43 protein-coding genes (1 of these 43 running past the window's edge) are annotated in these 57,671 nt (G+C 51.5%); 23 read left to right on the top strand and 20 right to left on the bottom strand.

What is annotated here, in order from left to right:
• From AAGJ81_11020 to AAGJ81_11005, 4 genes are all read right to left on the bottom strand, one after another.
• On the bottom strand, positions 1 to 67 hold the 5' end (the start) of the coding sequence (locus AAGJ81_11020; protein MEM0966669.1) for an SDR family NAD(P)-dependent oxidoreductase. Its footprint begins 653 nt before the window's first position; only the first 67 of its 720 coding nucleotides appear in the window; its start codon is at positions 65 to 67; the stop codon falls past the left edge of the window.
• A gap of 26 nt (positions 68 to 93) precedes the next feature.
• Positions 94 to 3,843, bottom strand: coding sequence for a hypothetical protein (locus AAGJ81_11015; protein MEM0966668.1), 3,750 nt, complete (start codon positions 3,841 to 3,843; stop codon positions 94 to 96).
• Complete coding sequence (locus tag AAGJ81_11010; GenBank protein MEM0966667.1) at positions 3,840 to 4,292, bottom strand: bifunctional nuclease family protein; 453 nt, start codon at positions 4,290 to 4,292, stop codon at positions 3,840 to 3,842. Before AAGJ81_11010 ends, AAGJ81_11015 begins: the two co-directional genes overlap by 4 nt.
• A gap of 118 nt (positions 4,293 to 4,410) precedes the next feature.
• A complete protein-coding gene (locus tag AAGJ81_11005; GenBank protein MEM0966666.1) occupies positions 4,411 to 5,319 on the bottom strand; it encodes a sulfotransferase in 909 nt (302 codons plus the stop codon).
• Positions 5,320 to 5,448: 129 nt separating this feature from the next.
• Between AAGJ81_11005 and AAGJ81_11000 the strand changes: the two genes are divergently transcribed.
• Both AAGJ81_11000 and AAGJ81_10995 read left to right on the top strand, forming a co-directional pair.
• A complete protein-coding gene (locus AAGJ81_11000) occupies positions 5,449 to 6,888 on the top strand; it encodes a circularly permuted type 2 ATP-grasp protein (GenBank protein ID MEM0966665.1) in 1,440 nt (479 codons plus the stop codon).
• A gap of 1 nt (position 6,889) precedes the next feature.
• Positions 6,890 to 7,861, top strand: a complete 972-nt coding sequence (locus AAGJ81_10995) for an alpha-E domain-containing protein (protein MEM0966664.1) — start codon at positions 6,890 to 6,892, stop codon at positions 7,859 to 7,861.
• Here AAGJ81_10995 and AAGJ81_10990 read toward each other — a convergent pair.
• From AAGJ81_10990 to AAGJ81_10975, 4 genes are read right to left on the bottom strand one after another with little or no spacing between them, the layout of a single operon-like run.
• On the bottom strand, positions 7,834 to 8,538 hold the full coding sequence (locus AAGJ81_10990; GenBank protein ID MEM0966663.1) for a methionine biosynthesis protein MetW: 705 nt from the start codon (positions 8,536 to 8,538) through the stop codon (positions 7,834 to 7,836). The genes AAGJ81_10995 and AAGJ81_10990 overlap by 28 nt on opposite strands.
• Positions 8,535 to 9,698: a homoserine O-acetyltransferase gene (locus tag AAGJ81_10985; GenBank protein MEM0966662.1), complete on the bottom strand. Its 1,164-nt coding sequence runs from the start codon at positions 9,696 to 9,698 to the stop codon at positions 8,535 to 8,537. Before AAGJ81_10985 ends, AAGJ81_10990 begins: the two co-directional genes overlap by 4 nt.
• A gap of 45 nt (positions 9,699 to 9,743) precedes the next feature.
• A complete protein-coding gene (locus AAGJ81_10980; protein ID MEM0966661.1) occupies positions 9,744 to 10,787 on the bottom strand; it encodes a tRNA-dihydrouridine synthase family protein in 1,044 nt (347 codons plus the stop codon).
• Between the two features lie 7 nt (positions 10,788 to 10,794).
• Positions 10,795 to 11,715, bottom strand: coding sequence for a transposase (locus AAGJ81_10975; protein MEM0966660.1), 921 nt, complete (start codon positions 11,713 to 11,715; stop codon positions 10,795 to 10,797).
• 174 nt (positions 11,716 to 11,889) lie between these two features.
• Between AAGJ81_10975 and AAGJ81_10970 the strand changes: the two genes are divergently transcribed.
• On the top strand, positions 11,890 to 13,218 hold the full coding sequence (locus AAGJ81_10970) for a bifunctional UDP-3-O-[3-hydroxymyristoyl] N-acetylglucosamine deacetylase/3-hydroxyacyl-ACP dehydratase (GenBank protein MEM0966659.1): 1,329 nt from the start codon (positions 11,890 to 11,892) through the stop codon (positions 13,216 to 13,218).
• A gap of 4 nt (positions 13,219 to 13,222) precedes the next feature.
• Complete coding sequence (gene lpxA / locus AAGJ81_10965; protein ID MEM0966658.1) at positions 13,223 to 13,996, top strand: acyl-ACP--UDP-N-acetylglucosamine O-acyltransferase; 774 nt, start codon at positions 13,223 to 13,225, stop codon at positions 13,994 to 13,996.
• 18 nt (positions 13,997 to 14,014) lie between these two features.
• On the opposite strand, the gene AAGJ81_10960 is transcribed toward lpxA, so the two are convergent.
• Together AAGJ81_10960 and AAGJ81_10955 are read right to left on the bottom strand one after the other, a co-directional pair.
• On the bottom strand, positions 14,015 to 16,480 hold the full coding sequence (locus AAGJ81_10960; protein MEM0966657.1) for a circularly permuted type 2 ATP-grasp protein: 2,466 nt from the start codon (positions 16,478 to 16,480) through the stop codon (positions 14,015 to 14,017).
• 43 nt (positions 16,481 to 16,523) lie between these two features.
• On the bottom strand, positions 16,524 to 17,138 hold the full coding sequence (locus tag AAGJ81_10955; protein ID MEM0966656.1) for an HNH endonuclease: 615 nt from the start codon (positions 17,136 to 17,138) through the stop codon (positions 16,524 to 16,526).
• 158 nt (positions 17,139 to 17,296) lie between these two features.
• On the opposite strand from AAGJ81_10955, the gene AAGJ81_10950 reads away from it, so the two are divergent.
• Positions 17,297 to 17,971, top strand: a complete 675-nt coding sequence (locus AAGJ81_10950; protein MEM0966655.1) for a hypothetical protein — start codon at positions 17,297 to 17,299, stop codon at positions 17,969 to 17,971.
• Positions 17,968 to 18,990, top strand: a complete 1,023-nt coding sequence (locus tag AAGJ81_10945; GenBank protein MEM0966654.1) for a ligase-associated DNA damage response exonuclease — start codon at positions 17,968 to 17,970, stop codon at positions 18,988 to 18,990. Before AAGJ81_10950 ends, AAGJ81_10945 begins: the two co-directional genes overlap by 4 nt.
• On the opposite strand, the gene AAGJ81_10940 is transcribed toward AAGJ81_10945, so the two are convergent.
• From AAGJ81_10940 to AAGJ81_10930, 3 genes are all read right to left on the bottom strand, one after another.
• Positions 18,987 to 19,496 carry a hypothetical protein gene (locus AAGJ81_10940; protein MEM0966653.1) on the bottom strand — a complete coding sequence of 170 codons (510 nt, stop codon included), beginning with the start codon at positions 19,494 to 19,496 and terminating at the stop codon, positions 18,987 to 18,989. The two genes, AAGJ81_10945 and AAGJ81_10940, sit on opposite strands and share 4 nt — an antisense overlap.
• Before the next feature lie 108 nt (positions 19,497 to 19,604).
• Positions 19,605 to 21,233, bottom strand: a complete 1,629-nt coding sequence (locus tag AAGJ81_10935; protein ID MEM0966652.1) for an extracellular solute-binding protein — start codon at positions 21,231 to 21,233, stop codon at positions 19,605 to 19,607.
• Between the two features lie 7 nt (positions 21,234 to 21,240).
• On the bottom strand, positions 21,241 to 22,311 hold the full coding sequence (locus AAGJ81_10930) for an ABC transporter ATP-binding protein (protein ID MEM0966651.1): 1,071 nt from the start codon (positions 22,309 to 22,311) through the stop codon (positions 21,241 to 21,243).
• Positions 22,312 to 22,546: 235 nt separating this feature from the next.
• On the opposite strand from AAGJ81_10930, the gene AAGJ81_10925 reads away from it, so the two are divergent.
• The 4 genes from AAGJ81_10925 (at position 22,547) to AAGJ81_10910 (ending at position 27,534) form a co-directional block, all read left to right on the top strand.
• Positions 22,547 to 25,243: a pectate lyase-like adhesive domain-containing protein gene (locus AAGJ81_10925; protein MEM0966650.1), complete on the top strand. Its 2,697-nt coding sequence runs from the start codon at positions 22,547 to 22,549 to the stop codon at positions 25,241 to 25,243.
• Between the two features lie 381 nt (positions 25,244 to 25,624).
• Entirely contained in the window at positions 25,625 to 25,861 is a 237-nt protein-coding gene (locus tag AAGJ81_10920) for an antitoxin (protein ID MEM0966649.1), read from the top strand.
• Entirely contained in the window at positions 25,858 to 26,286 is a 429-nt protein-coding gene (locus AAGJ81_10915; protein MEM0966648.1) for a TA system VapC family ribonuclease toxin, read from the top strand. The genes AAGJ81_10920 and AAGJ81_10915 overlap by 4 nt, the downstream gene beginning before the upstream one ends.
• Positions 26,287 to 26,301: 15 nt before the next feature.
• Positions 26,302 to 27,534: an MFS transporter gene (locus tag AAGJ81_10910; GenBank protein MEM0966647.1), complete on the top strand. Its 1,233-nt coding sequence runs from the start codon at positions 26,302 to 26,304 to the stop codon at positions 27,532 to 27,534.
• Between the two features lie 329 nt (positions 27,535 to 27,863).
• Here AAGJ81_10910 and AAGJ81_10905 read toward each other — a convergent pair whose 3' ends face one another.
• On the bottom strand, positions 27,864 to 28,460 hold the full coding sequence (locus AAGJ81_10905; protein MEM0966646.1) for a TetR/AcrR family transcriptional regulator: 597 nt from the start codon (positions 28,458 to 28,460) through the stop codon (positions 27,864 to 27,866).
• 90 nt (positions 28,461 to 28,550) lie between these two features.
• Between AAGJ81_10905 and AAGJ81_10900 the strand changes: the two genes are divergently transcribed.
• The 7 genes from AAGJ81_10900 (at position 28,551) to AAGJ81_10870 (ending at position 39,602) form a co-directional block, all read left to right on the top strand.
• Positions 28,551 to 29,030, top strand: a complete 480-nt coding sequence (locus tag AAGJ81_10900) for an ester cyclase (GenBank protein MEM0966645.1) — start codon at positions 28,551 to 28,553, stop codon at positions 29,028 to 29,030.
• 182 nt (positions 29,031 to 29,212) lie between these two features.
• Positions 29,213 to 31,474 (top strand): FUSC family protein, encoded by a 2,262-nt coding sequence (locus AAGJ81_10895; protein MEM0966644.1) that lies wholly within the window; start codon positions 29,213 to 29,215, stop codon positions 31,472 to 31,474.
• Between the two features lie 80 nt (positions 31,475 to 31,554).
• On the top strand, positions 31,555 to 32,574 hold the full coding sequence (locus AAGJ81_10890) for an ABC transporter ATP-binding protein (GenBank protein ID MEM0966643.1): 1,020 nt from the start codon (positions 31,555 to 31,557) through the stop codon (positions 32,572 to 32,574).
• Positions 32,571 to 33,335 (top strand): ABC transporter permease, encoded by a 765-nt coding sequence (locus AAGJ81_10885; protein ID MEM0966642.1) that lies wholly within the window; start codon positions 32,571 to 32,573, stop codon positions 33,333 to 33,335. The genes AAGJ81_10890 and AAGJ81_10885 overlap by 4 nt, the downstream gene beginning before the upstream one ends.
• Complete coding sequence (locus tag AAGJ81_10880) at positions 33,332 to 34,816, top strand: GldG family protein (protein ID MEM0966641.1); 1,485 nt, start codon at positions 33,332 to 33,334, stop codon at positions 34,814 to 34,816. The genes AAGJ81_10885 and AAGJ81_10880 overlap by 4 nt, the downstream gene beginning before the upstream one ends.
• Before the next feature lie 3 nt (positions 34,817 to 34,819).
• A complete protein-coding gene (locus AAGJ81_10875) occupies positions 34,820 to 36,886 on the top strand; it encodes a DUF4340 domain-containing protein (GenBank protein MEM0966640.1) in 2,067 nt (688 codons plus the stop codon).
• A gap of 28 nt (positions 36,887 to 36,914) precedes the next feature.
• A complete protein-coding gene (locus AAGJ81_10870) occupies positions 36,915 to 39,602 on the top strand; it encodes an AsmA-like C-terminal region-containing protein (GenBank protein ID MEM0966639.1) in 2,688 nt (895 codons plus the stop codon).
• 9 nt (positions 39,603 to 39,611) lie between these two features.
• Here the strand turns inward: AAGJ81_10870 and AAGJ81_10865 are convergent, their stop codons facing one another.
• Entirely contained in the window at positions 39,612 to 40,232 is a 621-nt protein-coding gene (locus AAGJ81_10865; protein ID MEM0966638.1) for a hypothetical protein, read from the bottom strand.
• 197 nt (positions 40,233 to 40,429) lie between these two features.
• Between AAGJ81_10865 and rseP the strand changes: the two genes are divergently transcribed.
• The 3 genes from rseP to AAGJ81_10850 all read left to right on the top strand — a co-directional run bounded on the left by rseP (position 40,430) and on the right by AAGJ81_10850 (position 45,220).
• The gene (gene rseP, locus AAGJ81_10860; protein ID MEM0966637.1) at positions 40,430 to 41,857 is read left to right on the top strand and encodes an RIP metalloprotease RseP; all 1,428 of its coding nucleotides are present in this window, start codon (positions 40,430 to 40,432) and stop codon (positions 41,855 to 41,857) included.
• Positions 41,854 to 43,941, top strand: coding sequence for a (E)-4-hydroxy-3-methylbut-2-enyl-diphosphate synthase (gene ispG, locus AAGJ81_10855; protein MEM0966636.1), 2,088 nt, complete (start codon positions 41,854 to 41,856; stop codon positions 43,939 to 43,941). The genes rseP and ispG overlap by 4 nt, the downstream gene beginning before the upstream one ends.
• Positions 43,942 to 44,056: 115 nt before the next feature.
• Positions 44,057 to 45,220: a SpoIIE family protein phosphatase gene (locus AAGJ81_10850; GenBank protein MEM0966635.1), complete on the top strand. Its 1,164-nt coding sequence runs from the start codon at positions 44,057 to 44,059 to the stop codon at positions 45,218 to 45,220.
• On the opposite strand, the gene AAGJ81_10845 is transcribed toward AAGJ81_10850, so the two are convergent.
• The 5 genes from AAGJ81_10845 to AAGJ81_10825 form a co-directional block, all read right to left on the bottom strand.
• Complete coding sequence (locus AAGJ81_10845; protein MEM0966634.1) at positions 45,217 to 45,960, bottom strand: alpha/beta hydrolase; 744 nt, start codon at positions 45,958 to 45,960, stop codon at positions 45,217 to 45,219. The genes AAGJ81_10850 and AAGJ81_10845 overlap by 4 nt on opposite strands.
• Before the next feature lie 16 nt (positions 45,961 to 45,976).
• Positions 45,977 to 48,403 carry a DNA gyrase subunit A gene (gene gyrA / locus AAGJ81_10840; GenBank protein ID MEM0966633.1) on the bottom strand — a complete coding sequence of 809 codons (2,427 nt, stop codon included), beginning with the start codon at positions 48,401 to 48,403 and terminating at the stop codon, positions 45,977 to 45,979.
• Between the two features lie 58 nt (positions 48,404 to 48,461).
• Positions 48,462 to 50,960: a DNA topoisomerase (ATP-hydrolyzing) subunit B gene (gyrB, locus tag AAGJ81_10835; GenBank protein ID MEM0966632.1), complete on the bottom strand. Its 2,499-nt coding sequence runs from the start codon at positions 50,958 to 50,960 to the stop codon at positions 48,462 to 48,464.
• Positions 50,961 to 51,082: 122 nt separating this feature from the next.
• Positions 51,083 to 51,955: a hypothetical protein gene (locus AAGJ81_10830; GenBank protein ID MEM0966631.1), complete on the bottom strand. Its 873-nt coding sequence runs from the start codon at positions 51,953 to 51,955 to the stop codon at positions 51,083 to 51,085.
• A gap of 17 nt (positions 51,956 to 51,972) precedes the next feature.
• Complete coding sequence (locus AAGJ81_10825) at positions 51,973 to 52,644, bottom strand: SOS response-associated peptidase (GenBank protein MEM0966630.1); 672 nt, start codon at positions 52,642 to 52,644, stop codon at positions 51,973 to 51,975.
• 154 nt (positions 52,645 to 52,798) lie between these two features.
• On the opposite strand from AAGJ81_10825, the gene AAGJ81_10820 reads away from it, so the two are divergent.
• Genes AAGJ81_10820 through AAGJ81_10810 form a run of 3 tightly spaced genes read left to right on the top strand, consistent with a single transcriptional unit; the run spans position 52,799 to position 57,490 of the window.
• Positions 52,799 to 55,711 (top strand): tetratricopeptide repeat protein, encoded by a 2,913-nt coding sequence (locus tag AAGJ81_10820; protein MEM0966629.1) that lies wholly within the window; start codon positions 52,799 to 52,801, stop codon positions 55,709 to 55,711.
• A complete protein-coding gene (locus tag AAGJ81_10815) occupies positions 55,708 to 56,760 on the top strand; it encodes a hypothetical protein (protein MEM0966628.1) in 1,053 nt (350 codons plus the stop codon). The genes AAGJ81_10820 and AAGJ81_10815 overlap by 4 nt, the downstream gene beginning before the upstream one ends.
• Before the next feature lie 25 nt (positions 56,761 to 56,785).
• Positions 56,786 to 57,490 carry a MotA/TolQ/ExbB proton channel family protein gene (locus AAGJ81_10810; GenBank protein MEM0966627.1) on the top strand — a complete coding sequence of 235 codons (705 nt, stop codon included), beginning with the start codon at positions 56,786 to 56,788 and terminating at the stop codon, positions 57,488 to 57,490.
• Positions 57,491 to 57,671 lie beyond the last annotated feature (181 nt).

Here is a 57,671-nt window from a genome sequence, read left to right as displayed (position 1 = left end):
GGTGAGCCTCAACAAATCCTCTCCCAAGGCCGGAACTGGCTCCAGTTACCAAAACTCTTTTTTCCATTATCGCGTCGAGTCCGCAAAGACTCCTTACAAATTGAGGAACTCCCGCAGTCGGTTTGCCCCTTGCTCGAAAATTTCTTCTGTCGTCGAACGTCCATTTTCCCTCTCGGATTCTTGCTCACCGTCTATCCCTTCAATGTCTTTGGGCTGCAAAGTAGCCGCCCGCTTCACAGCGGTAATCAGGCTCCCCCAAAGCTCGCTCGTATCTACCTCAGAGAAACTTCCCTTTAAAACCACCGGCCTAGCCCACTCCACATATCCGTCGACATTTTTATTATCTCCAAGAAAACCGAGGATTTGAAGGGGCCTTGCCAGCGGTGGCTTGCTACCCATGACCAGTGACAGATTCATCGGATTCGTTGCCACATCTTCCAATCTACCCGGAGCCACCCTTCCCGAACCATCAATACTCAGGTAAGGGCCTCTCAAACGAACACTATCGACCGTCGTTTCCTGTGCCGCAGTCCGCCCAATCAAAATCACCAACTGGCTAAATGGAATTTCGGTAAACAGGTTAGCCACCTCACCCAACGCCGCCAATCCCGGACGGTTCAGTGTATCCGCAAAAACAATACCCGCGAGAGAGCCAGCCTGCACGATTCGAGAAACTCTCGTCTCAGGTTTCAAGGACCGGATCAGTCCATTTCTACCGCTGATCTCGATCGTTCCTGTAAGAAAACTAGGTAAATCTTCTAGGTTCGATGCATTACCCGAAAAGTTCACTGCCGTGTCGAAAGTTCCCTCCACCGATGGAGTTTGACCAGGTTGCAAATTTGTGAGGAGTGAAGTGGCTTCGAGACCTTCAATTTTTCCAACTACTACCCCAGAAACCTCTTCATCCTTCCGCTCGACTGAGGCTTCAAAACTAAACTCTGACTCGTCCTGCCAGTCACCGGCCATCCGAACGGAGCCGGAGTCACGGGCCAGAGAGATCAGGCCATCCAGTGCATTCACTGACGGAAGATTCGGAACAATCAGCTCTGCAATTCCCAACTTTGCCTCCACGGGAAAGGGTAAGTTCTCCAGCGGCCACTGATCACCCGGTTCACTTTTCGGGGAGGTAGACACCTCCGTTTCTGTAGGTTTTGACCACACTCGGGCGAAATCCTGCAGGCTCTCTATGTCGACTCGTTGTCCGGTCAAAATCGCCTCTATTCTTTCAGCCGGATCACCCAGAACCTCCAAATTCAGATCGCTCGTTCTGCCTTTTGCATCAGTGACTTTCAGTGCAGATCTAGCTTCTACCGGCGGCGCCGATAGGAGAGACCCGCTGGCCTCTACATCAAAGCTATCAAAGGCGTCGAGCGGGGTGAGAGCCTCGATGTCGGCAGTGAAAGACAAATCCTCCGATAGGTTGACTTCTGCACTGAGGTGCCCGGTAGACAGATTCGGAAACGAGTTTCGCAACGGCGAACGGGTCCACGTTGCAAAATCTGCCTCCGCAGAAAAAACCGCTCCCTCTTCAGTAGGTGCTCCACTGATCGAAAGCAGCGGAAATCCATCCCTCTCAGAAAGCCAGCGCAGCGACAAGGGTTCCAAATCAGAGGAAGGTCGGTAGGCCAGATCAAGAAAAACAGCTTCAAATCCCTGAACCGCGGAATCGGGTTCAATTGAAGCGGTCGCTGTCGCACTTCGTAACGCTGCAGCGGCATCAATCTCCACTTTTCCTTCGACTTGCGCGTTTGCGCTTCGCCCAGAAGCCAAGTCTTGCACTCGTCCGGCCAGCACGATCTCTCCACTCTCGCCCGCCACAAGACTCTTCACTGAAGCATCCGCTTTCAACTGACTCTTACCGTCCGTCCACTCGATTTCGGCACCCAGTAGATCGAGGTCAACGGGAATTGCGGGTGGTTCAAACATCGCTTGGAAAACCGACGGATCAAATGGTCTTTCAGGCATTGAGCTTGGCTGTTGAACAGATTGTTTCTGGAGAATCTGCAATGAGCGCTGATCCAACTGTGCTAGAACTTTCGGCAATCGAAACCTCCAGCGTTCGGTCTCATTTTGAGAACCCTCGAGTTCAGTCACCTCAATCCGAGACCTACCGCCGTTCGCCAGCCACTCGAGATCCGCATTGGCATAGAAGTTCATTGGTGTTTCGGTGGCGATTGAGAAATCCTCGAGCTGAACCTGAACTTCATCGATCAAAATTCCTTCTCCTTCAATCTCGGTCATTCCGAGCGCTCCCTCGCCCGAGATCCTGTCGTCGATAATCAGGTCCCATTTACCAGTGACCAACCCTCCGATAAGATCCCGCCCTGTCGGCCAGATCGGCCAAGCCGCACGTAAATCGCCGTCGACAACCAAACCAACCCGAACGCCGTCATTGAGCTCCCTTGAGCCCTCGACGTCCAAATCAAAGTTGAGGCTGGAGCCACCTGATTGGACACTGACCAAACCCTCCGCTTTCAGGGACTCATTGCTGAGGGAAAAGCTTGGCTGGCCCAAGACCTTCAGTCGGTCGCCATCCCAATCAGCATCTGCCAACTCAATTTCCCAGTCTCTAGTCGCTCTCAGGAGATAGGAGTCCCCCTCGACAGACCCTACCATAGTTCCGGTAAGATCACCGACCTCTAGGTCCACCAAGAACCCCTGCAAAAACTCCGAGGGCAGCGAGAAGACAATCTCAGCAAAATCACCGTCTTCTACTGAGAGCACTTCTCCTACTGCAAAAATCTGGGGTCGGAGAAGCCGCAAAGCCAGCCATTCCTTTTCAGAATCTTTTGGCGAAACCTCTATCTCGAACTCATCGACCAACAATCCTTTTTCCACTCTTTCTATACTCAAGCGCCCGGAACTCGTAACCGCTTGATTGAGATTTGGGATAAGGTCTTCACCCGATTCTAGAGAGAAGGATAGATGTCCGGTCGACATTCCCTCCCCCGGACGGATCGTAGTCTGGCCACTCAAGAAACACGATACTTCTGGAAGCTCTCCTTCGTAGAAAGCCCGGACAACGTCTAGATCAACAATTTCCGCCTCAAAGGCCAGCTCGAGGAGACCTGTGGACTCGATCCACTTTCCGGTAAGGCCGAGGGTGCCGTCCTTCAACAGGTCTTCAGATAGAAGTTCGACCGTGTAGTCCTCTCCCGATGAAGAAGATTCGGCGGTCGCAAGCAGTTCGATTTCCCCTTCCACCTCGGGAAGTCTTGATTCTGCTACGACACGAAGGTTGAGAGATCCGACGTCTGCTTCGGCAGTTAGAAAGGTGGTTAGAGTTGCTGTAACCTCCGGGATCGCTGAAGCCGCATCGGCATCCGGCGAAAGGGTCACTGAAAACTCACTCGTCTGACCAGCCAAGAGATTGCCACCCATCGCATTCACTTCAGCCGACCCGCCCTCCGCAGTCACTATGGTACCCGAAATCGAAGCGGATCCTAGCTCGAGAGGGACACGGTTCCCCAGAATCCCTCGAAAGCCCTGGGGAAGAGTAATTTCGGTATCCTTTCTCTCTACCGTTTCAGCTTCTCCCGCAAACTGTAAGGTAAAATCACGTACCACGATCTCGTTTACGCGTAACCTCTTTCGGAAAAGTTCACTCCACGAAAAGGACGCCTCTACACTCGGCACTCGGGCAAGAATTTCCGGACTCGAAAACTCTAATCCCTCAATTTTCAGACCAGACAGGCCCAAACGAAAGGTATCAACGCTAACCCTCCTTTCGTCAGTCGAAACTACGCTTACGAAAATTGCTTTTTGAACGGATGGAATGAACAAGACCCCGATACCGCAGAGCAATAATACGATTGCCCCGATCAGCCAGCGCACCCATTTCATTCGTCAGTTCCATCCTGATTCACGATGCGTTCCAGAATCTCAGACATATCGTCGACTTTGCTCAACACCTCACGATCTACAAAAATCGGCTTCTTCTGTTGCAGGGCCATCACCAAGGAGTCGCTCGGGCGCGCATCGATCTCCACTAGCTTCGTGTCGATCTCGTTTTCCATGCGAAGGATCATCCTCGCGTAGAAAGTTCCTTCGTCGACGTCATTGATGACCACTCGATCCAACTCAATTCCGAACCCCTGAAAAATGTTAGCTATCAAATCGTGGGTCATCGGCCGTTCCTTTTTCACGTTGTTGATCGTCATTGAGATCGTGTTGCCGATCCCCTGGTCCACATAGATGACAAATACCTTCTCCTCGTTCCCCAGAAAGACCGCACAGCCATTCGCTGTCGGCATGACCCCTTTCACCTCAACCAGCTGAACGTCGTTTTTCATACAATGGAGAGTAGGCACCAGAGGAAAAAGACTCAAGTAAAACGCTGGCAACGAGCCTAGGGCTGACTATCTGCTTCTCCCTATGATTGGAGACGGACGGAAAAGACCGGCACGACTTTCAAGGGTAAACCACCGCGGAAAGCTCTACTCCATTCTCCTGATCTGATTCTTCATCTGAGACACGAGAGAACCATTTCGAAGCGTAGCTCCCGTATCGATTGGAGAGCTCTTTCAGTTCCCCATAATATTTGCTCTCAAGGTATTTCCGGTAGGACTCGGGAATTTCCACCTCTCTTGATCTGTTGACAACCTGACTCACTCGTCCGTGTTCCGCGGTGTTTTTCGCCCCAATGTGATCCAATATCCCTGAAAGCAGAGCCTCTGGCTGATCCTGGATGGCATCGTAGAACCCCAGAATCAGCTGGCTAGAATCAAAAACTTCCAAATACAAGTCGATCGTGCGCAAGTAATCTGACCGAAGTGATTGACGCGAAGAATCGATAAAAGCCTTAAATCCCGCGAGATTATCTAGCTCTATAGAGCCACCAAGCTTCTCTGTGAATCGATAATGCGACCATGCTCGCTCGATAGGATTACGTATCAAAAAAATCAGTTTCGCCCGAGGAGCGACCTTCTGTATCCGCTCAACATCTTCTCGATTTAAAATGGAATAGCCCGGCGTTATATCGCCAGTGATTCCAGGCTGCATTTCATAGAGCTTTATATACCACTTGTCAGAAAAGTTGTGGAAATAGTATAGCATCCACCATTTCGCCAACCTCACATTTCTCGACTTGAGAGATCCAAATACGGCTTTTGCCCCCGTTCTGATGTAGTCGCGCATCCAGAGTCGACTGAGTAACTTGGTCTCTGCGAGAGTATTTAAGGAAGGATACGAAGAAGACCGATCAAAATAGTGCATCTCCTTTACTGGAGGTAGCGAGAACTCAGGATGTTCCCTTAGTCTTCTGAACAGCCAAGAAGTTCCAGCTTTCATGGCACCGATGCATATAAATTCCGGCTTCATCAATTCTCAAGGTTTAGACTCTGAGTAATACAAGTCTCCCAGACAACAACGCTTAGGCAAAGTTCGAATTGAAGAACCGCCCTGAATTTAGTTGGATTTCAACCAAGGTCCTGACAACCTCCCGGTCGAATGGATTTCTCAGGGTATCAAGTAGAAGATTTCTTTGACGAAATGTTTGAAGAAGACGGTTCTGTGCGCCCGCACTACCTGGCCCTCATTGACAGGCTCCAAAGCCTTGATCCAGAAGAGATGTCTCAAAAGCAAAAAGCCGTCGACCGGGCGTTTCTCAGGCAGGGCATTACCTTCACGGTTTACGACGATGACCAGGGAACGGAAAGAATTTTTCCGTTCGACCTATTTCCACGGATCATTCCGGCGGCCGAGTGGGAGTTTCTAGAAAAGGGTCTCACTCAGCGGATGGAGACTCTGAATCTTTTTCTGAAGGACATTTACTCTGAACAGAAAATTATTACCGACGGGATCATCCCCCGTGAACACGTCGAGTCCGCAGCGCATTTCCGGCCGGAGTTCATGAATGTTCCTGTCCCCAAGGACATTTACATTCACATCTGTGGCACAGACCTCATCAGGGATCGTCAAGGGAAGTATCTGGTTCTTGAGGACAATGCGCGCTCCCCATCCGGGGTATCGTACCTTCTCGAGAATCGGGATGCGATGAAGAAGGTGTTCCCCCACTTTTTCCCAAAATCAGGAACCCGGGCAGTTGAGCGATATACCGAAGATCTTCTTGCGACACTTAAGTATATAGCTCCCGATGGAGTCGACGATCCCGTCGCGGTCCTTCTAACGCCGGGCGTTTACAACAGTGCCTACTTCGAGCACAGCTTGCTCGCCCGAAGGATGGGAATCGAGATCGTGGAAGGGAGTGATCTCGTGGTCGAAGACGGCTTTGTCTACATGAGAACCACCGAAGGGTTGCAGCGAGTCGACGTTATCTACCGGAGAATCGACGACGATTTCCTCGACCCTGATGTTTTCCGTAAAGACTCGCTCTTGGGGGTGGCTGGACTCGTCGATGCCTACCGCAGGGGCAATGTTAGTCTTGCGAACACAATCGGAACCGGCGTTGCAGACGACAAATTGATCTACAAATACGTTCCGGACATGGTTCGGTTCTACTTGGACGAAGATCCAATTCTCGAGAGTGTCGATACCTATTTGGCATCCGACGAAAAGGAACGCGGTTACATTCTCGAAAACCTTGAAAACCTCGTCGTCAAGTCGGCAAACGAAGCGGGCGGCTACGGAATGTTGATTGGCCCGCAGGCAACCGAAAAAGAAATCAGCGAATTTAGGGACCTCATCAAAACGAAGCCACGGAACTTTATCGCACAGCCCCCCATCTCCCTTTCTCGACATCCAACAATCACCTCAGAAGGGATCGAGGGGCGGCACGTTGACCTGCGGCCCTACATACTTTGCGGGAAGAAGATTAATATTCTGCCCGGAGGTCTGACCCGTGTAGCTCTCCGAAAAGGATCACTCGTTGTGAACTCTTCGCAGGGAGGTGGCAGTAAGGACACTTGGGTGCTCTACGGAGATCGATAACATGTTATCTAGAGTAGCAGAGTCCCTCTACTGGATTGGCCGTTATATCGAGCGGGCAGACAATATAGCCCGTCTCCTCGACGTTAATTTAAACATCCTCACGGATTTCCGGGATCTGAATGACTCCCGACTCATCGAACACTGGGAGCCCATTATTCGAAGCACCGGAGACTGGAAACTCTTCAAGTCCCTCGGCTATCAACCGGATTCTCGCTCGGCTACCGACTTTCTGACCTTCGACTCCGAGAATCCCAACTCGATTATCAATTGCCTGATCGCTGCCCGGCAGAATGCCAGGATCATTCGAGACCAAATCCCCAGCGAGGTCTTCGAGGCAATCAACGACGCCTACCTCAATCTAAGAAACTCGGGATCTAAGGAGGTTTGGAAACTTGGACCTTATCAATTTTACCAGAAGATTCAGAGTTTTTCACAACTCTTTCAGGGGTTGGTCGAATCGATTGTAGTTCGCGGACTCGGGTACTATTTTATGGAATCCGGAAAGTTCCTCGAACGAGCCGACAAAACGAGCCGCATTCTGGATATCAAGTATCACATTCTACTTCCCAGCGTGGATGACGTTGGAGGCATCGTTGATACGGCCCAATGGACAGCTGTTCTTCGCTCATGCAGTGCCTTTGAGGCCTATCACCGCAACTACGTAAAAAACGTTGATCCCGCTTTGGTGACAGAGTTTCTGCTTTTCTCGGCGAAGTTTCCACGAGCGGTCCGCTTCTCCCTGGGGAAAGTCGGACAAAACTTGGAGATGATTTCCAACAACCGGAACGTTGATCGCTTCTCCAACGAGGCCGAGAGAGAGTGTGGGCGCCTTTTCAGTGATCTCACCTACGTCACTTTAGAAGAGATTTTTGAGCAGGGCCTTCATGAGTATCTCGACTACTTGCAGGTTCGCCTCAATGCAGTAGGCGACTCGATTCACAGCACCTATTTCGGGGCTGTTACTGAAGACTGACCCGACCCTCTTGAGGGGCTGGTTTTAGAGGTAGAACTTTCCCCGCCGGTGATCTCGAAAATTCCATACCCAGCGAGCCAGTTGGGCATGAACCCCGTGCGGGTCTTCCAATCACCCCGCAGGTAAACCGCCCTCTCGACATGAAGCTTTTCGCGGTTGGCAAAGTCGATCAGCTCACCAATCGACAAGTGATTGGAAAGCGGGGAGTCCTCCCAAAAGAATGGGTACACATCATTCTTGAGACTTCGTCCTTTCAGAAAGTAGGAGATACGGTTTTTCCAGAAACCATGATTTATTGCACCAACTATTACGGATCGACCGATCGTCAGGCCCTTCCGAATCACGGCTCCGGGCTCACCCACTAGTTCCAAAGTCCTCGTCAGCACAACATAATCAAACGAGTCTTCTTCAAATCGATCCATGGTCTCCTTTACGTCCCCCTGAAATGCGTTCACGCCCCGCTTGATACAGGAGGCAATCTTATCGGGGTTCGAATCTACACCGATCCCGTAAACATTTTTACGGTCGATCAATTCTCGAAGGAGAATCCCTCGACCACATCCTAGATCGAGAACCCGACTACCTGATTCAATCCAGTCAACCAGTATTTCGAAATCGATCTGCCTCCGTTTGTTCGTTCTCTGCAGAAACGGGCTTTTTGGATATCGCTCGCTCATAGGTTAGACAGAAAGTTTCGGACAAAACCATTTAGCTCGAGCGAATCGATCAAGAATGAATCATGGCCGAACTCCATATTCACTTCCGCGTAAGATGCGTCCTTTCCCGCACGGAGAAGCGCAATCGCGATCTTCCTGTTTTGCTCGGGAGGGAACAGCCAATCCGATGTGAAACCGACAACTAAAACCTTTGCAGAAATGCCTGCGAAGGTTTCCTCCAATTCTCCACTCTCTCCATACAAATCAAACCGGTCGAGTGCTTTGGTGAAATAGAGATAGGTGATCGGATCGAACCGGTTTACGAACGACTGCCCCTGATACCGGAGATAACTCTCCACCTCGAACTCGATGGCATCAAATTTAGAATCCAGGTCCGCAGCTGTTTTTGCCCTTCCAAACTTTGCCTCCAATCCCTCGTCCGAAACGTAGGTGATATGTGCCATCATCCTTGCAACGGAAAGGCCCACATCGGGACCCTCTCCAGCTTCGTATAGCCCATCGTTCCACTTTGGATCTTGGAGAATCGCTGTCCGTCCGACCGCATTGAAAGCAATTGCTTGTGCATTCTGTCGGGGTGTGCTTGCCATAGGGAGAATCGCAGAAACTTGATCAGGAAAATCGATCGCCCACTGCAACGCCTGCATTCCACCCATGCTACCGCCAATCACACAGGCGAGTCGCGAAATACCCAGATATTCAATCAAGCGGTTTTGAGCAGCGACCATGTCTCGAATCGTTGGAAGCGGAAAATCCAGTCGATAGGGCTTCCCGGTTACCGGATTGGTGCTCAGCGGACCCGTCGAGCCCTGACATCCGCCCAAGCAATTGCTACAAATCACATAAAAACGGTTGGTATCAATCGGCTTGCCTGGACCAATCATTTGGTTCCACCAACCCACTTTGCGATCGTTCAGGGAATAAATCCCTGCGCAGTGATGGTCTCCACTCAAAGCATGACAGATCAGAATCCCGTTCGACCGCGCCTGATTCAGTTTCCCATAAACCTCATAGCGTAACTGAAAAGAAGGAATCGTGGCTCCGGATTCAAAATGAAACTCTCGGTCAGAGACAAAGTCATGGTGCCTGACAATGCCAACTTCGCCGACAGGATCGGCTACCGGTTTCCCTTCTTTCGAGTCGTTCATTAAACGTGAAAACATGCGTCGACTCACCAAAAGGTTCAACGCTGTTTTCCCTCGATACCCCTATTCACAATTCGGCCTCGCAATGACTCCTGGAAACGGCTCATTCGCGAAAAAGTTGTCACGCTTAGACGGGTTCAAAAGATGTTCCTCGCAGACAGAGAAGAGCTCTTTCTCAGAACCAACCCTGCGCACTTCATGAAGAAACTGCCCTTCTGGATCTACACCTTCAGCTATAAAAATGAGATACCTCTTAAGATGCGCTATCCGGTACTTTTCTTCCACAGCTGGGAAGTATTCCTTTTTGGTTCGATTCAAATCGTCTATGTAGCCGGCGACATCACCCAAAGTCGGTTGGAAGACTTCCTTTCCCGCTGAGTGCTCCCTCACCTGCCTGAAAATCCACGGGTTTCGCACCGCACCACGGCCAATCATGGAACCATAACTGCCGGTATACTCTGCTACTTCTCGGGCTCGCTCGGCCGAGGACAGGTTACCGTTCGCGAGTACAGGGCAACTGAGTCTTTCCACTGCTTCCCGAATCTTAAGGTAATCCACATCTCCCCGATACATCTGCTTCACGGTTCTCCCATGAACCGTTAAGAAATTAACTTTGTGTCTCTCGATGGACCGTAGACACCGTGAGAAAGGCTGCGTATCCGAAAACCCGATCCTGCACTTCACGGAAAAGCTTCCCTCAATCCTGTCGCGCATCTCTCCGATGATATGGTCCACATAATCCGGGGCTCGGAGCAATCCTCCCCCCGCATTTCTCTTATAGATTTTTGGCGCTGGACAACCGAGGTTGAGATCGACACCCGCAATCGGATAGCGCTCCAGTTGATTCGCTGCATCGCCTAAAGCCTTAGAGTCATTTCCCAAAACTTGAGCGAAGACTGGCCTTCCGGTCTCGTTTTCCTCTATTGAGCGAATGATTTCGGGGTCGAGAGAGGACGCGGAATGCACGGAGAAATATTCGGTGAAAAAGTAATCGGGCGGTCCGATCCTTGCTATCACCTTCATAAAGGCACGATCGGTCACATTCTGCATCGGCGCCAAAGCCGTTGGCAGAGTGCCACTCTCGATCTGCGGGGGCAATGGGCTCAAAATCCTGTTAAGACATTCGGTCACCCAGACCTATTCGCCTTGTTTTCCGCACCCTCACACCGACGAACAAATTGTCGAATCCAACTAACGCAGTTGGACCCCTGGCGGAAATTTCAAATTTCATTTCTGATCGGAATAGGCTGCAAACCTTCTGCAAGTATTCAAGTGACCCCAACACTCGTCCACTGGTGAAAGCGGGTTGACGGGTAAGTAAGAGCTTTCCACTCGGAAGATTTAGAGAAGAGGGATTTGTAGACTTCAACGAAGAACCGGCAGTCGTAGGTCTATCTTTTGAAAAAAGAACGTCGCGATATCTCCGCAAGCTTACCGCTCGCTTTGGGAGCAAGGCCCTAAGCCCTTCTCTTTCAAAAACACCTCCTCTAATCGCCCTTCCGTAGCACGAGTTTGGGTAGTCTCGGGGATCCGCAACAATGCCAGCACGAACTGGATTCAAATCAATATAAGCTGCAACCGTCAGCAAGGACCGAGAGTCGCCCTGAACAAGCAAACTCTTGTATCTGTCACTCCAAACAGGACCAAACCTCTGATGAGTTCGGTTAAACCAAAGCGAGAATCTTTGCTTCAGCGTTTTCATGAATTCCGAAAGGCTACCCATTCTATCGACCAGTTTCCTTCGGACTACTTCTGCCTCGGCCCCACCCTGAACAAGAATTCTCTCTAGATTATCTGCAGACAGAGGTTGAAGTGGATTTGGTTGCGGATGCAGCGCCCGATAACGCCTCACTAGAACGGCATCCGAAACACTGTCGTTGGCAGGGACCCTCACCAGCAGGTGGAAGTGATTTTCCATGAAGCAGTAAGTGAGAACCTTTACACCTGAGAATTCAGCAGCAGCCTTCAACATTTTCTGAAACACCTCTCGGTGCCGGGGCCCCAGCACCCTTTCACCATTCACTGTTCGAGACATACAGTGATAAACCGCATCTCCCCTACCAATAAGTCTTCGACCCCGCACATAATAAACAAAGCCCTGTTTCTTTACTTGGTCAAATAATTTATACCTGTCCCTAATTTCGATTAGAACAGATTCTTGATTGAAAAGCTGACCCCTGATTGCATTTATCAGCACTTAACAGATTTGATGAAACAGCGGACGATTCTTCGGGAATCCTCGGTTAGCGGTAAGTCGCTTCACACCGGGGAAGATGTTACCCTCACCCTCAAACCCGCGCCGGAAGACTCCGGTGTTCTATTTCGGCGGACGGATCTCTACGGAAAACCCGAGATTAAGGCAGATGTTGCCCTCGTATCCGATCTGGTTCGAAGCACTACACTCTCGTCGGGCCATGCGAAGGTTCATACTGTAGAACACATCCTGAGTGCACTCACCGGCTGCGGCATTGACAACGCTGTGATTGAAATGGGTGCCAGCGAACCTCCAATTCTAGACGGTTCCGCAAAACACTTTGTAAATCTGATCCAAAAGGCGGAACCCATCGAACAGACAAAAGACCGCAAAGTATTCTCTCTCGAAGAGCCAATCTCGATCACTGAAGGAAACCGTTCCATCATCGCACTCCCTTCAGAAAACCTGAAAATTACCTGCACTTCGTCCGATGATCGCGGGATTCACACGCAACACCTTACGCTGGAGATCGATCCCGAGGTTTACGTCGCTCAAATCGCTCCCGCCCGGACGTTTACGATTTATGAGGATATCGAAGAATTGTTGAAACTTGGTAAGATTCAAGGTGGTAGCCTCGACAGTGCAATTGTGATCAAGGGTGACAAAATTCTTTCCAAAGAACCTTTGCGGTTTAAGGACGAGTTCGTTCGTCACAAGATCCTCGATATCCTTGGCGACATTTCGCTTCTCGGATGCTCCATCAACGCTCACATCGTGGCAGTACGTCCTGGCCATGCACTCAATGCAGGTCTTACACGGGAACTTGCTGCACGCCTTCAATCCAAAAAATCGTCCGGCGCTAAAACACTTCCGAAGTCCAGCATTCCTCCTAACGAAAAGGCTTTGGATATCCGGAGAATACTCGACACGATCCCTCATCGTTATCCATTCGTGATGATTGACCGGGTCCTCGACATCGTCTCGGACGACGAACTAGTCGCAATCAAAAATGTGAGTATCAACGAACCTTATTTTCAGGGGCACTTCCCAGGTAGGCCCGTAATGCCAGGAGTTCTGCAAATCGAAGCCATGGCGCAAGCTGCCGGGATCCTCATGCTACGCCACACCACCTCGGAGAACCGGATCGCCTTCTTCATGAGTTGCGACAAGGTGAAATTCAGAAATGCAGTGGAGCCGGGCGACCAAATCTCGATCCACGTTCGTTTGATCAAGAAGAGGGGTAACAAACTAGCTGTCGCGTCGGGTGAGTGCAAGGTCGGTGAAAAAACCGTTTCTTCCGCGGAACTTATGTTCACGATTGTCGAAGCAGGAGAGTCTCACTAAGCCCATGGCAAAGATTCATCCTAAGGCGATCGTCGAAGACGGCGCCGTGCTCGCTGAAGATGTAGAAATTGGCCCTTACGCATTCATCGGTCCCGATGTTCGCCTAGGGCCCGGTTGCGTCGTTCACCATCATGCTACCGTTGAAGGCTTTACCGAAATGGGAGAAAACAACGAAGTTTTTCCGTATGCCCTGATAGGTGGCAAAACTCACGACCTAAAGTTCTCGGGTGGCACCCCGGGACTAAAAATCGGCAACGGAAATGTTTTTCGAGAGTATTCCACTGTTCATCTCGCGACCGACGACGGAGCCTTTACCACCCTCGGTAATCGAAACACGATTCTGGCCTATAGTCATGTCGCCCATGATTGTCAGTTAGGAGACCACATCGTTATGAGCAGCAACGCTGCACTCGCTGGTCACGTCGTTTGTGGTGACCACGTCAACATTGCATGGGGCTCGGGGGTACATCAATTCTGTCGCCTCGGAAAGTTTTGTATGGTCGGAGGAATGGCTAAACTAGTTCAGGACGTTCCTCCGTTTCTGATCGCAGATGGTATACCTGCCGAAGCCCGGACAACCAATCGGATTGGAATGGAGAGAGCTGGCTTTACGCCCGAACAAGTAGCACTGGTGCACCAGGCGTTTAAAACGCTTTTTCGCAAGGGCTTAAACCGCAGTCAGGCACTTGAGAAGCTCGAACAACGATCGGACGCGTCGGACCCAATCCTCGCAGAAATCATCCGTTTCGTAAAAGAGAGCAAACGAGGCATCTGCTAGAGCAGGGACTGTAGCTCTTTAGGGGTTGCCGGACATTCTTCCGAGCTGATGGCTAAAATAAAGGTCCTCAATATGACTGTGAAGTGAGAGCAAGCTTTTCCGCATCCAGCGGAATTCGACCCTAAGACTCTTTAATGTTCTCACGTGGGTAGCCTCCGGGGCGGAAGCAAAATCCAGTAGATCCGCCCTCGCAGGAAAGACTTCTTCAATCGGAAAATCGTCCACTCTCTTGATGACCCGATTCACCTTTCTCCTAAGCGAGCGATTCGTATGACTCGGCGTTTCATCCTCTAGCTTTTTCATCGATTCACGAATCTGAACCAGATTAAAAAGAATCGAACCCGGGAGATAGCGATTCCTCCAGATTAATCGAATGACCCGATCCAGGTACGCCCTGGAACGATATTCGCGGCGGTAGGCGTCAAGACAGCCCAGAAGCCGTAGTAGCGCCGTGAGATCAGTATCGTCCTCCAGATGCTGCTGCTGGCGAGTTACTCGACTCGGAATAATTGCTTCCAGCAGGGTGATGGTGCAGATCGCACGCTCCAGAGAAACCCCTAAAAGCCAGAACTCGTAAACTGAGTCATGGCTTAAAGTCCTCTCAAGAGTGCCGACAAAACGAGCGTGCTCTTGAGAAACAATCAGACACGCATCCAGATTCCTCCTATGAGCAGCCTTAGAACGCCGCCCCATCTCCTCCTCAAACTTATCCAGCATATGGTAGAAAGACTCAGACATTTCAGGCGTAATCCATTCTTGAATACGATCTACATTTCTTCGCGCAGAGAAAAGAGAGGAAGTAACAGAGGAAGGTTCACTCTTCTTTGCGACGAAGTTACGGAACAGCCTCTTGAAATTCTCCGGTGAACTCTCCAAGTCCGCAATCGGAGAGAAATCGGCCGCCGAAGCCACCCCTCTCCAAAGGGGCCAGTAATAATCCATGTCCTCTGGTGCCAATTCCGTCAGACGAATACTTTCCAATAAACTCGCCTGATGGGCCGAATTTCGTGCGCGTTCAAGATAACGCGCCAACCAATAAAGCCCCTCAGCTACCCTGCTGGGAGCAGATAAATTCGTCGGAGCGATCTGTGTTTCGAGCTTGGAATCGTCACTCGGAAAACGCTCTACCCGAGGATCGATAACCCAGGTATCCTTCATGCCGCCAATTAAGTGAAGCGCCTGATCTACGCCCGCTTCCCATGAAAGCCCTCCTGGCAGGATTACCGGATGAGGCCGTAACATGCCAAAAACCCTGAGAAAATAGGGTGTTTGCACGATTCCAGAGTCCGTCCACCTTGGCAATGCAACGGAAGAGAGTTTTCGCCGAGCAACGGTCCATTCAAAAGGCCCGGCGTACCCGATATTACCGTTCACATGAAACGTTCCAGTCTGATTGCTGGCATAGGCAGTTTCCATAACTCGGGGTGTAGCTACCCGGTCAAAGCGAAACTCTTCGGGTCTTGATTTCACCCATTCTGCCTGATCCTGGTCGACGCAGTGAAACGTTTCTACAGTAGGCAAAAGAGGGACTTCACCTAAGTAGAAACGAACAATAGCGTCGCTAAAGGGGAGCAGGGACAAATCGTCGGCCACTTCTGCCCCCAGAACATTTTCTATTCTGACATTTCCCTCTCTTATGCAATGCACCAATCCGGGCACTCCGCGATCAGAGTTTTCAACGAAAGTGATCGGATCGACAGCGTTTGTCTCCACCTTGCGTAAAATCACATCCACCCGTTCTAACCCGTCGATCGTTTTCACAAAGGCTCGTCCATCGCGAACCAGCAGATCTACTGGTCGAGCTGCAATGATACCCATGTGTCTCGCAAGAAACGAGTCGTCGAAATGGGGGCGAACCGTATCGCCACGGGTAAGGAGAACGATTCGCTGGACATCATTCGCACGAGTCCCTTTCAGCGCCTCGATCAGGTCACTTCCAAATCCCGCAACTGGCACGACAGAAAACCCCGAAAAGATCTCAGGAAAAGCCTGTGCCAACATCCTCCTGTTCTGAATCACGTGGGAAATGCCAGAGGGAAATGAAAAGTGATTTTCGTAGACCACCCATTTACCTGCCCTTTCCTGAACCAGATCCATAGCACCGAGTAAGAATCCACTATTTGTAGGTCCGCCCTCTCCTAGGAGTTCTCGGTAGTAGCCTGGCATACCCAGCAGTAGCTCAGCGGGTAAAATTCCCTCCCGAACGATCTCCCGTTTCCCATACACATCCGAGACAAACCGACTAAACGCCTCCATGCGCTGCAGGGAACCTTTCTGAATCAGGTCCCAGTCCTCAGAAGGCAGCAACTGGGGAAAAACATCCAAGTCCCAGCCTGCATGGTCGCCTTGGTCCGAAGTCAGTGAAAAGTGGTGCCCGATCTCGGCAGCGATTCGCTTGAGTGATTCAGCCCTTTCCCCCAAAACCTCTGGGGGAAAATCTCCAGAGACCACAGGGAGATTCAGTTGGTCTGCTGAAACGCTCATGCCGCTGCGTCAACCGCAACCACCCCGAAGGAGTTGCAGTGCATCAGGCTTTACCTAGGAAAGGCTTCCAGGCATCCCGCGAACCGCTTCTGTGTAGGACTGAAAGGAAAGGTCTATGCTTGGGACGCATCGGCTGACGCCGAAGCACCAATCCAGCCTGATGGGGAAGACGATTAGCCTTTTTGCTATTACACTCGATGCATGAAGTTACCAAATTCTCCCAGCTCGTGCGACCTCCCCTGTCCCTCGGAATCACGTGGTCCAAGTTCAACTTAGACTCAGGAAAAACTTCACCACAATATTGGCAGCGGTAGTTGTCCCGTTCGAAAATGTTCCGCCTACACAGTTTCGTATCTTGCACAGGCACACGATCAAACTCCTTCAAAAGCAAAATCTGCGGTAGGCGAAGGCGGAGACGAACCGACCTCACGCAGAGTTCCCCTTCTTCAGGTGGGTGAGTTGTAGACCGTTCGATCCAGTCCGAGGCAGATAACAACTCGTAGTTGCCTTCGTTCGGATGAATCACTTGAGCGTTGTCCTGAAACAAAAGAGACACCGCCCTTCGGACTCCGACGATGTTCACCGGTTGCCAAACCCGATTGAGGATTAAAATGCGGAACGCTTCTTCATTTGAAAACTGTCCCGGATCATCGACCATCCTCCGACTAGAAACAAAGCGACCGAATGCTTGCAACTGCAAAGCCAAATTATGTCTCACCGATCCACACGATTTTCTGAAAAGGATCATAAACCAAGAGGCCTAAAGCTGTTTGACAACCGTTTCCCAGCCTCACACTCTCGGATCCCTTACCTACTATGAAAAAAGCCCTCCTTCTTACCCTTACCCTCGCCTCAGGCTCAACAGCTTTCGGACAACTCTACTTCGGAGCAGGTCTTGCCTACTTCTTCCCGGAAGCAGACAATTCCATCACTAACCTCCTTGGGAACGGAAACCTCGACCCGGAAGACGGTTTCGGAGGTATCGCAAATGTAGGATACAAGGTGCCCAGCAACGGCTGGTATTTCGAATTCGAATTTCAATACTACATGCCCGACTCACAGATTTCGACCCAGGCAACTGGAGCCCAGGCCGCAGCCATCACGGGTTCAAACCTGGGAACAGGTCTCTACAATTCGAAAATCGACGCCGACAACTACACCTTTCTTGGAAACGTATACTACGACATCCTAGACAGTTTGGAAACCAACTGGGGTCTTTACTTTGGTGGTGGTCTAGGGGCAACAAACTTAAACCAAAAGGCAACTGTAACCGGTCCTTTAGGTACCGTAACTGATGAGAATGATAAGTGGTTGTTCACTTACCAGTTCCTGACTGGCATCTCATACCAGCCACTCAGTAACATTCGCTTCGACTTCGCTTACCGCTACACGGTGGTGGAAGATTCCAACTTCACTCTGTTTGGGCGAAACGTCGGAGTCGATGACTACCAGTTCCAGTCTCTGGAACTCTCTGCTAGTCTCTCTTTCTGAGCCAAGCCCTCGATCCAGCAGGTGTCCTCACCATTGAAAGGGAGGGTGTCTACTGTCCCGAAGGAAAGTTTTTCATCGATCCCCGCATCCCGGTTGATCGTGCCATCATTACTCATGCGCACAGCGACCACGCAAGGCCGGGAAGCAAACACTATCTGACGTCGCAGCGAGGCCTTGGGGTCTTAAAGGAACGGGTAGGATATGGGTCACCCTCCTTTCAAACCCTCGGCTACGGAGAGCAGTTGCAAATCAATGGGGTTACCTTGTCCCTCCACCCCTCCGGTCATCTTCTAGGTGCTTCGCAAGTCCGAATTGAGAGGCAAGGATATACCTGCGTCGTAACCGGCGACTACAAACGACAGCCCGACTCCTCATGCGATCCATTCGAGATCGTTTCCTGCAATTCATTTTTCACAGAGTGTACCTTCGGACTACCTGTATATAGCTGGCCTACGGTCGAGTCAGTCCAATACGAGATTCATAATTGGTGGAGGAAAAACCAAGAGCAGGGTATCACCTCCGTCCTTTTCGCCTACGCTCTGGGAAAAGCGCAGAGAATTCTAGCCGTCCTCGATGATTCCATAGGTCCTATCGGAGTCCACGGCAGTATCGAGAAGTTTGACCCCCATTACAAAGCTGCGGGTATTTCCCTAGCCGAACATAGTAAGGTGACCCCGGAGAATCGCTCCGAATTCACCGGGCGCGGCCTCATTATAGCTCCCGGATCCACCGCCGGAAGCCCATGGCTGAGAAAGTTTTCCCCTATGTCTCTCGCCTTTGCCTCTGGCTGGATGCAGATCCGGGGAAGCCGCCGACGCCAAGCCCTCGACCGGGGCTTTGTTCTCTCAGATCACGTCGATTGGAACCAGCTACACCAGACCATTTACGAAACCGGCGCAGAGTTTGTGGGCACGATGCACGGTTTCACGAGCGTTGTGACCCAGTATCTAAACGAGACTGGTATCCGATCAATCGAGGTCGGGAGTTTGAGAGATAGAGACGAAGCCGAGGAAGACTAGTCAGAATCCGGCAAGTCCGTAGGGAAATCGATCGGCTTTCCAATGATCCAGCAAATGGAGTAAAAGAGAATAGAGGCCATTCCGATTCCCAGGCCGGCAACCACTCCCCAGTCAATGATTCCTCTCCATGGTTGTTCAAGTAGTTGAACGACTAGCACAAGCCCGATGACTCCAAGGGCAACAGACCACGAAACGATCTTTCTTTTGCGTGTCGCCCGAAAAAAACCGAAACAGTAGAACGGTGCCAGGAGGGATGATGGCAAGTCTGGGTGGGTGAGCAGTGCCCGAGCCCTGGCTACAACCCGAGGCGAAAAGGCAAAGTGAAACCCCCTGACCCCTTCAGCGTAAATCATGAAAGCCACCCAGACAGCCAGCACCGACCACTCTAGTAGGCCAAAGTTGCTCCCTTCGAAAGAATCCATTGCAATCGGAAACAGCCGGTAAATCGCAAAACCCAAGATCGCAAGGACCCCCGAGATCCCCCAAACAGCAGCAACGATAAGCATTCAAAAAAAGATACTTGTGATTACGCCTGCCTGACGAGAACTAATCCCAGCGATAGATTGAAATAGGCGGAAAGACTATCGTGGGCACTGTCTCTCTAAGTTTACGTCTCAAATTGAGCCATTAGCAATCGCGAGTGCCTGCCGATACTGGGCTCGAAACCCATCAGCAAGATCCCTCGCAAGGCGCACTTCCGCGATCTTATCTCCACCGGAAAGAACCTCCGCGATCGGTCCAGCGGCCTCCGAAAAACGAATGGTTTCCAGATTGGAAAAAACCGCAAAGGCTTCATTGGCAGCTGCCACATCTCCCCGCTCACGCGCTCGCTGAATACCCTTCCAAGCACTGACCAACTCGTCGTGAGGATCAATGAAAGCGACACGAATCAGAAAGCGTAGAGGCGAAAAAAGACGACCGGTCCAATCCGGCCGATAGACGAAATCAAGAACCGTTTTGTATGGGTTCACATCGGGCTCCGACAAAAGCTCTCGGTTGGCCCCTTCATAGATCGTTCGAAAAGCAGGACTCCGGCGCAATGAATACTCAACCGGCCCACCCTCGACGCCGGCCCGAAAACCCCACAATTGCTGTCCATCCTCCGACATCACGAAGTCCACAAACCGATCGGCGACTTCCCGGTTGGGCGCACCCCGTAAAATCCCAATCGGATCGGCCGAGAGGGTAGAGGCACCCTCAGGAGTGATGTACTGGAGCCGATCCCCTCCCCCTCGGGTTTCAATGATCTCGGATTCATACCGCCCATAAAAGTCAATCGACATTCCGACGGCGCAGTCCCCTTTCGCGACATCCATCGGCCCCTTCGTCGCAGAATCGGTAAAATAGCGGGCATTCGCCGAGATCAGCTGGATCATTTGCATGGCATTCATCCATCCCTCCGGGACCGCAACAGCCTCAGCCTCGTCTGCCGACAAACCCTCTGCTTCGAGCGCGTCCACACTGCGGTGCATCTGGTCCTGAACAATCATTTCAAATGCCTTCGTGATTGAACCGCTTTTTGTGGGGTCAGCCAAAGCTACCTGACCAATCAAAAGCGGGATGGTCAGATCACCCCATTGGGCCGGAGGTTTCTTGATTCCGAGTCGGTTCAAAGAATCCTTGTTGTAAATGATTCCGAAACTCGAAAGCACTGCTCCAATCCAACGGCCCTGTTCATCCCAAAACTCCTCGCCCGCAAACTCCTGCGGCAAAATCGAGTCCGGAAACCTCTCCTCGAGTTGCTCGGTTTCCATCCATGGAACCAGAGCACCCATCTGGGCCTGCCGACCAAAGTCATAGGCACCGCCTCCGAAAAAAATATCGATTCCAACCGATACGTCCGAATCGAGGAAAGCTTGCCGCGCTTTCTCCCCTTCATCTTGCGGCTCACCATCGACGGTTAACCGTCGGTTATTATAAGCAGACCTTACTGCCGGTGTCCATGATTCGCCAAGAGGACCCGTCCACAGATTACGGAACGAGTTTTCAAATTCCGAATTCAGGTAACGGACGATATCACTCGTTCCTCCAATCACCCGCCAGTCGACATTCACCGTTCGCCCGGTCCGTTCTTCATACCACCTGCGAAAAGCGGTCTCAAATTCGAACCGAATCGCTTCATTGTGTGGTGTGATTACAACTACCGTATCATCCGCCCTTCCGATCGTCGTTTCCTTCCCTTGAAACAGAAAGGGCAGTCCGACAACCGCGACGATTAATACGAGTATCAAGAATGTCTTCATTCTCCCGCTATTTCGGTAGGACGACTATATCCCCAACGTCCGCTTCCAAGAACAATCCATCGCGCCGCTCACCTCCGCGATAACGCGGATTCAGTTCTGAAACCAGCAGATGCTCTTCACCCTGGTAGAAGTCGTGGTGCGCCACTTCGCCAAAATAGACGGATTCGCCGATCTTCCCAGAGATCGCGTTTTCCTCAGGTTCGAAATCAGAAAGACGAAGCACTTCGGGACGGATACAAAGCAAAACCCCCGTCCCTTCGGAGGGATCGGACTCAAAACCGGAGAGCGTTCCAGTCAATTCGCCAACTGGAGTGTGGACCAATGCCTCACCAGCCCCAGAGCGAACCACCTGCCCCGAAAGGAAATTAGCCTCACCGATAAAGGAAGCGACCGTCTGATTAATCGGCCTGCAATACACTTCTGAAGGTGTCCCGACCTGTAGGATCTTTCCTTTATCGAAAACCGCCATCCGGTCTGCGATTGAAAGCGCCTCTTTTTGGTCGTGAGTCACATAAACCGTCGTCAATTCAAAGTCTTTACAGATCCGGCGAATTTCCAACCGCATCTCGTTTCGCAGGCGCGCATCCAGATTTGAAAGCGGTTCGTCCAATAAGAGACATCTCGGCCTGACCACAAGCGCACGCGCCAGGGCCACCCTCTGTTGCTGACCCCCCGAAAGTTGATTTGGTTTCCTCTGCCCGTATTCCTCCATTCGCACCGAAACCAAAGCCTCCCTCACGCGAGATTCCCGCTCCTCCTTCGCGACCTTGAGCTGCTTTAGGCCAAACGCCACGTTCTCCCAAACCGTCATATGCGGCCAAAGCGCGTAGCTTTGAAACATCATTCCGGTGCGACGTTTGTGCGGCTGCATTTGGGATACATCCTTGTCTCCAAACAGAACCTTACCCTCGTTGGGAAAGTAAAATCCGGCCAAAGTCCTCAACAGCGTCGTTTTCCCACAACCACTCGGCCCAAGAAGGAAGAACAATTCTCCAGGCTCGATCGATAGATCAATACCACCGAGAGCCACTACATCGCCGAACCGCTTCGTCACCCCCTGAACTTCGATCCCGATCATATTCCTTGGTTTCTTCCTGACCACCCGGTAAGTCAATTCCGAATGCAGAAATCGGTCTCAGAGAACTGGTTGAAACGACTGAATTTCGAAAGAACCATAAATTGACCGGTTTAAGGGGGCACGAAGCGAAGTGCATCAATCACTGATCCATCACAAATAAATCTTGGTTTATTCTCTTCAAAGAGTACTTTCGAGCAGAACACTCGCGTTAGCTTCTCCCGCCACATTTCAGGCTATGGTCAAAAAGCAAATTTTCGTCCTTACAGCAATTACGCTGGCCGCAACTACGCCCAGGTTAGGGGCGGATACGACCGTCAGCGTCTCGACGCTGGAGGAGTTGAACACAGCGATCCGCAACGCATCGGAACAACCGACGGGTAACGGTGTGCACACGATCAACTTCTCGAATGATCTCACCTACACAGGGGGTATTTTGGAGCTCAATCTTTTCACAAATGCGACATCGGGAAACTCGATCCTTATCGATGGCGGTGGGTTTACGTTGGATCTGGGCAACAACTTTAGAGGCTTCTTTATCGCCGGAGGTGATGTCCTCATCCGCGATCTCGAGATTGCCAATGCCGTTGCAGTGGGTGGCAATGGCAATACAGGGGGAGGTGGCGGCATGGGTGCCGGAGGAGGGCTTTTCGTGGTCGATGGATCGTCAATTGCGGGCTCAGGGATTACCGAAGAGACCTCGGTTACTCTCGAAAATGTTTCCTTTACTGGTAACCAGGCAATTGGTGGCAACGCCCTAAACGACTCAGGGACTTCAAATCCTGCCGGCGGCGGTGGTGGTTTGGGCGGTGATGGTGGCGACGGTTTTAATTCCGATTCAGTCTTAGCCCAAGGGGCTGGTGGTGGCGGTGGCGTCGGCATCGGAGCCACTGGAGGAGATGCCGACGACGGTTTCGACAATCCGGGCGGCGAGGGTACATTTTTGACAGCATCCGGAGGAGGAAGCAGCAACACCGGCCAGCCCGGAGGTCCTTCCGGTGGGGGCGGCGGCGGTGCCTACACGGACAGCTTAACCACCATAACCACTGCAGGTGGTGGTGGTATCGGCGGATCTGACGCGAGTAATGATCGCGGTGGGGACGGCGGCTGGGGCGGCGGTGGTGGCGGATCTTTTGAGGTTTTTGCTACTGACGCCGGCGATGGCGGTTGGGGCGGTGGTGGTGGTTCTTCCGCCGAAGATGCCTCTGGAGGCGACGGAGGATTTGGCGGTGGTGCGGGCGGAGGACTTGAAAATGGGGACCGGGGTTTTGGTGGCGGCGATGCCGGTTCGATTCATGGCGGTGGAGGCCTTGGGGCCGGTGGCGCAATCTTTGCCATGAAAGGCGTTACACTGATCATCGATGGAGTCTCCTTTTCCAATAATTCCACTTCTGGCGGGACTTCGAGCGACGGAGGCGACGGCCTTGGAATTGGCAACGACGTTTTCTTTGGCAGCGATGTCGTCTTTCAGATCGGGAGCGGCGAAACACTGATTGTCGCACCGGGAAGCTTCGGCGGGGCCGCCTCTAGCGGGGCTGGTAATGACCCCAATGACGACGCAAAGGGACGCCTGACCGTGACTGGAGGTGGCGAGATGGTCATCCAAGGCGCGCAATCATTCGCGGGCACCACCTTCGTGGATGGAAGCATCTACACACTGGCGGCGGCCGACTCTGAGCCCCAAGGCACCAGTGGAACGAGCGATTACCAAGTGTTCAACCCCGGAGCGATCTTGAATATCAATTCGGCCGGAGCTGCGATTGCCCCCATCACCCAAACCGACGGGATTGTGAATATAATTGGAGACGGAAACACCATCGCGGCAAACTCGTTCACCCCCGGTTCAATTGTCGATATGGCGGGAGTAAGCGGAGGTGTTTTCATCATTTCCGGAAATAACACCACGCTGTCTGGAACGTCCAAAGTCTCCGGCGGTGCCGAAATGAATATCATAGGCCAGGGCACAGAATTCAGTCAGCAGATTACGGTTGATGATGGACAGTTACACATTACCGGCCTGGGAACATCATTCAACGGGATGATCGTCCAAGCGGGGCTAGTAACCTTTGATGCCGAGTCAACGATGAACGGTTTGCTCGTGCAGGGAGGGGAAGTTCGGGTGAACAGCGAGATTACTTTCAGTGGCGCGCTGAACGTGTCTGGAGGAACGTTCCGCGTTACCGAGATGTTCAAACCCACAAACGGAGCAACCCTTGCTTTCACAGGTGGCTTGAGCGAGCTCGTCGGTGGAGACAATGGAGGCGCAAACACCTACTTGGTGGCAGATGGCGGGGAGGCAGCTTTTGGCGGGAACTTCGACAACTCCACATTTATTTCCGAGGCCCCATCAAGCGAGGCGGTTTCGACCCTTCGTTTTATTGGAGGAAGTGCTTTGCCTGAATTAGCAACCACGGCCGCTTCCATCGAGATTCGTGAAGGGGCCGGTGTCTACTTCGATTTCAGCGGAGATGTAGGGGAAATAATCGGGGCAGTCCAGACTCAGGATCTCACACTTTACACGGGGACTACTGTGACATTTGACCTGTTTTCTACGGACACCATTCCGGTGATAATGGATTCCCCGACAGGTGCGCTAACCTTTGAAAAAGGCTTTGCCGACACGATTGAATTTGTCCTCGGTGAATTCGGTGATTCGCTCGGTATCGGCGAATCCCGAACCTACACCATCATCGGCTCCGTGACCAATCTGGACATCGAGGGCTTCAGCGACATCTTCTCTGCGCTCGTATTCGACAACGGGGGAAACACCGGAATCGAAGGCACCTTTTCCGGCCTCGATGCCGACAGCGACCCGAACCTACATATTACCCTCACCAATACAATACCGGAACCCGGCCAATACCCACTGGTCCTAGGAATCGCGGCACTAGCGTGGATCGCTTCTCGACGAAGACGCCCCTTACTTTCAAGGTGACGGGTGACGTAAAGGGAGATACCCAAACCTGTTCCTGAGCTTGTAGCCCGTTTACAGCAAGTTTAGCAACGGGGTGAAAAAACGCTATAAACCTAAGGATAAGGGCACTAGCCAGCAGGTGATCCGCTTCATTTCGTCTGCGTCATCTTGATGAGGGCAATTTTGAACGATGTCAGGAAACTAACTCCAAAAGACGAAACCGAGATGGTAGGGCGAAGTCCCGATTCATCGGGACAAGCCGGGCATATTGAAAACAATTCCTAGTGTTATTTTCGATCATCGTGGCTTGCCAGAGGCCGCGCCCTGCCGGAAATACTGAGATCGATTGAAATCACCCCCCATCTTGATTGACAGGAACTATGTTAGTGGCAAATTACCATCATGGTAAAAACTCAAGTACAATTCCCTGATCACTTATACAAAGAAGCGAAGCGTATCGCAGAGGAATACGAGATGAGCTTCGCAGAAGTGGTCCGGCGCGGAGTGGAGGAAGTCGCCAAAGTCTATCCTCCGGGCAGCATAACCGCCAGCGAGTGGACATTACCTTTAGCGAAAGGCATGGGGAAACCGCTTCTTCCAGAGGCCGAATGGGATACCGTTGTCCGGGACGAAGCATGATTAGCTTCGACACCAATATCGTTGTTCATTCTGCCAATTCCGATGCTCAGGAACATGAAAAAGCCCGTGCTTTTATACTCGAACTAGCCCAACGCGAAGACGTAATCGTCTGCGATCTAATGCTCGTCGAAGTCTTTCTGAAGCTCTGTAATGCGAAGATCTTTCGTCGTCCACTTTCGTCCAAAGAGGCGGGAGTTTATTGCGAAAGACTGCGCAAGAACCAGAAGTGGCGCCTTGTTGAATCCGCATCGGTCATGGACGAGGTCTGGCGAGGAACGCAAAAGAAGAATTTCGCCTTTCGCCGGATCATCGATTTTCGTCTTGGCCTCACCCTACGGCACCATGGAGTCACCGACTTAGCGACGACCAATGTGAAGGATTTTAAAGGTTTGGGGTTTGAAAGAGTTTGGAATCCACTGCGCTAAAGAGGAGCAAACCCGATGAAAAGCACCTCCTCCCTTGCCCGCACCCAGACTACCGTTGTCACCCTTTGTTTCCTCCTTGGCTTGTTAAACTACTTAGACCGAGTCGTCATTTCTTTTGCGGTTACGCCAATCCAAACCGAATTCGGAATTAACAATGCCCAGTTCGGATTCTTGATGTCGGCCTTTGCCTTGGGAACCCTTTCTGTAAATGGTTTCTCCGGCTGGATTCTTGACCAGTCGAACGTTCGCTTGGTCTGGACCGTTGCAGTGCTGGCGTGGTCTGTGGTCATGATCCTTCAGGGCCTTGCTCCCACCCTCCTCCTCTTCATCGGCCTTCGCTACCTCCTAGGACTGGGCGAGGGGGTTAACTTTCCGGCGATGAACCGGGCGATGGCCGACTGGATGGATCCTAAAACACTGAGTCGCCAGGTCTCGCTCTGTCTCCTCGGAGTCCCTTTGGCCCTGATGATTGGAGGTCCTCTCCTCTCCAATCTCATCCAATCGTTCGGCTGGAGAGCGGCATTTATCGTTCTTGGAGCAGCAGGTATCCTTCTTGGCCTTTGCTGGATGACCTTTTATCGGAATGCACCGAAGGAGCTGATTCCCCGTGGAACCGATCCCGGAGATCCTCCACCGCGATGGCGGGACCTTCTCCGAAACCCAACCCTACTGGCGACCAGTTGGTCGTTTTTTGCCTTCGGCTATGTACTCTTTTTCGGTGTGAGCTGGCTACCGGGATACCTCGGTCAAACCTACGGGATGGATGTAACGAAAATCGGTTGGTTTTCAGTGCTCCCGTGGGGTATCTCGCTAGCGTTGATCCCGGTAGCAGGATGGATCTCAGATCGTATCATGGCGCAAACCCAAAGTGTGCGCACCTCGCGGATACACTTGATCTGGATCTGCCAGAGCGTTGCTGTGCTTTTCTTTGGAGCCTTACTTCTGGCCGAGAATTCAACCGCGGCCTTGGTCCTTCTTTCCTTCGCCATTGGTTTCGCAATGATGCCTAACTCGCCCTATTACTCCGTCTGTTCCGATCTCTTTCCCAGACAATCCGGGTCGGCAACCGGAATACTGGTCACCTTCTTTTCGGCATCCGGTATTGTATCTCCCTTGCTCACCGGATGGTTGAGTGACCTCTTCGGCGGCTTCAACGCCGCTATTGGAGCCCTTATCGTGATTGTTGGCTCCTCAGTAGCCGGAATGATTGTCTTCGCACGGCCGACTGCAAAGCCTCGCAGAGTCTAATCCTGCTGCGGTATGGAGTTGAGCTTCGATCCGTTTCCTGACTAAAATTTCGAAGGCGAATGAAATTCAACGTTTTCAGGGAGAAAGTCTTATCTGACTTAAAAAGTGAACCGGAGGGCTTGACGTGGAACGAACTCAAGAGAAGAAACAAGCTCCCCTATGATCGACCTTGCCCAGAATGGACAAAGGTGCTCGAAGTGGAAAACGGTGTGGTCCGGAAAAGAAGGAAAGGGAGAGAACTCCTCTGGGAACTCATCCCAAAAGCGTAGGAATCACAAAGTTGAAAGAAACGACTACTTTCGATGTTTCTAGTTCATATCGAATTTGGTTTAGGATGCCCGCCAAGGATCCACGAGCGCTGCAAAAACCGTTTTCCGATAGTCCCTCAAGAGTTCAGGTTTTTCCTTGGTCCTTGCTTTAATCCGAACCGCATAGGTAATCCCGAAAAGGCAGCCAGCCAGAGCTTTACTATCGGTCTCCGGTCGGATCTCGCCCGATTTCTTCGCCGCTTCCAAACGCTGCTCGATCCAAGCCTCCGATAGTTGAAGATAGTATCTAAGGATCTGGAACACTTTCGGGTGACGAGGGGCTATTTCCAAAAGTGAATTGACCATAAAACAGACCCGTCGGTCATCGTGTTTCAAGGCGTCCGACTCGAGTCTCTTCAACAGACTCTCAATCTGCTCGAGGGGTGAACCAGACTGTAGAGCAGCCTCATAGTGCATCGCGGTTAGACCCGCATAGTGATGAACGCACTCGATAAAGAGCCCCTCCTTGCTCCCATAGCGTAAGTAAAAGCTTCCCGGGAGCATTCCGGTTTCCTCAACGAGATTCTTGATTGAGACCCCGCGATAGCCCCTTTCCCAAAAGAGCGCAGTCGCCGTCTCAAGAATCTCAGAGTTGTCGTATTTGATCGGTCGAGGCATAAAACAAGTTCACAATTTTTTAGTGATCATTCAATAATAAAGTTGACCGTCACGAAAAATTTGAATGATCATTCAAAATTACTTCGAACCATGGCCCCACCTACTATCGATCTCGATCAACTAACCAAATCCCACTGGACCTCTCTAGAAGCAACGAATGTCGACCTCATTGCTGATTTCGTTCAGAAGCTGATGAACGAGCATGCGTTCAACCAAGTAACCGAGCTGTATGCGAATTCACGTTACACCCAACACAACCGAAACATTCCCGATGGAATCGAGGGTCTCGTAGGGGTCCTAAAAGACTTCACAAAGAAATTTCCTGATTACAGCTACGACGTGAAACGAATCATCGCCGATGGGGATCACGTAGTCTTTCATTCGCACGCAACCATCAAAGAGGCTGATCGCGGAAGTGATCAAAAAGGTTTGAACATCACCGACACGTGGAGGATCGAGGAGGGCGAAATCGTGGAACACTGGGATTCCATTCAACCGCTCGACAGCTTTATGATGTTTTACGTCTTGCTAAACGGGGGAAAGATCCGCAACGCACACGGAGTCTTTTGACTGCAAATCAAGCTTTTGGACATCTTCCAAGATTCGAAGACCACCTGGAACGAAATCCCTGGTTTCAAAGGACAGACCTTCTCACCCGCCAACCGGGACAGGTTCGCCATACGAAACAAACTCTAGCCACGCAGTAACCAACCCCCTAGCCTCTCCCCCTCGTTTTGTTCTAAACAAGGATCATGGCTATTAGTCTCAGGAAAAGGGGTTGGTTGTTTTCACGGATTTCCCATTGGTCCGGCATCCTTACCGATATCGATCCAGGAGGCCTCAAGTTAGCCCAGGCCATCAAAACTGCCTGTGCAGTAGTTGTCTCTGGTTTTCTATGCCACGCGTTTGCCACCCAGATCCCCACCCTGACACTTCCCGACTTTGCGAAAGATTTCCCCTGGTTTTCCTCTGCGTTCGAGTCTGCGAAGGCTGCCAAAGGGCTACCCACCAGCCTCACTATTCTCGGTGCCGCTATAACGCTGAATTTTTTCTTACTGATTCCCGGTGCAGGATGGGCGCTAGAGTTCCGTCGCATGTGCATGGCAGTCGCCCTATCTTTCGCGATCCTCCTCCCGGTCGCATGGATCGGTCCGGCCGAATTCGGCTACGGCGACAAACCAATGGCAATACTCTGGGTCGCCCTGATCGGTATCGGCCTGTATTTGAGGCGATGGGGTCAAATTGCCGGCAACTACGGGCTTCTCATCATTTTGGTTGGCCTTTTTGCGATGATCCTCAACCCGACGAAAGCCGAAGGATTCTGGTTTGCCCCGACAATCCTCATCGCGTCGCTGGTCACCTTTGCGTTCCGGTTTCTGACTCTCCGCCCTTCAGCGATCAATGCCTTTCGCATTCGCGCACGCCGTTTTCTTGGCTCAGCAAACGAGGCTTTGGAGACATTAACTAGAGAAGACTTAACCCAATACGCCGACGATCACCCCGAATTGGCAAAGGCGATTAACACCAACCTCCGTCACTACTGGCATGCAGTGCAACTCTCGCTGGAGCAAGCGACCTTGGAGAACCCAAGCATTGATTCGAGGCTTCGCGCCCAAGTCGTCGCTCTTTACCGAATGATCATGGCTCTCGAGGTCATTACGGACAGCTTTCTTCGGTTAAGCGCCAGCGAGCGAAAGGTCTGGTCTGCCGATGAACGGTTATCGGGAGCTCTCAAAAAAATCCGCGACAACCTTTCACACCCGGTTGCAATCGGCTTTCCTTCTGAGGCCGTCGCGGACCCAAAGCTGGAATCTCTTCTCGACGACCTACTAACGGATCAAAACACCACTGCCGGTCAAAAGCTACAACCTGCCCGAATCATTGTAGGATTGAGGCGTCTTGAAAAAGCCCTCTACGACTACTTTCAAGGCCGTTCCGAAATAGAAAGCGCGACGATACCAAGTGACAATCGCAAGATCAAAGCAGAGATCAAAAGAGATGCCTCCCGAGGAGCTTCGCGTCTGGCCCTTCAAGGCTTGATCGCGGCTGCCATCACCACAGGACTTCAATTCATTTTCGCGCTCGATCATGCCTACTGGGCAACTCTCACCGTCGCACTCGTCCTCAACGCAACGGTCGGCCAAACCCTAAGGCGCATGGGGAGACGAGTCCTGGGCACGGCTATTGGTGTGGCAGTGGCAATAGGGCTCGTCTATCTTACCGGAGACGCATCCGCCCCAAAGTTCATAGTCATCTTCGTGGCTCTTGTTGTGACTTTCCTTACCGTTCAAACTCACTACGGAATCGCTTCCGCAGGCATCGGCTTAATGGTGACGCTCCTGATCCACGTCGGCATGGGGGCGAGCATTGCCTCCATGTCTGCCAGAGCCTACGAAACCTTTATCGGAGCTGGTGTTGCGCTTGTCGTCGCTCTTTTGATTGTCCCAAGCTATTCCTCTGATCTCGTCCGCAAGCGTTTGATTGACTTCTTAAAAGACGCGGCCGAGGCGATCAAACACATCACCGGAAAGAACGACGGACAAAGCACTTTTTCGGTCCCACTCGCCACCAGACTTCAAGCCATCCTCAACGAAGCACCGGCAATCGCCGCCGAGCATCTCTCAGGAAGCGAACATCGCAGAGTCGTTTCCGAAACCCTGTCCCTTCTGGACGTTCTCGTTTCCTACATCGGGTTATTCGAAGCTGGGCTGCAGCTACTCGATTTGGAGAGCTTACCAGAGACGGCCAAAAACACCCTCAAGGACCTCGATAAACGGATCAACGACGCCTTTTCCCAAGTGGTGGCGCGACTCGAACACCCGTCACCCACACCTTCCACCGAAGATCTGTCGATAGTCTTTCCACTCGGTCAGGATCACATGGCGCAAGCGGTCGAAGGAACCCAAACAATCGCGACCAAAGATTCCCTTGTGATCATTGCCCATGTTTTCTACGGCAACCGCATAGGGAGGGCCTTGAATGACCTCGTTCCAGTAACGGCCCGAATCAAATGACCCAAAGAGAGTAAGAGAGTGGCTCCCGACTTTGTAGTGGAATCGGTCGGCCCAATCCGCTAGACCAGCCTATTCCCTTGATGGTTTCTCTTGTTCCCAGTATACGCGCGGTTGATTTGTCCAAACACTTTGGTTCCAACCGTGCGGTAGACCGCATCTCTTTTGAAGTTGGTGCTGGGGAGGTTGTTGGATTTTTGGGTCCCAATGGTGCCGGAAAATCCACGACAATGAGAATTTTGACAGGGTTGATGCAGGCCTCCTCAGGGGAAGCGTGGGTTGCTGGTCGCTCCGTTGCACGCGAACCAGAGTCCATCCGTCACTTGATCGGCTTTATGCCGGAAAACAACCCACTGCCCGAGGATATGCGGGTCATAGAATACCTCCGCTTTCGGGCTCGGATAAAGTCCATCCCGCGTCGCGGTCGAAAGAAACGCATCGCCGAAGTGCTTGAAATTTGCGATCTCCAACACGGTGCCGGAAGAAAGCTAATCGGGACGCTCAGCAAAGGGTATCGCCAACGGGTCGGGATCGCCGATGCGATTCTGGCTGAACCACCCATTGTTATTCTGGACGAACCGACGATCGGTCTCGACCCTCATCAAATCCTCGGCTTCAGGAAAATGATCCAGCAGCTACGCGGAAGGATGACTCTAGTCATTTCCAGCCATATCCTGCCGGAGATCGAAAAGGTCTGCGACCGTTCTGTGATTCTCAACCGCGGACAAGTGGTTGCTGCAGGCACCCGATCCGAACTGCGGGATCTCTTCTCTCCGGGCCAGACTTATGAGCTGAGAATCGAAGGGTCACTGTCGGAAGTCGAGCAGCGGGTGCGACAGGCCGATGATTCCCTTGTTCTTCGTGATTCTTATCGCGAGCCGGAAGGAAATATCCGCCGCATCACGTTTTCCTCCCCCTCCAACAACAATCTTGTCCCACGGATTATCGAGAGCCTTACGGGTCCCGACATGCCCATTATTCAGGAGATCCGAATTCGGCGGGCTTCCCTTGAGGACATTTTTTTGGCGGCTACCAAGAAAACGTGGCAAACCCCTACGACCAACTTAACTCCAGGATCTAAAACCGAGGAGAACGGGGAGTGAAAAACTACTTCAATCTTTTCCGTCACGAGCTGAAGGTGATCCTCTTCAGCCCTTCGAGCTACGTAGCCGGCGTGCTCTTTCTTGTGCTCATGGGACTGATCTACTGGACCATCCTCAAGGGGTTCACGGTCTCGCCTCAGGAAGATACACCCGCGACACAGTTCTTCCGTGTATTTTGGATTCCAGCATTTTTCGTAGTTCCCTTGCTCACCATGCGAAGTGTAGCTGAAGAGCGCCGGCTCGGAACTCTCCAGACTCTGCTGACCACACCGACCAACTCATTCGCCATCGTTTTCGCTAAATTCTCGGCCATCTACCTGTTTTACCTTTTCCTTTGGGTTGCTACCATTTCCTTTCCCATCCTCGCAGCAGAATTGACGTCGGTGGATCAAATCCGGGGGATCTTCTTCGACTCAGCCTCTCTCCTTGGCGGCTTTCTATTCGTCGCTTTGAGCGGGACCCTTTTCATTTCGCTCGGAATCTTCTGCTCTAGCCTTACGCGTTCCCAGTTAGTCGCGGGCATGCTCTGTTTTACCGGACTCTTTCTACTTATCGCCGGAAGTCGTCTTCTTCTCGAAATCCCAATCCCGGAGACTGGAGCACTCGGCGCCCTCGAGGCGCCCTTTCGCTACTTTCAGACATTTGAACACCTTATTGATTTCAGCGGAGGCATTCTCGATTCGCGTCCGTTCGTCTACTACCTTTCGGGGTGTCTTCTCTTCCTAGTTTTTTCGGTGATCCTCGTTGAACGAAAAGCATGAGCTCGCGGGACGATTTTCGCAGGACGAACCGTTGGAGAAGACTGAACATTCTCCTCCAAATCCTTTTTTGTCTCAGCCTTATTGCTGCCGTCAATCACCTGGGGTCGACCTTCTTTGAAAGGCGTGACCTGACCGAAGATCGCAAATTTTCCCTCTCTCCAGAGACCGAGGCCTATCTAGTCTCTGTGGAAGCGCCCGTAGAAATTTTCGTGATCGTTCCCGATATCGATAGCGATATGACCACGAGAAGAGTTCTACGCGATCTGCGTAAACTTTTGGCCAACATGGAGTTCGTTGCGGAACGGGAAGGGAATCAGAATATTCGTGTGGAGTTCATCGACGTTTTCCGGGAAAGGAATCGTGCCCGTGAGGTATTGGGCCGCCACGGAATTACCACAATGAACTCGATTCTTGTTACCTCAGGCACGAGGATGAAGCAGGTCTCCATCGACTCTCTTTACACTTTCGAGGATGGCGAGATGCGGGCTTTCCGCGGTGAGACCGAGTTCCTTTCCGCAATTCTTCAAGTCACCCAACAAAACGACCAGAAGGTTTATTTTCTTAGCGGACAGGGCGAGCTCTCTCTTCAAAGCGTCGACGCCCTCAATGGTTTATCCAAGCTCTACTCGTTCCTCCAGGAGCGGGGCTTTACCGTCGAAACCATTGAACTTTCCAATTTTGCGCGGATCCCTGAAGACGCGGGAACAGTCGTGATCGCCGCACCTGCGACGCAGTTCCGTGAACGCGAAACGAGTCTTCTTCGAGACTATCTCTCAAACGACAACGGGAGCGTCTTGGCACTCTTTGAACCCGGAGGACAAACTGGTCTGGAAGAGCTCGCCCTCGAATGGGGTATACGGATCGATGATCGGTTTGTCGTGGACGTAGGACCCGATTTTCAATCAGCGACCGGCGACCTGATCATCCGGGAATTTTCCGAGCACCCGGTTGGCAACTTCATCAAAAACCTTGGACTAACCGCCCTTTTTGGTCTCCCACGACCAATCCTTCCCGATCTCGAAAATGCGCGGAACCCGGATACTATTCAACTGGATACGCTCCTCCTGACATCACCGCAGAGTTGGGCTGAAAACGAGCTTCGCCCCGGATCCACTATTTCTTTCGATGAGAGCGAAGACCTGCCGGGACCAGTTCCCATTGCGGTCGCCTCGCAGCGTAGTTCGGAGACGGGCTTTGACTTTGCCCTTTCTGCGGTTCAGGGCGGTAAAATTCTGGTGATTGGCAACGCGGACTTCATTACAAATTCCCGGCTCGACGCTTTTGGCAATCGTCTCCTCTTTTTAAGTGCATTGAATTGGTGTATGGATGTCGGAAACAACATCAACATCGCCGCAAAAGACGTCCGCGGATACATGGTCATTCTCAGCCAGTCCGATCTTCGCAATCTTCTTATCTGGCTAATGATCCCCGCATCGGTACTCGCACTGATCGGAATCCTCGTTGCTCTCATCCGCCGCTAGCCTATGCGACTCAAGCTTACTATTTTTCTCGCCCTCCTGAACATTATCGCCTTCGGAGCCATATACTTTTTCGAGACAGGCAGGAACGGTAGTGTTGAGCCTTCTGCACCTGAACCCGTTCTCTCCTCATCCATTACTAACAGCACCAGGATCGAAGTCACTGGCAAAGCTATACCGGAAAGGAGGGTCATCGTGCGGGAAGGAGAGCATTGGAAACTCGAGGAACCGATCCAGTGGAGAGCAAATCCGAACGCTATCGATCGTATCTTCCGTTCACTTCTTTTCTTACGGCAAGACATTCGTTTTACGATGGAGGACATCGAGAGGAACAATCAGAGTCTGGTCGACTACGGTCTCGAAACGCCAGCACTCATCCTCTCTTTCTTCAACGGCGAGGAAGAGCAGACCATCAAAATCGGTTCTCCAACCGACGTCGGCGGCCGTTTTTACCTTCTTGGGCCATCCGGCAACGAAGTATTTGTTGTCGATGAAGAGGTAGTGCGTGCAGTGGCACTTGACCTTCAGGACCTCCGGAGTCGTGGCCTCTTCGCGATGGATTTTTTCAGCGTTCAGGAGATCTCGCTGCAAACCGGAAATGGAAGAAACCTTCAAACCCGTCTGGCTGCCACGGAGGAAGGATGGAATTTCGAGTCGCCGATACAGACCCGCGCGAGTGCTCCCGCGGTAGATTCTAGGCTGCAACGCATCCTTGAGGTGCCTGTTCTTGCACTCGAACCGGAAAGCGACATCCCACCCAGTGACTCTGGTATCATTGAACCGCGTATGCGGATATCGCTCGAAGATGGAGGTTCCCGTCAAACGTTCATTCTCGGAAACCCCACGCCCACTGATCCCGATAACGCTTATGGTAAGATCGAGGGACTACCAACCATACTTACTGTTCCCGAAGAACCTTTTCTGGCATTCAAAGATGCTCAAACTAATCTTCGTGAGAGGTCCTTTTTCCTCTTTCGTCTGCCACTAGTCAGTAGCCTCAGCATCCGTTCAGGCCCCCGCACCATATCTCTTCAAAAACTTGAGGACCAAAGCTGGCAAGTGAGTGCGTCCGGCGATGATATTGAAAATACCCGCTACGCGGCTGACCCCGGTGTCCTCGCCCGGACGTTTGAATCCCTGATTACCCTTAGAGCACTTCGTTTTATTAGCGATGCTCCATCTGATCTCGATCTGGAGGAGTATGGCCTCGATACGCCTCAAAGAACTGTGAGTGTCGTAGGAGAAGAAACCGATACACTCCTGCTTGGTAACCTAGAACCTGATACAAAAACCATATACGCAAAGACTGGAGAAGCTCCCTTTGTCTATGCAGTGCCTCTTCAAATCATTCGCGATTTACCGGTATCGCCCCTGTTCTATCGGCTCCGTATCCTCAACCAATTGCCCGAATTGGCTCGCATCCAATCAGTAAAGATCAATGACCTTGAGTCAGGGGAAGTGCTGCTTGATCGGGTTTTGGGAGAAGACGGGAAGTCATGGACCGATGGAGTTCTCGACGATCCAGAGGAAGCTGCCAACACTGCTTTCCTTGAGGTTCTCAAACAACTTCGCACCTTCCGGGTGGAGTCATACCTATCTCCGGAGTTTACACCCGGTCTTCAAATTGAGGAAGAACGTCTGCTTCCATGGCGCTACCGCCTGGAAGCAAAAGTTCTCTTGCCAGGAGGAGGCGAGTCTGCAGAGGAAACTCTGGACTACGTATTGACAGAGAGAATTGAAGGAACCCTTCAGGGAGGAGGCTCCTCCAAGGAGGATGTCACCTTCATCCTTCCTCAAGACTTTATCGATGCCTGGTCAGAACTTTTTCCTGAGAGACCGCTTCCCGATGAATACAAAGAAGAAGCTGCAAGCGAAGCAGTTAGGCAAACTGCGGAAACTGCTGACCCGCTGGAGGAGGTGATCCAAGATTCTTCGTTTGCTCCTGAGAATGAAGACGAGGTGATTATGATCGCACCGCCTGATGTGGGAGCAGCCCCTAAACCGGAAGCCGAGTTAGAGGAAGATCCTGTTCCTAACGATGAGAAAACCATTGAATCTCAGCCGGAAGCGTAATTAGCCACCCAAATTCTGCTCACTAGCCGTGTTCTGCCGCAAAAGAGACTGCAAATGGGTCGGTTGTCTTCTCTGGCTCTTTACCGTTTGCCTAGGTCTACTCCTTCTAGTTCAGGTCCCTTTTGTTCTTCTTTTCTGTCTTGATAAGCAAATTCAAGTTCCATCCGATTGGGTTGAGAAGGCAACGCTGAGCAGCCTTCCAAGAGGATTTGCCGTGTCAGTAGGGTCTGCAACCTTCGACAAGAGTGGCACGATTCGAGTCGAAGATATCGAGCTAATCAACGAGAACGCACGTACGGTCTTTTCTGCAAAATCGATCGAAATCGATTTGTTTCTGCCGGCGGTTGTATTCGGATCTCTCCGTCCACAGGAAATCAAAGCCACCGAAGTTGAGTTTTTCGACTTTCAGGGCCGACTCGGGCCAAGAAAATCGCTTTTGAAGATTACATCCCTTTGCCTGAGAAAGAAGGAAGCACTCTGGCAGCTGGAGGACGGGCGGGTTCTGTTCAAAGACCTTCCCGTGGTTCTGGTTGGATCGCTACCTGCACGTTCTTTTGACGACGCGGCAGACGAGATTGAAAGCGATTTTGACTACGATTTCGACCGGATTTTCGCAGAGATCGTCCGGTTGCAAGACTTTGTTTCCCGCTTGAAGGACCCGTTTCTTCACATTGAGGTATTCCCGATAACCGCCAAAGGAACTGGAATAAAAGGGTCTCTCACTGCGGAACGCGTGGAACTTCCGTTTGGGGTTGGCCTAGAAAAGAGCGTCCGCCTCACCGGTGGTGCGTTTTACTCGGCGGACGGTCTCAATCCGGGCCTGATCAGACTCAAAGCGGAAAATGCACGAATTCGTGAAGACGTAGTTCTCGTGCAACCACGAGTCGAAATTCACCCTTCGAGCGAGTTTTCCTTTCCGGCGGGTCTGGTTGGCTCGCAAGTGAGAGCCAGCGCAAGCCAGATTTCCTCTCCAGAGATCTCAGTGTCCGCCGCCGGAATTTCCGCTGACATTGGACCTCGATTCACAACGAGTATTGACGCCTGGTTCGACCTCTGGGGCGAACCTGTTTCCCTTAGTGGTGAGCTGTTTCCCTTCCGTAAAAAGATTCAATTGAATATTGAAGGCTCGATCTCTGTTCCAGACCTCCTCCTTCATCCAGCAATTCCTCCAGAGGCAACTTTAGTAGAAGTTGATTTCGGATCCGGCCTTTACGTGTCTGCACAAACAGAAATAACGACCGAAAAGCTCATTCCGGATAGTATCCAATTTCGTGCGGAAACCGGACCTGCCAGCATTCAGGGATTCTCTGCGGAGCATGCTCTTTTCGAAGGCGAGTTTTTCCCATCAACCATGACCCTCTCGGTGGATCGGTTGGAAACTCAGACAGAGAACTATCATCTTAGTGGGACCTATTCCCATGACTTTCGTTCGAACGTATTTCGTTTGTTGATACATGGAGGCTTTCTCCCAATGGATATCAGCGGATGGATGAGAGACTGGTGGGACAAGGTCTGGGTCGACTTTGACCTTCGGGAAGTTCCCTACATCGACTTGGACCTAACCGGAGATTGGGACTACCGCGATGCTCGGGAAATGTTTGGAGGAATTCGTTTTCGGAACATCTCTCTTCGAGGGATGGAGATAGACCGCGGCTTCGCCAGCATGCGCTCACGCCCCTACCTCTTTGAGCTTTTTGATCTTGAGGTTTTTCGTCCGGAAGGACAAGCTTCCGGCGGTTTTGCCAACCTGCTTGATTGGGAGACTCGAAGGGAATACGCAAAGATCTATGATTTCACCAGCACCCTTGATTTAGAGAAAGTTGCTCCACTTTTCGGGGAAGAAATCGAGGGAATCGTTTCTCGTTTCGATTTGGATGCTCCGCCCACACTGACAGTCCAAGGGGTGCTCTTCCCCGACATTCCTGGAAAGGATTCTCCCATCGACAATCTCAGGATCTTCGCCTCTACCGATTTCCCTCTTACTTTTTCGACGATTCGATTGGACAATCTCGCTTTTCGAGGAGTTTTCCAGAACGATCTCCTTCGAATCGATCCAGTTGACTTCGGCCTAGGTGGAGGAACTGGAAAGGCATGGATCGCCTACAAGACCGAGCAGGGGGCCGAAAGCCCGGCAACCGCTTGGCTTGAACTAAAAAACGCCAATCCCGCAGAAGTTGCTCAGGCTATACCCAAGATCAAAGAGGCCGTGGCGGATCGATTTGAGCCGTCCGGCAACGTCGATCCGGAGGACAGTAACCTCGATTTCACGATCGAAGTGAGCGGTGACCTGCAGGAACCCGAGACCCTGCTCGGTGAGGGTCGGATCGACCTTTTGACCCCAAACCTCGCCAACGTTCGCCTTTTTGGAATCTTTTCACGGATCTACGAGGAACTCTCCCTACCGCTTTCCTTTGGCTCTTTTCAGTTCGAACGGGTATCCTCCAGTTTTCTTCTGAATAAGGGCTTAGTCGAGATGCCTAACATGACTCTACACAGCCCTAGCTCGCGCCTTCTGGCCTCGGGCTCTTACTCAATGGAGAACGAGACTATAGACTTCGATGCAAGGATGCAGCTGTTGGGAGAGGTCAATTTCCCCATCCTCTCCCAAATCGGCTTCTTGCTGAGTCCCTTGGGTAAGGCGTTCGAGTTCCGTCTTTGGGGGGAACTCGATGACCTCAATTGGCGACTCTACATGGACCCCAGAAGCTGGAACTGAAAGTCCGCCTCAACGTATTTTCTCAAACTCGAGCCAGAGCTCGTAAACCACCCAAGCTGAGAGTATAAAACCAGCTAAGGCCGAGACTTTTGGACCACGATTCACACAGCAAAAATCAGGTGAGAACGGCATGTAATAGGCAGTGATTTCCCCTTTTGGCTCTGGAGAGAGAAATGGAATCCGCCATAGGTAGAAACCGAGGCGATGACCAGTGACCTGCCAGTCAAAAGCGCGCCCTTCAGAACGAAAGGAATACGTAAATGAGTGTCCCTTTTGTTGAGCAATCCCGTCGTTTTTGTCGTATTCTTCCACCTCGGCTGTCGTGCTGGCCCAAATCAAGGAGAAAAATCCCATAAAAGAATACAAGGCGCTGTAAAGGCAGAGCAATCCGTAAGACCCAAGAAGAAACATCAAAATCGCTCTCTCCTCATCAAGGTCTGGAAAAAGCCTCTCGGAGAAATTCGTCTGGATAACTCCATAGGAGACAAGAAAAAGCCCTATGATCAATTTCCAAAAAGGCATTCTCAACCGCCAAGTGTTGACCCAGGCAACCAAACCAATTGGCCACATCGCATAGGACGCCCATGTAATCCAATCAAACGAACGGATTTGATTCCATAAATCTTCCATCTTCTACACTACGCAACGGATCAAAATCCGGCCCTATCCGCGAGAAAAGAATGGGCCTCATCCGGAAATTAAAAGCCGCCCAAATTGCTTCTCCCTTAAGACCACCTGCCTAGAGGGCTATTTTCGCCGTTTGATCTTTCGCCATTCCTCCTTTATCCGTTCCCTCTTTTCGATCAGTAAAACACTCACCACCTTTCATGTTGCTCAATACGCTGTTTATCCTTCTGGCGGTTTTTCTTCTCGGGTTTTGTATTTTCATCCACGAGTTGGGGCACTTCCTCGCTGCCCGCCGCAGAGGCCTAAAGGTCGAGCGATTTTCAATTGGTTTTGGTCCACCGATCGTTCGGTGGGAAAGAAACGGAGTAGATTACCGGATCTCCTGGATCCCGTTCGGTGGATACGTTGCCCTACCGCAGTTGGCTGACATGGGTCGGCTTGAAGGTGGCGAGGAGAGCGAGGAGGCAGGGCTTCCTCCCATTTCCTACGCGGACAAGATGATCGTTGCGGTCATGGGCGCGGTCTTCAATCTGATCTTCGCTCTTATTCTGTCCTGTGTGTTATGGATTATCGGGCAGGATATTGTTGTCTCGACTGAGATTGATCGGGTGCTTGAGGAGGTCGTTTCGTCAGATAATTCCGTCTTGCCTGGACCCGCTTTTGTCGCAGGTCTCCGCCCCGGAGATAGAATCACCGCGATTGACGGAGATTCTGTAGACACTTGGAGGAAAGTGGAACGAGCTATCCTCACTGGGACCGGAAGGAACGAAAAAGGTGAACCCGAGGTCATAGTCGAAGTTCTTCGCGAAGACACCCCGTTGTCTTTTGTCGTAAATCCTGTTTTAATCTCGCGAGAAGCCTCTAGGGACATAGGCATTATCCCAGAAGGCGATCTTCATGTGAGTGGTGTGGTAACGGGTATGCCAGCCAGCTCTGCGGGCATGATGCCTGGCGACGTTCTCCATCAAATCGAAGGCAAACCATTAACTAGTTCGGCAATTCTAAGTAAAATTCTCGCAAGCCACGAGGCAGGCCCGATAGACTTGGCTGTACTCCGTAACGGTCAGCCGGTGACTCTCTCGATTGAACCAAAATGGGTCGAAGACGCTGGCACTAAGCAATTCGGGTTCCTTTACGGCTATTTAGCGAAAACAGAGAGAGTACACCTTAACCCAATCGAACAACTTTCCTTCATGGCTGAGACTGTGAAGCGGACCTTGTACGCGCTTCTTCATAAAGGATCAGACGTCAAGGTTAGAAACATGCAAGGGCCAATCGGTATCGTTGACGTCATTTCTATAGTAAGTCACTACGGCCCAGCACAAGTCATGTGGTTGCTTGCCTTCATCAATGTCAATCTAGCCATCCTAAACCTTCTTCCGGTCCCGGTGCTCGATGGTGGACATATGCTGTTTGCAACTATCTCGAAACTCTCTGGGAAACAGCTGCCGAGGCGTTTTCTAGAGGTGACTCAAGGAGCGTTTGTCATCCTTTTCCTGACGTTCATGCTCTACGTCACCTTTTTCGACCTAGGCCGGATTGGACACCGCATCGGGTTCGGTGAAGACAGTGAACCACCCACAGCTGAAGAAGCCCTTGAGGAACCAAAGGAGTCTGGGTCTCCATGAGCATAGACACCCTCCCGCAATCGGTAGACGCTCCTGCCGCAGGAGAGATTCCACCTTCTTCCCTGCGCTACTGCGAATCCCGCTTCCAGACTGTTCGATGGAACACCCGGGAGGTGAGGGTCGGTGATATAGGGATCGGTGGAGACAATCCCATTCGCGTCCAGTCGATGACCACCACTCTGACAGACGACGTCGATGCGACAGTTAAACAGTCGATTGAGCTGGCGGAAGCTGGCTGTGATGTGATCCGTATCACCGCTCCGACTACGAAAGCTGCCCGTTGTTTGGGAGACATCCGAAGAAAGTTTCGCGCATCCGGTTTCTTAGTGCCGCTAGTCGCCGACATCCACTTTGCACCCAAAGCGGCCATGGAGGCAGTCAAGCACGTCGAGAAAGTGCGGATCAATCCGGGCAACTACGCTGATCGTAAGAAATTTGCCGTCCGCGAGTATTCTGATGGCGAATACGAGACCGAACTTCAGCGACTCTATGAAGCCTTCTCTCCAATTGTCTTAGAATGTCGTAATCTTGGCAAAGCGATGCGGATTGGGACCAATCACGGTTCCCTCTCCGACCGTATCATGAACCGGTTTGGAGACTCTCCCGAGGGCATGGTTCAGTCGGCACTCGAATTTATCCGCATCGCGGAATCTCACGGCTTCCATGACATCGTCCTTTCGATGAAAGCCAGCAATCCGAAAGTCATGATTGCGGCCTACCGTCTGGCTGTGGCAAGAATGCGGGAAAATGGGATGAACTATCCTCTACACCTCGGAGTAACTGAAGCGGGTGGCGGAGAAGATGGCCGAGTCAAGAGTGCTATCGGCATTGGTAGTCTCCTCTATGACGGTATTGGTGACACTATACGAGTCTCCCTGACCGAAGATCCCGTTCAAGAAGTGCCTGTCGGACGGGAGCTCGCCAAGCGGGCAATGATGTTGTGGAGGCCATCGGCAGACCGTTCTGAGCCTCCATCTCCGTCCGATGGAATACACCCCTATGAATTCTCGCGTCGATCCGTCAGCCCTATTGAAATTGGTAAACCTGGCTTGAGGGTCGGGGGAGCAGAGCCACCAGCGGTCATCGTTCGGTCGAGAAGTTCACTAACCGACGAAAAGGAAATTATCCGAGAGGTCTGTGCCGTCCAATCGAGGTTCAAAGATGCGAGGATCGAGGGTCTTCTTGTGCAGCCGCAGTCTGCAGACGAATTTAAGAATCTCCCGCTTCTAGCCGAAGCCCTTCACACCGTTCTTCCCCTGATCGTCGTAGATTGCCGGAATGTTTCTCCGCGAGCGCTCAAAGACGATTTGCTACCGCTAAATCAAAGCTGGGGAGTTATGATCAAAGCTTGCAGAAGTCGGGAAGAAGAGGCTGAAGCCGCTGCTGCAACGGCAAGAAGGTTGGGAGCTACCCTCTTCGCTGAGCTCAGTGCGCCCGAAGATGTCGCGCTAGCAAAGACAGCACTTTCGGATGTTCGGCTTGTGCTGACTCTTGATGAGTCTGATTCAGAGAACTGTCATACTCTTGGTCGCTACCGAAAGCTAGCCGCATTGAGTAAGGAAATTGACGCAGATGTTCCCCTCTGGGTGCGTACCACTCGAGAAAACGCCATTGCTCCGGACGTCTACACTACAGCGGGAATTATTGAGGCGAGCATGCTTGCTGGACCGCTCTTGTGTGACGGTATTGGTGACCTGATTAGTGCAGAGATTTTCTCTGATCCGGCACAGGCTACGGCAATGAGTTTCAACATCCTTCAGGGAGCACGCGCGCGGATTACGAAAACAGAGTATGTCGCTTGCCCAAGCTGTGGAAGAACCCTCTTTGACCTTCAATCCACTACCGCTCGGATCCGTGAGAAAACCGACCACCTGAAAGGTGTTACCATTGCTGTGATGGGATGCATCGTGAATGGTCCGGGAGAGATGGCCGATGCAGACTTTGGGTATGTCGGTGGAGCTCCAGGAAAAATCAATCTCTACGTCGGTAAAGAGTGTGTCCAAGTCGGGATCCCGCAGGATAGCGCCGTTGACGAGCTCATCAGTCTCATTCGCTCCCACGGGAAGTGGAAAGATCCTGAATAAAAAGAGCTTCTCACCTCACTGAGGAAGCTGCCGGATCGGAGTAGCCTTTCGTTGCAAAACGGACAGTGTTCGGCATATTTCCACTATGGAGCTATCTGAGCAAATGCTGGAATCTATGGGTATTTCACATGCGCTCCTCTTTGACGCTCTACTCTCTAGATCGACTGACAGGATCTACTTCAAAGACCGAGAGAGCCGGTTTGTCGTCGTTAGCGACAGTATGGCCGACAATTTCGGAACGACATCCGTGGATGAACTCATAGGGAAGACGGACTTTGACTTTTTTAGCCATGAACATGCTTCTCAAGCGTTCGAGGATGAGCAAGAGGTGATCCGCACTGGAAAACCGATTTACCGCGAAGCCGAGAAAGAGACTTGGCCAAATGGGACGATAACTTGGGTTTCAACGATCAAGGCGCCTATTCAGGTAGAGGGTGATGAAACGATTGGCATACTTGGAATCTCTAGAGACATTACCCGGGAAAAGTTAGCCCACGACGCTCTTGAACGACACGATCGTCTTCTGAAAGAGCAAAACGACATCATGCGGGCCGATCTTGAAAACGCTCAAATGGTTCAAAGTGTTCTCATTCCGGGAAAAAAGAGAAAGTGTTCATTTCTCGAAATCGCTGTAGCCTATGAACCCTCTCATGGAGTCAGCGGAGATGTTGTCACTTTTCCGCGGCCAGACGAGGAAGAACTACGCTTTTTCCTTGGTGACGTGTGCGGGCATGGTGTCTCGGCTGGAATCTACACGATTCTCGTTAAGTATCTCGCAGACCGCCTCTCTCGTCAGGACCACGACCAAGTGGATGCCGTTCTTTCGTCGATGAACGACTCTCTCCACGATGTGCTGCTAAACCGTTTCGTCACCGCCATGAATGGAGTTTTCCACAGAGAGGAAGGTGGGCAGGTTCGCTTTACGATTAGTCATGGAGCTCATCCCGCATTCTTTTTACAACAGGCAAAAGGAGACAGCCGTATTGTGAAGCTGGATCCCGCTCCAGGACTGGGACTCCTACCGTCGGTTGATTTTCGTTCGCACGAGTTCATTTTAGAGCAAGGCGATAGGGTGATCTTCTTTACAGACGGCTTGGTCGAAGCCCTGAACGAAAACGGCGAAGAGTTCGGTATTGATCGACTTTCCGAAACAGCAGGCCGTAGTCGCTCCGAGTTACTTGCACACGTTCCTCGTAGGATCATTAAGGAGATAGAAAATTTCGCGGGGAAAACGCCGCAGATTGATGACCAAACCTGCGTTGCGTTTCAAGTGGTTTAAGGTATCGGCACTCTGCCAGTGCCTTCCAACCATTGCAACAACCGGGTAGCCCAGTCAAAGTCCGCATCTCTTCCAAGACCATGTCTGCCCTTCTCCGAAATATGAATCTCGAAGGGAACGTTTGCTCGGCGAAGTGCCTCGGCAAACAAGAGAGAGTTTTCTATCGGAACCGGCTGGTCCTCCAGGGTATGCCAGAGAAAAGTGGGAGGGCACGCTGAGGTGACCCTATTCTGAGGCGACAATTGAATGGCGAGATGATCGGAGCTATCGGCGCCGATAAGTGCAGCTCTTGAACCAAAGTGCGCTGCAGGCCCATAGAGGGCAATCACAGGATAACATAGCGCAGCCCACGCAGGGCGGAACTCCGTTCCCCACTCGTGCCAATGGGTTGAGAGGTGCGCAACCAGATGACCGCCGGCCGAAGACCCGATAATACCAACACTGTCACTATCAAACCCTATAGACTCGCCTTGTTCGCGCACCCATCGAATCGCCCAAAGTCCGTCTTCAAGAGGTCCGGGATGAAGAACTTCATCCTCTCCACGGTTGACCCGGTAGTGGCAAACAAAAGCATGAAAGCCCTCGTCCGCGAAGTGCCGCGCGTAACCCTCTCCTTCATGTTCGGCCCGAGTTCCGTAACCTCCGCCGGCAAAGCTGATGACCGCGCATCGGCGATCACGCTTAGAATTGGGCCGGAAAACAGACAACTCTGGCTGCGGATTGGTCGAAAAAACCGGCATGCCGGAAACCTCAAAATCAGGCCTCGTCAACGTCAACTTCGACAATTCGGCTGATGCCAACCAATTGATCTCCCTCTGCAAGATTGATACAGCGCACGCCCTGAGTGGTGCGCCCTATGATCCGAATATCCTTTACCGGTGAGCGAACCGCTTGTCCGTTCTTAGTAAACATCATAATCTCATCGTTTTCATGAACGCTGAGGGCTCCTGCAACACCGTCAGTCTTGATGGCTATGATCCCGCTGCCCCCGCGCGACTGCACCCGATACTCGTCGTAATTCGTCCGCTTGCCCTGTCCATTGACACCACAAACCAGGAGTGAGGCCTGTGGATCCACCACCTCCATGGCCTCCACCCTGTCATTATCCTTTTTCAATGTGACTCCTTTGACTCCGCGGGTAGCTCTTCCTTGATCGCGCAGATCGGTTTCCTTGAATCGGATCGACATTCCGACATGAGTGACGATCACGAGTTCATTTTCACCGTTAGTAAGCTTTACGTTCACCAACTCATCATCTTCATCAATATTGATGCCGATCAGACCCCCCTTCCTGTGGTTTCGGTACTCTTTGAGATTCGTCTTTTTCACGATTCCCTTGCGAGTACACATAACGAGATGGAAAGCTTCATCGAACTCCTTAACACAGATCATTGAGGCAATGCGTTCTTCCTTAGAAATTTCCAACACGTTCGCCAATGACCTTCCCTTCGACACCCGAGTGCCTTCTGGGATCTCATAAACCTTTTCCACAAAGACTCTTCCTTTGCTCGTGAAGAAAAGAATGAAGTCATGGGTACTCGCCGTGAAGAGGTGTTCAACAAAATCTTCGTCGTGCTGACCTGCGCCGATTACTCCCTTTCCTCCCCGCTTTTGAGAGCGGTAGGAGCTGACTCCAGTCCGCTTGATAAATCCGTTGTGGGATACCGTTATTATGCACCCCTCATTTGCAATCACATCTTCCATCCGGAATTCACCCTCTTCCGGAGAAATCTGCGCCCTGCGTGGATCGATGAATTTCTCAGCAGATTCGCGAAGCTCTTCCTTAATCACCTCCAACAACCTTGTTTCGCTGGAGAGAATCTCTTCAAGGTAGGCGATTTTCTTCATCAACTCGATGTACTCGGCCTCGATTTTCTCCCGCTCAAGCCCCGTGAGCTGATACAATCTCAACTCTAGAATCGCATTCGCCTGACGCTCGCTTAACGGATATTTCGCCATTAAGCGGGTGCGGGCCTCGTCACGGTTTTGAGAGGCGCGGATGATTTTCACAAAATCATCCAAGTTATCGAGGGCAATTTTATAGCCTTCCAGTATATGGGCCCTATCCAGCGCCTTCCTAAGCTGGAAACGGGTTCTCCGCAAAATCACGTCCCGACGATGCTCAATGTAACAGTTGAGCATCTCCTTGATGTTCATTTGCTTTGGTCGATTATCGTCCAATGCCAAAAGGATAACCCCGAAGCTGGACTCTAGTGCCGTGTGCCGAAACAACTTGTTCATCGTGACACGCGGAATTTCCCCACGCTTCAGCTCCACTACAATCCGAGTGTTCTCATCAGACTCGTCCCGTAAATCGCTGACTCCAGGAAGAACTTTATCTGAGACTAATTCTGCAATTTTTAGGACCAGGTTCGCCCTGTTTACGTTGTAGGGGATTTCAGTAACAACGATCTGCTCCTTGCCATTTTTCAACTGTTCGGCATGAGCAGTTCCACGCATCCTTACGATGCCCCGGCCCGTCTTCATGTAACTTTCGATTCCCTTGGTGCCGTTGATCGTACCTCCACCGGGAAAGTCAGGACCCGGGAGAACCTTCATAATTTGGTCAATTGAGGCCGTAGGTTCATCAATCAACAAACAAGTTGCTTCGATCAGCTCGCCCAGATTGTGGGGAGGAATGTTCGTAGTCATCCCTACGGCAATACCGGTCGACCCGTTCATTAAGAGATGAGGCAAGGCAGAAGGAAGAACTTTGGGCTCAGTCGTGCTCTCTTTGTAATTGGGAACAAAATCGACCGTGTCTTCATCGATTCCCTTCAAAAGCTCCTCGGAAACACTTTGAAGACGGCATTCCGTATACCGATAGGCAGCAGGAGGATCACCATCGAGCGATCCAAAGTTACCCTGCGGTTCGATCAACGGGTAGCGCATCACCCAGTTCTGAGCCATCCGAACAAGGGTGTCATAAACAGACGTATCCCCATGAGGATGGTAGTTCTTGAGAACCTCCCCGACTACACCGGCACACTTGTCAAAGCTGCGGTTGTGTAGCAGACCTTCCCGAAGCATTGCGTAGAGAATTCGGCGCTGGACCGGCTTAAGCCCATCGCGGGCATCCGGGAGTGCGCGGGATACAATGACCGACATCGAGTAGTCGATGTAGGCCGTCGACATAATCTCGGTAATATTGGTCGGTACTAACTTTTCCTTTTCAGTATACATGGATTGTGAGAGGGGTTACCGGGTTCCGATCGCTCGTTCCCCAGTTGGGTTAGGCTCGTTAAACGTCCAAATGTGAAACGTTGAGGGCGTTGTCCTCGATAAATGCCCGACGGGAGGCAACGTCTTCCCCCATCAGCATAGAGAACATCTGGTCAGCAGCAGCAGCATCCTCTATGTCTACCTTGAGCAAACGTCGCTTCTCTGGATCCATTGTGGTTTCGTAAAGCTGTTTTGGATTCATTTCCCCCAACCCCTTGTATCGTTGGATGGTAAGACCTTTTCGGCCCAGAACCCTAATATTCTCGATGATCTCGAACACAGAACGGAGTTCGATTGTGTTCTCTTTTGTTTCGGAGCCTTTGTTTTCGATCAGGTGGTAGCGAGCTTCTTCAGTCGGCGTAAACCGGTTCACATCGAGACCAATTTTTGCCAACTCGCGGAGGAGCTTGGTCATTTCAGTGGCCTCGAAAATCTCATGAACCGAGATCCGCTGAACTACTTTCCCTCCTTCAAGCTCAATTTCTCGAGTGACTGAACTTTCGTACAAGTCCTCGGTCAGATCCATCTGGACGTAGAAGCGGGAACGGGCCTCCTCGTCCTTGAGAAAGTGAAACTCTTCCTCGTTCCCAGTCCGTACCCGAGCCAGATAGTGAGGTAGTTCGCGGGTCTCCGAATCGTGTTGGTCAAGAAACCGGTTGAAGTCGCAGCCGTACCGGATCACGCCACCGCCGAGCAATTCCAACCGCGCCAATTTCTCTACGATTCGATCAATTTGAGCAGAGCCAAACTCGTGATTGTCCCGCAGCCGGACCAGGGTAACTCCCTCACTGCCCAGTTCGAGAAGTATCCGGCTCATCTCCTGGTCGTTGTCGATGTATCGCTCCTTACTACGCCTCTTGATCTTATACAGTGGCGGCTGAGCGATGTAAACAAAGCCATTTTCGATGAGTCCGCGCATTTGTCGGAAGATAAAGGTAAGAAGGAGTGTGCGAATGTGGGAACCATCCACGTCCGCATCCGTCATGATGATAATTTTGTGGTAGCGAGACTTTGCTGCGTCAAAAGCTCCGTCTCCTTCATGATCTCCAATTCCCGTGCCCGCCGCGGTTATGAGAGTGCGGATCTCATTGTTGTTGAGCACCTTATCCAACCGAGCTTTCTCGACATTGATCAGTTTACCCCGAATCGGCAGGATCGCCTGATACCGTCGATCCCGGCCCTGTTTTGCCGAACCACCTGCTGAGTCACCCTCGACGATATAAAGCTCGCAAACCGCCGGATCTTTCTCTGAACAGTCAGCCAACTTCCCTGGGAGCCCACCAGAGACGAGCGCACTTTTGCGGACCGTATCCCTTGCTTTCCTCGCAGCTTCGCGAGCACGGGCTGCATTCAACCCCTTATCAACAACCTTTTTCGCGATCGCTGGGGTAGTCTCGAAGTAATACTTCAACTCCTCTCCAACAATCTTTTGAACGATACCATCGACCTCGCTGTTGGACAGTTTAGTCTTCGTTTGTCCCTCAAATCGCGGTTCCGGAACCTTTACAGAAACTACCGCAGTCAACCCTTCGCGTACGTCGTCGCCGGTTATCGAAGGGTCCTTTTCCTTAACGAGGTTGTTCGCCTTTGAGTAGTTGTTGATTACCCGAGTCAGGGCCGTGCGAAACCCGGACAAGTGGGTTCCCCCTTCGATGTTGTGAATCGAATTGGCGTAAGCATAAATCTGGTCGTTGAAGCCGTCATTGTATTGGAGCGCCACGTCGACAACTACCTCAGCATCACCGCTCGCAGAGGGAGCTGTCCCGTGAAAGACAATTGGATCGGGGTGGATCAGGGTTTTGCTACGGTTGAGAAACGTGACGTATTCCGCGATTCCGTTCTCAAACTTAAAAACCTCTTCCTTCTTCGCCGCCTCATCGCGCAAGACGATTTCAATTCCGGGATTCAAAAAGGCCAGCTCCCGAATCCGTTTAGCCAGAATGTCGTACTTGAAATCCAGGATAGAAAAGATTTCGGGGTCGGGCTTGAAGGTAATTTTCGTTCCCGTCCGCTTTGTCTCTCCGATTGTTTGAAGCTTTTGGGTGGTCTTCCCGCGCTCAAAACTCATTGCATGAACTTTGCCGTCACGACGCACCTCTGCCTTGAACCACTCTGAAACCGCATTTACACACTTGGCCCCAACACCATGAAGTCCACCCGAGACCTGGTACGCCCCCTTGCCGAACTTTCCTCCGGCATGTAGATTCGTCAGGACCAACTCCAGAGCAGGCATCTCGTGCTTCTCATGCATATCCACTGGAATGCCCCGGCCATCATCTTCAATAGAGCACGACCCGTCTAGGTGAACCGATACGGAAATGCGGTCACAGTAACCCGCTAGCGCCTCATCAATGGAGTTGTCAACGATCTCAAAAACACAGTGGTGGAGACCCCTTTCGTTGGTGTCTCCGATATACATATCTGGCCTTTTTCGGACCCCCTCAAGCCCCTCCAATTTTTGAATCTTAGACGCGTCGTAAGTTTCGTTTTCAGCTTTAGAAGATTTTGATTCGGCCATCTGGCGTTTAATTCGTTGAGGTTTTTGAAAGTGATTTACGTGAAAGGAGTTAGAAAAGCAGAAACCGCTCCTCGTGACAATCCCTGATTGGCTCTTCGGAGCCCTAAAAACTAGAAAAAAGCTCAGTTTTTAGCGCTTTTTTCGAGCCGTTTCATCAACTGTTCCAAAGAAGGTTGGAGCACTTCGGTGGAGACTGGATTCATCCATTTTTGAGCCTCTTTGAAATCTCCCAACTCAATAAGTGCACGAGCAACCTGCAACCGAGTTGCTTCTCTCTCAATCTTGGTCTGAGAGAGGCCGTTAACTCGCTCCCAAGCACCTGCTACCGCCCCCCAATCGGGGTCCGGCATGTCAGTAAAGGCCTCCGCCCACCTCCAGCCGCGTTCGAAGCTTTCAGGCTCCAAATCGAAGGCCAAGGCAAACGACTCACCTGCCAGAACAGATGCACGCCCCTCCTCAAGGACTCCGTCCGCTTCCAGTGAAGAACCGTATCGCTGGAGAAACCGTCCTAAATCATCATGGTACGTTGGTTCTTTCGGATCCAGCTCAACCGCGCGCAAATGGTAGGCGAGAGCCAACTCATATTCCTGTGAGTCTGCGAGGATTAGCCCCAGATAGCGCTGCACGACCGGAAGATCCGGGGAGAGCGACTCTGCCTTCTGGAAGGCCAGGAAGGAACGGTCATCCCCGCCGATCGAGTAAAGAAACTTCCCGCAAAGGATCCATCCGTACAAGTGATCAGGGTTGTTCTCAAGAAACTCCTCGTAGCGAGTCGCGATCTCCTGTGCCTTAAGAAGCAAACTTTCTTCTCCAGTTCCCGCCTCGGAAGCCCTGACTAGATCTCCTTCCGCCTCGATAATCTCAGCTAGCCTGCGATCGGCTACAGTCTCAGCCGTAGACAAATCGTCAGGGGCAGAATTGACCCCTTGAGAAACCAAACTCGCGCCAAAAAGAATCAGGCTCACCAATCCAGTCTTGTGCGCGGTTTGATTCATCTTTCCAGCGACTACAATCAAAACAACTCCTGCTGTCTGGGCATAGCCGGATGCTCCACAGGAAGCAGAAGGTCGGAATCGTTTTCACTGACGCTATTGACCCTAGACGAAACCGGATGTCTGGTTAAGAAATCTCTTTCCTCTTCCATACAGGTGCGCTGGACCAATTCCTCTTCAGCGTTCCCGCTCGAAAGCCACTCGTTTAAGAACTCGGGTCTCACTACCACTGGACTTCGGTCGTGAATCTCCCCCATCCAACCGTCAGCCGATTTGGTCAGAACGACTAAGCATTCCCTCCCATCCCGCCTTTCCAAAACTAATCCGCCAAAAAGCAGCCCTATGTCCGACTGAGGTTTGAAATAATAGGGCTGGGACCTATTCCCAACCCTCCTCCATTCAAAGAAACCGGTGGCCGGTACGACGCAACGATTCGACCGAAACCCTCTGCGGAAGAGGGGATTCTCCCCTGCCGTTTCAGATCTGGCGTTGATGATCGTCCGCGAGCTGCCATTCCTCATTTTTACCTCAAACCCCCAAGGGAGTAATTCCCAACTCCTGTCGGAACACATTACCAGAACGCTGGATCCTGGGCATTGATTGTAAACGCACTTAGCCTCAGACCGCGGGGACGAACCGGTCAGCATCTCAAGCTCGCTGGCATCAAGGGTGATTACAAACCGTCCACACACTGAAGGATAATCAAATTAATCAGGAAAAAAGGCAAACTTCCTGCATCTGCCATCCGTTCAAGCCTAATGTTCGCTCGCAAAACTTTTTTAACACTTCTATCTACTTAAACCCTCGCATTTAGGCTCCCAGCGATTTTACTTCGGCATCCGATTTATGGGATTGATTTCTCCAATCCGGCGATTCGCCGCCGCTTACCTGGTCCTCACCAGTTCTCTGTTTCCAGCCGCTTTTTCCTCCGGTGAAACGGCTCCCGACGGGCTTCGCTTACAAGAGGTATTGTCCCGTGCAACAGGGGCTTTTCAGCAGGGAAAGTACCAAGAGGCGGTGGAAATCTTCGACATCCTCGAAAACGAGTTTGGGCGTGAGCCCGAGTTGGAAGATCCCGCCGTTCAGCGGATTCTACTCCCTTCACGTGGCTACGCGGAGTTTGCGCTACAAAACTACCCAGAAGCAATCGAACGATTTGAGCGATTTCTCGAACAATTTCCGGAAACCGGGACACTCCATGCGTTTGTGCTCTACACCTTAGCGCAAGCGTACCAATTGGAGGGCATCGATGAGAAGGCCGTCGAGCGCCTAAACGAATTCTCTATCGCTTATCCTCGCGAACCCGAGACGGGACTCTCAGTCATCCAACGAGCCGAAGTTCTTCTTAGAATGGGAAAGACCGACGAGGCTCTCGAGGTGATTGATGCGCTCTACGTCTCCAATGCGTCCGAGACGTTGCAGATTCAAGCTCGGTTGAGAGCGTTGCAAGTTCTCATCGAGAAGAATCGTATCGATGATGCCTTCAGTGTGATAGAGTCCACAAACTGGAACATTGAACGAATGCCGGAACTGGCAGTATTAGCGTTTGCCGCTTTGCAACTGGGAGACCGACTTTCCAACGAAAAAAGATACGCTGACGCCATTGTTTGTTATCGATTAGTCCCTCCCTACCAAGTCCTTGAGGAGCGACAGGAACAACAACTGGCTCAGGTGCAACGAGTGCTCGACTATCGACGCCGAAATGTGTCTACACCGATGGCAAGCGCGTGGAATGACTACTATGCTCAGCTCGCGCTGCGTCTTGAGAACCAGCTGGAGGCTCTTCAACAGATGAACGACTACATGCCGGGATACCTTCTTCGATACGGTCAGGCATTTTTACAGTCCGGGAGAGCAAGAGAAGCACTACTGGTTTTCCGTGATTTGGCTCTCGACGAATCTATACCCGAAGAAATTCGACAGCAGGGCCACTACCGATGGATCCTCTCAAACTATTCTTTGGAGAAATGGGAAGATACGCTGGCAACCGCTTCTACCTACGAAGAACTCTACCCCAACAGCGAACTCGCACCCGACGCAGTCTACCTAGTCGCACAAGCTTATCAGGAGCAGCAAAAATTTCGCTCAGCAATCTCGGTATTCACCAGACTTTTAGAGGACTACCCAGAGCATACCCTTGCACCACGCTGGCTCTTTACCCGGGGATTTAACCAAGCAATGCTGGAACAATATGAGGAAAGTCGGAAGGATTTCTCTGAGTTCGAGCAACGCTACGGTGATCACCGTTTGGCGATCCAAGCACGAATGTGGCATGGTCTTACTCACCACTTCGAAGGAAATTACGAAACTGCTATTGAAGAGCTTACCGCTCTGAAAGATCTCTCCGAAGACCACTACCTTTATCCAGAGATTCAGTATCGGATTGGAACCGCTTACTATGGATTGCGGGACTACGCGACAGCAAGAGCCCTCATCGAGAGTTACCTTGCCGATTACCCTCAGCATCTGCGGGCACCAGAGGCGACCGTATTGCGGGGGGACATCCTCATGGGTTTGGGTGAACTGATCGAGGCCTCCGCGGCGTTCGCTAAAGTCACTCCAGAGGCAGAAGGTCTCTTCCCCTACGCCGTGTTCCAGCGGGGAAAGATTTTTAAGGCGCTTGAGCGCTATGACCTTATGATTGACCACTTTTCGGAATACCTTGAGCGGGATGATCTAGAGCTTCATCCGAGGATGAGTGAGGCCCTTTACTGGCTAGGATGGGCTCAACTGCAGTCGGGTAATCCCGGAGAGGCACTCATTCCTTTTGATCGCGCGATAAACGAGTTCGGAAATGATCCTAGCGCGACAGAAATCCTTCCTCTGCTTGCCTCGTTGGAGGCGATACGTTTGGAGTATCTAAAAAGTGGAGACGATTCTTCAGTCGAGCATTCTGTTCTTCTGGCAAGCAGTTTTGACGATTGGCTCAATGACCAGATTGACCTAGCTTTAGAGGAGAAAAACCTAACCTGGTTCAGCCGCTTGAAGCACTTCCAGGCCAACCGTGCAAAATCCAGAGGGGAGCAAACTGTAGCTGATACAATTTTCCAGGAGATCGACGAGAGAGTGCCTATGGAACAGTTGGACCCATTGGTCATCGGAGAAATCGGTATTATTTACTCCGACAAAGGTTACAACTACGCTATAGACTACTATGACTATATTCTTGAGGAGCATCCTGGTCACCCAGCTCGCGCTGAGGCATGGTTCGGAAAGGCACAAATTCTCGCCAAACAAGATCAGCTCGAAGAAGCTGAAGACCTCCTTAGAAAATTTGATTCGCAGATGCCGCTCCATCACCTTGGAGTTCGCGTCAAAATCCTCCGCGGGGATATCCTCACCTCACTAGGACTCTATGACGATGCCGAAAAGATCTTTGAAGATGTTCTCAAACTGAAACACGCGCGGGGAGTTCCTCATGCTGAGGCACTTTCCGGCCTTGCTAAACTCAACGAAGACCGTGGAGACCTAGAGCGGGCAGTCCCTTACTGGCAAAGAATTTATACTCTTTATCGCGGGTACCCAGAGTTTGTTGCAGAGGCCTATTTTCGAAGTGCTGAGATTTTCCAACAGCTCGGCCGTCCTGAAGCTGCATACCGTTCACTAGAGGAGATGTTGGCCGATGAAAGGCTCCTGAGAAGTCCGTTTGCATTGAGAGCAACTGACCTCAGAAAGAACCTACTCGAAGAATACGGGCCTTTTTCAGAGGCCCCTGGATCCGAAGAGACTTTGAGGCAGATTGAGGGCGGATCCACATGAAATCATTTCTTCCGAGATTCTCATTTCTTCTAGCGTCTTTCGCATCAGTGTCCGCGGTCGATTCCTCTCATTACATGGACATGGTGATTATCCAAGAGTCAGGACTTCCCGCGCCGATAGGCGGTCCGATTGATAGGTCCAAACACGAAGAGCTTCGTCGACCAATCACCATATGGTTGGAAAACAATCGTGAATTTCAGGGAACTCTCGCAGGAGTGGATGATGAAAGGATTTCTTTGCGTCTGATACAGGATGGAGGAGAAGTGCTTCTCTCTTTTCCTGTCGAAGAGATAAAGAAAGTGTTTTTCCCGGGGGAACGTGTTGCGATCGAGGCCGCTGACATGATTGACTCTGGGGAATATCAAGCGGCCCTTCCATACCTGGAATCCATTATTGGCGCGCGGTTCCGTCTTTTCCCCTTTTTGCCCCCGGAAGAAAAAACGCTTTTCCGTTTTCTTCCTTTGGCGGCACTGTCCGTAGACAACCCTGCTCAGGCAATAGCTTACGTTCGGGCTCTCCGCCCTTTCTTATCTTTGGAAGGAGATCAAGATACCTTACGAGACGTCGAACTGAGAGCCTACTACGAACTAAGACTAATGGACGAAGCTTCCAAACGAGCCCAAGACTGGATTGAAGAAACGGAAAGATATGGTGAATCGGCTCTGGGGCAGTTCATTCTTGCCTCGATTCAGTTCGAGAAGGAAGAGTTTGAGGAGGCTCTATTCACCGTGCTTCAACCGATTGTTTTTTCAGGCGAGATCCCGGTCTCGTTTCTCTCCCACTGTTATTCTATCGCTATTGCCTCTTCAGAATTGATCGGTGATGTGAAACAGCGGGACGAATTGATCGCCGAAATGATTCGTCGAGGGATTGAGTGGAAGCCTCTCGAAATCATCACAGCCCACAGATCCAATCTCGCTAATTTGGTAATTCTTGATGCTTACGGGACTCCAATCGATCTTTTCGCAGTAGAAGATGAATTCCGGTCGATGAAAGATAACCCTGAAAACGGTAGTTATCTCGACCCGTCAGGTCTAGTTCCACTCTAACTCGTTCTCATTAAGACAAAATTCTATGAAGATCATCAATTTTTCGGTTTTTGCTGGAGTCGCTCCCATATCGGTTTTCGCGCAAGAGGCGGTCGAACCAGCGACGAACACAAGTTTATTTGGGATGATTCAACAGGGCGGATGGGCCATGTTCCCGCTCGCTGGATGTTCTTTAGTAATGTTTTTCTTGATCATCTATTCCTATCTGGAAACAAGGCGTAAGCAGTTCGTGCCAGATTCAGTGATCCCCCAGATACGCAACTCCCTAGCCTCTCACGATGTCGAAACAGCTAACCAGTCTCTAACGGCTAGCAAGACGGTTCTTGGTAGAACACTGGCTCCTGCTCTATTGAAACTTCGAAACGACAAACCCAACTTGAACAAGGAGCAGGTTGAGAATCTCTTGCTTGAGAATCTGGAAGCGGAAGAGAACAGCGTTTCCCAATGGGTCAACTATTTGAACGTGGTTGCCGCAGTCGCTCCGATGATTGGTTTGTTGGGAACGGTCAGTGGAATGATCAGCGCGTTTCAAACGATCGGGGAAGGAGGAATGGGACGTCCCGAACTTCTCGCTGGTGATATTGGAGAAGCCTTAATCACAACCGCCACCGGCCTCGTTATTGGGATTCCTGCGATGATATTTTACTTTATTTTGCGGAACAGACTGGGGCACCAAATGATCCAGACAACCCAGACAGCAACCGAACTCATCGATACCGTCGATGATTAGACTCGCTCTTTAGGTTCAAAGATATTCCCTCCGAAAGGCCTACCCGAAGAGATTTTTTCTGAGTCCTCCAAGAGTGGAGAGTCCCCGCCAGTTTGCCCCTCTCATGGGCTTGGGTCCCGGGGGTCTTACGGAAGCGGGCGGCGGCTGGGCCACAGCCTGTTCTCTGACGAAGGCTTCTGAG

It is taken from the genome of Verrucomicrobiota bacterium, from assembly GCA_038744685.1.
In the GTDB taxonomy this organism is placed as follows: Bacteria; Verrucomicrobiota; Verrucomicrobiia; order Opitutales; family Puniceicoccaceae; genus Puniceicoccus.
Note: the sequence above shows the minus strand (reverse complement) of the source record. Positions and strands in the feature narration are given on the sequence as shown.

Coding starts and splice junctions, on each gene's coding strand:
- AAGJ81_11015 (MEM0966668.1), bottom strand. CDS start 3,843: ATGAAATGGGTGCGCTGGCTGATCGGGGCAATCGTATTATTGCTCTGC.
- AAGJ81_11010 (MEM0966667.1), bottom strand. CDS start 4,292: ATGAAAAACGACGTTCAGCTGGTTGAGGTGAAAGGGGTCATGCCGACA.
- AAGJ81_11005 (MEM0966666.1), bottom strand. CDS start 5,319: ATGAAGCCGGAATTTATATGCATCGGTGCCATGAAAGCTGGAACTTCT.
- AAGJ81_11000 (MEM0966665.1), top strand. CDS start 5,449: ATGGATTTCTCAGGGTATCAAGTAGAAGATTTCTTTGACGAAATGTTT.
- AAGJ81_10995 (MEM0966664.1), top strand. CDS start 6,890: ATGTTATCTAGAGTAGCAGAGTCCCTCTACTGGATTGGCCGTTATATC.
- AAGJ81_10990 (MEM0966663.1), bottom strand. CDS start 8,538: ATGAGCGAGCGATATCCAAAAAGCCCGTTTCTGCAGAGAACGAACAAA.
- AAGJ81_10985 (MEM0966662.1), bottom strand. CDS start 9,698: ATGTTTTCACGTTTAATGAACGACTCGAAAGAAGGGAAACCGGTAGCC.
- AAGJ81_10975 (MEM0966660.1), bottom strand. CDS start 11,715: ATGTCTCGAACAGTGAATGGTGAAAGGGTGCTGGGGCCCCGGCACCGA.
- AAGJ81_10970 (MEM0966659.1), top strand. CDS start 11,890: ATGAAACAGCGGACGATTCTTCGGGAATCCTCGGTTAGCGGTAAGTCG.
- lpxA (MEM0966658.1), top strand. CDS start 13,223: ATGGCAAAGATTCATCCTAAGGCGATCGTCGAAGACGGCGCCGTGCTC.
- AAGJ81_10960 (MEM0966657.1), bottom strand. CDS start 16,480: ATGAGCGTTTCAGCAGACCAACTGAATCTCCCTGTGGTCTCTGGAGAT.
- AAGJ81_10955 (MEM0966656.1), bottom strand. CDS start 17,138: ATGGTCGATGATCCGGGACAGTTTTCAAATGAAGAAGCGTTCCGCATT.
- AAGJ81_10950 (MEM0966655.1), top strand. CDS start 17,297: ATGAAAAAAGCCCTCCTTCTTACCCTTACCCTCGCCTCAGGCTCAACA.
- AAGJ81_10940 (MEM0966653.1), bottom strand. CDS start 19,496: ATGCTTATCGTTGCTGCTGTTTGGGGGATCTCGGGGGTCCTTGCGATC.
- AAGJ81_10935 (MEM0966652.1), bottom strand. CDS start 21,233: ATGAAGACATTCTTGATACTCGTATTAATCGTCGCGGTTGTCGGACTG.
- AAGJ81_10930 (MEM0966651.1), bottom strand. CDS start 22,311: ATGATCGGGATCGAAGTTCAGGGGGTGACGAAGCGGTTCGGCGATGTA.
- AAGJ81_10925 (MEM0966650.1), top strand. CDS start 22,547: ATGGTCAAAAAGCAAATTTTCGTCCTTACAGCAATTACGCTGGCCGCA.
- AAGJ81_10920 (MEM0966649.1), top strand. CDS start 25,625: ATGGTAAAAACTCAAGTACAATTCCCTGATCACTTATACAAAGAAGCG.
- AAGJ81_10915 (MEM0966648.1), top strand. CDS start 25,858: ATGATTAGCTTCGACACCAATATCGTTGTTCATTCTGCCAATTCCGAT.
- AAGJ81_10910 (MEM0966647.1), top strand. CDS start 26,302: ATGAAAAGCACCTCCTCCCTTGCCCGCACCCAGACTACCGTTGTCACC.
- AAGJ81_10905 (MEM0966646.1), bottom strand. CDS start 28,460: ATGCCTCGACCGATCAAATACGACAACTCTGAGATTCTTGAGACGGCG.
- AAGJ81_10900 (MEM0966645.1), top strand. CDS start 28,551: ATGGCCCCACCTACTATCGATCTCGATCAACTAACCAAATCCCACTGG.
- AAGJ81_10895 (MEM0966644.1), top strand. CDS start 29,213: ATGGCTATTAGTCTCAGGAAAAGGGGTTGGTTGTTTTCACGGATTTCC.
- AAGJ81_10890 (MEM0966643.1), top strand. CDS start 31,555: ATGGTTTCTCTTGTTCCCAGTATACGCGCGGTTGATTTGTCCAAACAC.
- AAGJ81_10880 (MEM0966641.1), top strand. CDS start 33,332: ATGAGCTCGCGGGACGATTTTCGCAGGACGAACCGTTGGAGAAGACTG.
- AAGJ81_10875 (MEM0966640.1), top strand. CDS start 34,820: ATGCGACTCAAGCTTACTATTTTTCTCGCCCTCCTGAACATTATCGCC.
- AAGJ81_10865 (MEM0966638.1), bottom strand. CDS start 40,232: ATGGAAGATTTATGGAATCAAATCCGTTCGTTTGATTGGATTACATGG.
- rseP (MEM0966637.1), top strand. CDS start 40,430: ATGTTGCTCAATACGCTGTTTATCCTTCTGGCGGTTTTTCTTCTCGGG.
- ispG (MEM0966636.1), top strand. CDS start 41,854: ATGAGCATAGACACCCTCCCGCAATCGGTAGACGCTCCTGCCGCAGGA.
- AAGJ81_10850 (MEM0966635.1), top strand. CDS start 44,057: ATGGGTATTTCACATGCGCTCCTCTTTGACGCTCTACTCTCTAGATCG.
- AAGJ81_10845 (MEM0966634.1), bottom strand. CDS start 45,960: ATGCCGGTTTTTTCGACCAATCCGCAGCCAGAGTTGTCTGTTTTCCGG.
- gyrA (MEM0966633.1), bottom strand. CDS start 48,403: ATGTATACTGAAAAGGAAAAGTTAGTACCGACCAATATTACCGAGATT.
- gyrB (MEM0966632.1), bottom strand. CDS start 50,960: ATGGCCGAATCAAAATCTTCTAAAGCTGAAAACGAAACTTACGACGCG.
- AAGJ81_10830 (MEM0966631.1), bottom strand. CDS start 51,955: ATGAATCAAACCGCGCACAAGACTGGATTGGTGAGCCTGATTCTTTTT.
- AAGJ81_10820 (MEM0966629.1), top strand. CDS start 52,799: ATGGGATTGATTTCTCCAATCCGGCGATTCGCCGCCGCTTACCTGGTC.
- AAGJ81_10815 (MEM0966628.1), top strand. CDS start 55,708: ATGAAATCATTTCTTCCGAGATTCTCATTTCTTCTAGCGTCTTTCGCA.
- AAGJ81_10810 (MEM0966627.1), top strand. CDS start 56,786: ATGAAGATCATCAATTTTTCGGTTTTTGCTGGAGTCGCTCCCATATCG.